Below are 57,671 nucleotides of genomic sequence, written 5' to 3'. Positions count from 1 at the left end.
TTCTACTGTATTTCGGTATACTGATCTCTATCTCTTATTTCACATCACGCAAAACAGGTGATGAAACCTTTTTTACGGGTGATCGCAAATCCGCTTGGTTTTTAGTGGCTTTCGGAATGGTAGGTAGTGCTTTATCGGGAGTTACCTTTGTATCATTGCCTGGATCTGTGGCTAATAATCATCTGTATTTTTCTCAATTTGTGATGGGAAACGTAGTAGGATATATGTTCATCGCATTTGTACTAACTCCCTTGTACTACCGCTTGCAATTGGTGTCTATTTACGGTTATTTGAAAGAACGTTTTGGTAAAGTATCTTACAAATCGGGGTCGCTTATTTTCTTGGTTTCACAATCGTTTGGTGCTGCATTACGATTGATGTTGGCTACTAAAATACTCCAATTAGCATTTTTTGACAGAATTGGTATTCCTTTTTACTTAACAGTAATTATCATCATTGTTTTTGTTTGGCTTTATACCTTTAAATCGGGGATAAAAACTATCGTTTGGACAGACACATTACAAACTTTTTTCCTGATTATAAGTATTGTAGCCATTGGAATAGGAATCTCGGATACGCTAGATATGTCTTTTTCTGAAACTGCACAGCAGATTTACAACCATAAATATTTTGACTTTTTCAATTGGGACACTAAATCTGGGAATAATTTTTTCAAACAGTTTATTGCAGGTTTTTTTGTATCGGTGGCTATGATTGGATTAGATCAAAATATGATGCAAAAAACACTAACTTGCAGAAATATTTGGGATGCTCAGAAAAATATGCTCACTTATAGTCTTGTGTTGGCAGGTACACAAATTTTGTTTTTATGCTTAGGAGTTTTATTGTATATCTATGCTGAAAACATGGGAATTATATTGGAAATTGACCCTAAGGGTTTGGTATTAAATACCGATAATTTGTTCCCTAATCTGGCTTTAAATTATTTGGGTATTGTCGCAGGAATGTGTTTTTTATTGGGCATCATTGCAGCATCTTTCTCAAGTATTGATTCAGCATTAACGGCATTGACGACATCCTTTACGTATGATTTTTTGGATATGTCGAAAAAAACATCTCAACAGAAAAAACGTTACAAAAATTTAGCTTTGTTCGGTTTTTCGATTGTTATTTTTTGTATCATAATGATATTTTCTCAAAGTAAGGGAGACGTTATCTCTCTGATTTTCAACATTGCTGGATACACCTATGGACCTTTATTAGGCTTGTTTATCTTCGGAATGTTTACAAAAATGAAAATCCATGACAAATGGGTATGGCTGGTATGTATAGCCTCTCCCCTACTTACTTATGCTTTAAGTATTTACTTAAAAAATCATTTCAAGTTTGATTTCGGTTTTGTAAGCATTGCTGTTAATGGAATTTTAACTTTTTTCGGACTGTTGTTATTACACAAAAGGAATTAATTTAATTGCTAAATAACACAATCAAAGAAGATTATCCGAAACCTTAGTAGATTTGAAATACTTCTTTTAGAAAATTAAAAATATCTTTATTTATTTTAATTCTTAATAAACTTTTATATCTTTGCCGAGAATTAATCTAAACATAAATAAAATGAAAAAAGTAAACATTTTAATTTTAACACTCGGTCTATTTATCAATGGATATGCACAAAACAAAAAAGACATTGCTGCCATAAAAAACATGTGTGGTTGCTATGAGGTAACTTTTCGATATGCTGAAACTTTTCGATATGGAGCTGATTCCACCTATGTTCCATCAAAGCCCAGCCGTTCAAAAGCATTGGAATGGGTAGAAGCTGTTGAAGACAAAAAGGATAAAATTGTATTACAGCATTTATTAATTGTTGGAAAGAAAGGTAACGAACGTATCATCAAACATTGGAGACAAGATTGGGAATATCAAAACAGAAATTTTTACACCTATGAACTTGGGGATCAGTGGCTTTTCTCACAAAAACCGAAAAGTGACGTAAAAGGTCAATGGACACAAAAAGTGTTCCAAGTAGACGATAGTCCTCGTTACGAACAAACAGCTACATGGGTACACGTTGACGGAAAAAGTTTTTGGGAAAGTGAGGTTGTTTCTCCTCTACCTCGTCGCGAAGAAGAAGTGAGAAGCGATTACAATGTGATGTTCAGAAGAAATCGACATGAAATCACCAATTATGGTTGGTTACATGAACAAGACAATGATAAAATTCTCCGACGTGATGGAAAAGATGATTTAGTAATTGCCCAAGAGAAAGGATATAATACCTACAAGAAAGTAGATGATGAAAAATGTAAAGCTGCTAAAGATTTTTGGCAAAAACACCACGAAAAATGGGGATTAGTTCGAGCAAAATGGAATGAAATATATGCTAAAAACGCAACACTACGTTTTGAAACAAAAGTAGACGGAAAAACCCTTTTTGAGTATCTTTTCGACGAAGAAAATTACAAAACCAAAGAAAAAATAGACGAAATCATTCAAAAATTTGTCCTCTAAGAAATAATTTTTAAGAAAAACACACAAAACGAATTCACTCACTTTAAATGCATCTTTATCCGACTTTTTTAACAGAGAGAGACTATGTGAGGAATTCTGTTTTGTGTGTTTAATTTTTGCTTTAAAATCAAACAATTAACCTCTATCCAAGTTATCATTCCAATTTATCGAAAAAGGCGACTATCTATGATGATAAGGTTCATTCTTGAGAATAGTAAATGCTCGATAAACTTGCTCAACAAAAAATAATCGAATCATCTGATGCGAAAACGTCAATTTCGACAAAGAAAGCATTCCATTGGCTCGTGCATACACCTCTTGAGAAAATCCATAAGGTCCTCCAATCACAAACGTAAGCTGTTTGATGCCTGTATTCAATTTTTTTTGAATGTATTCTGAAAAACCAACAGAAGTATATTCTTTTCCTCTTTCATCTAAAAGGATTAGTTCGTGCGAAAGCTCTAATTGCTTCAAAATCAACTCTCCTTCTTTCGTTTTTTGCTGTTCTTCACTCAACGATTTACTATTCTTAAGGTCGGGAATGGTTACCAATTCAAAATTTATGTAGTGCAACAATCGTTTTTCATAATCTGAAATAAGTTGTTGCAAATTTGAATTATCGGTTTTCCCTATTGTAATTAGTTTGATATTCATTTCTTACTTTTTAGAATATATATATTAAAGAAAAGCAACGGTTCCCCTAATTTTTATTTTTCACCGACTACAATAGGCTTCAATAAAAAATTCTGAGTTCCAGGTTGGAGTACAATTTGAAAATAAATGAGACTATCCAAGAAAATTGTTTTATGGGACACCGATAAAAACTTCAATCCCTTTGGATAGTCTCATAAAAAAGATTATTCTTTTTAGAAGAAAAGTCGTTCTCTTTCTCCTTTTTCATTGATTAACTCCAATGAATTTCGGTTTCTTGATGAAAGACTTGCTACGATATTTTTCAATTCATCAATGTCTTTAATAGGTTTTGAATTTACTGCAACTAACACCTTTCCTACCACCGAAACATTGTTGTATTCATAAAATTGGGAAGCTCCCGTAACTTTAACTCCTGTTTTGGTTTTAAATTTCTTTTGGTCAACTTCGGAAAGGTTTTTAACCTCCAAGCCCAAAGTGTTAACCACATAAGTAGTATTTTTCTTTAAGTTAACTGTCGTATTACGTTCTTTTCCTTCTCGGTCGTATATAACTTTAAGCTGATCACCTGGACGCTTAGAAGCAATATAACCACTCAAGTCGGAGTACTTGTGAATACGAACATTATCAATTTGCTTGATTATATCTCCTTTTTTAATACCTGCAGCCCCTGCTCCTGATTCCTCATCTACTGAATCCACATAGAAACCTTCGGTTTGTTTTATGCCTAATCTTTCTGCATTAATAGAGTTTAATTCGGTTCCTCGAACCCCCAATACACCGCGTTGTACGTTGCCGTATTCAATCAAATCTTCAATCACCTTTTTGGCTATATTACTCGGAACAGCAAACGAATATCCCATATAAGTACCTGTTGTTGAAGTAATAGCTGTATTTATACCTATTAAATCACCTTTTAGATTTACCAAAGCACCTCCGCTGTTACCTCGATTCACAACAGCATCAGTTTGAATAAACGATTCTACTTTATCATTACTGCGTTCACTAATATTACGTGCTTTAGCACTGATAATCCCTGCTGTTACGGTTGAGTTCAAATTAAAAGGATTCCCTACAGCTAACACCCACTCCCCTATTTGAGTGTTATCAGAATCAGCAAAGGTTAAAAAAGGCAGTTGTTCTTCGGCTTCAATTTTAAGCAATGCTATATCTGATGAAACATCAGTGCCTATCAACTTAGCCGTGTAAGTTTTGTTGTTGTTGAGGGTAACTTCCAAAGTAGTAGCATCAGCTATGACATGGTTGTTGGTCACGATATACCCATCGGGAGTAATAATTACTCCTGAGCCTGTTCCAACTTGAGTTTGGCTTCCTCCACCATAAAATAAATCAAAAACGGAATTTCCTCCACCTTGTTTAGTAGCTACATTTTTGATGTGTACCACACTATTGACAGTTTTATTTGCTGCCTCAACAAAACTGTTTTCATTCAATTCAAAACGAGTTCCGCCAACATGGTTATTGGTTTGTACAAAATTTGGTTTTTCAGTTATCACGGGTTGTGCAACGGAATCTGTTTTGTCAAGAAACAATTTATACCCCCCTAACGATAGTATACCGCCTAAAAAAGCAGCCGATACAATACTTGCATAATTCTTCATACGGTTTAAATTTTAATCAATTATTTTAATATTATATTTTTAACAAAGTCATTTCGTATTGTGCAATAATTATGCCAAAAAGCACGGATAGACTAAGGTCATTTTAAGAAAATCAATGCGAATTTTCTAATGAATAAATAATTGCTTTTTTCATTTGTGTATGAATATAATCCTTTACTTCAGCGTAGGAAATATCATATTTCCGGTCGATATTTGTAAATTTTTCGGGAAAATCAGCTAAAATTTTATCATAATAGGCATCTAAACGCTCTCTTGACGGCATTTCATAATCTAATTTCAATTGAAAACGCCGTAGAAGAGCAAAATCAATAAAATCAATATGGTTAGTAGCACAAATTAACACACCTTCTTTTGGAAAATAATCAAATAATTGGATAATCGTATTCACTAAACGACGCATTTCACCCACATCTCGTTCGTCGTCAGTACGAGTTTTACCGATTTGGTCAAATTCATCTAAAAATAAAACAGCCTTTTCGCGCTGAGCTTTATCAAAAACTGCTTTTAAATTTTTTGAAGTTTCTCCAATACGAGAATTTACTAAATTACTCAAATTCAATATGAAAATAGATTTTCCCAACCGATTAGCGATTGATTTTGCGGTGGTTGTTTTTCCACAACCAGAAGCTCCATAAAATAAAATTTTGTTATCAGCTTGTAGGCCATATTTCATTAATTCGGCAATATGTTCGTGTTCTTTGATAAGTTGTTGCAATGCCGTTTTATTTTCATCGGACAGAAAAATATCCTCGAAGGGAATTGATTCCCTATCATGGATTATAAAATCGCTTGTTACCATTTCTTTTAAATTACAATCGCTGACAAATTTACATCTATTTTTCTAAAGTTCATAGCAAACAAAAAAATGTCTGTCGTAATTTTGCACATAAAACGACTTCACTCGTTTTTTTTCGTATTTAGATTAAATGTTGCAAAGAAAATTAATATTTAAGAGAAAAAAAACTTGAAGAACATAAAAAAAGTGTAAACCAAGTAGTTACTCGATTTACACTTCTTACTGCGGAGAGAGAGGGATTCGAACCCCCGGAGGTGTTACCCTCAACGGTTTTCAAGACCGCCGCATTCGACCGCTCTGCCATCTCTCCAATTGCACTTGTTATCTCACTTATGCGGTTGCAAAAGTACGACTTTTTTTTATTCCTGCAAATTTTATAGCTTATTTTTTTATTTTTTTTGAAAATATTTTATATCCTATTCATTTTAAGTTACTTATAAACTTTTTTTTTGAAGCAAAACATTTTACTATTTTTGATTTTATAAAACTACAGAAGTAAAAAAAACATTAATATATTTATTTTCAATAAAATAAATCTGAGAACATTTATCTAACTCGCCGATATAAAAATTATTTTATGGTAAAAATTATATTTTTTTGAATATTTTTTTATTTTGTGCAATTATCTATCTATATTTGTTTCCTAAAAAGGAATAGTTACAAAAAATGAAAAAACAATTATTAATTGGAGCATTCACAATACTTTTTACTTGTCCAATTGTTAATGCACAGGAAGGAACGCGTATCCAAAACACAAAAAATCAGAAAAAAGAGAATACGCTTAACAGCCAATTTGAAAATCTAATTTCTCAGTCTAATTCGTGGCAAAATTATAAAGTTATCGACAAAGGTAGCCTAACCGTTTATCAACGCAACGTGATGGATAGTTTGGAAAGCGTAAAATCAAAAATTAAAGCTCAACAGCAGGTTGTCGATGCCCACGAAAATGAAATAAAGAAATTGAATAACAATATTCTTTCATTGGAAAATACACTTGAAGAGACACGTAATGAAAAAGATAGTGTTAGTCTTCTGGGTATTTTACTACCAAAATCTACATATTCACTGATTATGTGGAGCATCGTTTTATTGTTGATAGCTATGCTTGTTTTTTATATCTACCGCTACTCCAATAGCAATGTCATAGCCAAAAAATCAATGCAAGATTTAAACGATTTACAAGAGGAATACGAAAATTACAGAAAATCGGCAATCGAAAGAGAGCAAAAAGTACGTCGTCAGTTACAGGACGAAATTAACAAACACAGATAAAATGCGTATTGATATTATTTCAGTTATTCCTGAATTGATAGAAAGTCCATTTAATGCTTCGATCATGCAACGTGCTGCAAAAAAAGGACTTGTTGAGGTCTATTTCCATAATTTAAGAGATTATAGCACAGGGAGTTATAAACAAGTAGATGACTACCAATTTGGTGGCGGAGCTGGAATGGTACTTATGATTGAGCCTATCGACAAATGCATATCGGCCTTGAAAGCTGAACGTTCGTACGATGAGATCATTTATATGACTCCTGATGGTGAAACACTAAATCAAAAGATAGCAAATCGGTTATCACTTTATGAAAATATCATTATTCTTTGTGGACACTATAAGGGAGTTGATCAACGTGTTAGAGATCAATTTATTACGAAAGAAATTTCTATCGGAGATTATGTACTTTCGGGAGGAGAATTGGGTGCTGCCGTTCTGTGTGACGCTATCATCCGCCTGATTCCGGGTGTTCTGAACGATGAAACTTCTGCTTTAACAGATTCTTTCCAAGATAATTTACTTGCACCACCTGTTTATACGCGTCCCGCTTCTTACAAAGGTTGGGATGTCCCAGAGGTGTTGATGAGTGGAAATTTCCCTGAAATTGAACAGTGGCGGGAAAAAAAAGCCTATGAACACACCAAAAATAGACGTCCTGATTTGTTAAATAAAGAGTATTAAAAAGGAGGACTCTTTTCTAAAAAATATCGAGAATATTAATTTACTTCATAAAGTTAAAAACGCCATTACCGTTTTGGTAATGGCGTTTTTGTGTATTGCTAAAATTGTTTCTTATTTTTCACATCCTGATTGGTAATTGCTATTTTAATAACTTCTTCCATTTCAGTTACATAATGAAAAGTGAGTCCTTTCAGATAATCCTCACGAATTTCCAATACATCTTTTTCATTTTCTTTGCAGAGTATGATTTCTTTGATACCTGCTCTCTTTCCTGCCAAAATCTTTTCTTTGATTCCTCCTACTGGAAGCACCTTACCTCGTAGGGTAATTTCTCCCGTCATCGCCAGATGTTTTTTTACTCGTTTCTGAGTGAAAAGCGACATCAACGAGGTCAGCATGGTGATTCCTGCACTGGGACCATCTTTCGGAGTTGCTCCTTCAGGAACGTGAATATGGATATTGTTCTCAGAAAATAATGTAGGTTCAATACCAAATCGTTCAGCATTAGCTTTGATATATTCCAATGCAATGGTTGCCGATTCCTTCATGACTGTACCTAAGTTCCCCGTGATATTGAGTGTTCCTTTCCCTTTGGACAATGCCGATTCAATGAACAAAATGTCACCTCCAACGCTTGTCCATGCTAACCCCGTAACAACCCCTGCTATATCATTATCCTCATAACGGTCACGTTCCATTCTAGCAGGACCTAAGATTTTGGTTATTTCCTCCAATGATAATTTTGACTCATATGGCTCTTCCATGGCAACCGACTTGGCACAAAAACGCACCAACTTAGCTATTTGTTTTTCCAAACCACGTACTCCGGATTCGCGTGTATATCCTTCAACAACACGTTCAATTTCCTTTTTACCCAAAGAAAGGTCACGACTTTTAAGTCCATGTTCTTCCAGTTGCTTGGGTAATAAATATTTCTTAGCAATTTCAACCTTTTCTTCAATGGTATATCCCGTTACATTAATGATTTCCATACGGTCACGAAGTGCTGGTTGGATGGTTGAAAGTTCATTAGCTGTAGCTATGAACATGACCTTGGACAGATCATATCCTACTTCTAAAAAATTGTCATAAAATTCACTATTTTGCTCAGGATCAAGAACTTCCAACATAGCAGAAGAAGGATCTCCATTGTGGGAATGACTCAACTTGTCGATTTCGTCCAATACAAATACAGGGTTAGAGGTTTTAGCTTTTTTCAATAACTGGAGAATTCTCCCAGGCATTGCACCAATGTACGTTTTGCGATGTCCACGAATTTCAGCTTCGTCACGTAACCCTCCTAACGACATACGGACATATTCACGATTCAACGCTTTAGCTATTGATTTCCCTAAAGAGGTTTTCCCTACGCCAGGAGGCCCATAAAAACACAAAATAGGTGATTTCATATCGTTACGAAGTTTCAATACTGCTAAATGCTCAATAATGCGTCGCTTAACTTCTTCTAAACCGTAATGGTCTTGGTCAAGTACTTTTTGAGCCCGTTTCAAATCAAAATTATCCTTTGAGAACTCATTCCAAGGCAGTTCCAATAACGTATCCAAATAGTTTCGTTGTACTGAATACTCGGCTACTTGAGGGTTCATCCGTTGTAGTTTTCCCAATTCTTTCTCAAAATGTTCCTTGATTTTATCATCCCATTTTTTAGTTTTGGCTACTTTTTTCATCTCCTCAATTTCCTCCTCATAGGAAACGCCTCCCAACTCCTCTTGGATAGTTTTTATTTGCTGATGTAGGAAATATTCACGTTGTTGCTTGTCAATATCAAAACGTACTCTGGACTGAATATCATTACGAAGTGTAAGTTTTTGCAGTTCCAAATCTAAGTATTTTAACGCACACAACGCACGATCTTTCAAATCGTTTGTCTCTAATATTTCTTGTTTCTCTTTTACGAGAGCGTTCATGTTAGATGACACGAAATTCACTAAAAATGCCCCACTCTCTATGTTTTTTATGGCAAACGTAGCTTCGGAAGGTAAATTTGGATTTTCACGTATGATTCGCGTAGCCAAATCCTTAATAGACTCGATAACTACGCCAAATTCCTTATCATTTTTTGGAGGACGTGTTTCCTCTACCTCTTTGATAGTGGCTGTGATATATGGTTTTTCCTCCAAAATAGTATCAATTTCAAAGCGTTTCTTTCCTTGGATGATAATGGTAATATTCCCATCGGGCATTTTGAGTACTTTCAGAATACGTGCTACAGTTCCCAAATGATAAATATCTTTTCCCGTAGGTATTTCGACATTTTCATCAATTTGAGCCACAACTCCAATAGTTTTTGACCCTTCGTTAGCATCGTTTATCAATCGCACCGAAGCATCACGCCCTGCTGTGATGGGAATCACTACCCCGGGAAACAGCACCATATTTCGCAACGGAAGAATCGGTAAAACGGTAGGTAAGGATTCCTTTTGTATTTCTTCTTCATCTTCAGCTGTTAATAGAGGAATAAACTCTGCATCTGTATCGATGGTTTCAGATGAAAAACTGTCAAAATTGCTTAATTTCATTTTCATAAATGGTATATAATATGTCATTTTGTCGTGAATTTATATTCTTCCGACAAAAAAATATGATTCAAAAATAATATATAATACTATAAATAAAATAGTTACACCTTAGTCAAAGGAACAACTGATGGTAGTACAACAATTGTTGTGCCACAAAATGTAGCAAAGACATGTAAACACATTAAAGACTCCCTAAAAAATTGAATCATACTACAAAGAGGAAGTAGACAATGGTAGGTAAAACTATGTTTTGTATTTTGGTGCGAAATAGAAACAAAAAACACCGATAAACCATTCTGATTCATACGGTGTTTCTTTTTTTCTGCAAAAATGCTCGGTGACCTCGTCAGGATTCAAACCTGAAACCTCTTGAGCCGTAATCAAGTGCTCTATTCAGTTGAGCTACGAGGCCGCAGTTGTTATTAATTCGGGTGCAAAATTACGTGTTTTTTTTAAACTTCCAAATTTTTTATCTTTTTTTTTTCAAAATATTTTTAGTAGATAACTCAAACAACTGTTTATGAGAACTTTATTAAAAAAGTTTTAAGCTCAGTACTTAATTGCGTATATTTTCAATGATTCAACACTGATTTTTCAGCATTTTGACCGCTTTTTATTGACATTGGAGATTTGGCATTAAGAAAATCAGTGAATAAAGCGTGAAAATTTTCCACTGTTCGAATCGACCGCGGGAAGCAAGTTTGGAAAATTTGTCGGAAGCCGATTGATTATTTTTTAATGCCCGTGTGGCTCGCACTTTTGGTTATTTTTCATTTAAGGAAAAGAACAATGAATGAAATAATGAACTCAAAAAATGAATTATCTTCTATTTATAAACAATCTCATTGAGTGAACAAGTGAATTATAGAGATTATAGGGGCTTTCCTGAATACAAGTTGTGTTGTTGTTTATAAAAATTCTCTAAAGTAAATGCAAAAAATATTTTGATTTTTAAGGAATATACTAAATAATTTATTACCTTTGCTTGACTTAAATATCTAAAAAAAAATCACATTTTAAAAAATATTTACATTTTATGTTAGAAAAAAGTATTGAAACAGCAAAAACTTGGCTTTCAGATGCTTTCGATGCAGAAACGCGTAAAAAAGTACAAGAACTCTTAGACGGAAATTTAGATGAATTGAAGGAATCGTTCTATAAAAATTTAGAATTTGGAACGGGAGGAATGCGTGGTATTATGGGTATCGGAACGAACCGAATTAATAAATATACCCTTGGGAAAAACACACAAGGACTTAGTAACTACCTTAAAAAATCATTCCCTAACGGTGAAATCAAAGTGGCCATAGCTCATGATTGTCGTAATAATTCAAAAAACTTAGCGAAGGTGGTAGCTGACGTGTTTACGGCTAATGGAATTAAAGTGTTTTTATTTTCGGACTTACGCCCAACTCCTGAACTTTCATTTGCCGTACGTCATCTGGGGTGTCAATGCGGTATCGTTTTGACGGCTTCGCACAACCCTCCTGAATACAACGGTTACAAGGTTTATTGGCAAGATGGTGGGCAGTTGGTTCCTCCGCAAGATGGTGAAATTATGAAATCTATCGATACCATTGATTTTAAAGATATTAATTTCAATGCTAATGAAAATTTATTACAATGGATTGATTCTGAATTAGATAACGCTTTTGCCGAAGCTTCTATCAAAAATGGAAGTTTTAATGCTCCGCAGAAAGAAAATCTTAAAGTGGTGTTCACTTCCTTGCATGGAACTTCGATTACTATGGTTCCTGAAGTATTGAAAAGAGCCGGATACACCAATGTGCATATTGTTGAGGAACAAGCTACTCCTGACGGGAATTTCCCTACCGTAAAATCACCCAATCCTGAAGAGCCAGAAGCTTTGACAATGGCTTTGAAAAAGGCTGAAGAATTAGGTGCCGATATCGTTATAGGAACTGATCCTGACTGTGACCGTGTAGGAGTTGCCGTACGTGATTTGGACGGAAAAATGACTCTACTCAACGGAAATCAAACAATGGTTATGATGACTTTGTTCCTACTTCAAAAACATAAAGAAAAAGGATTTAAAGGTAATGAGTTTATAGGCTCAACTATTGTTTCTACACCAATGATGAATGATATTGCTACTGCATTTGGGGTTGAATGCAAAGTTGGTTTGACAGGTTTCAAATGGATTGCTAAGATGATAAAAGACTTTCCAGAACAAACCTTCGTTGGTGGTGGTGAGGAAAGTTTTGGATATATGGTTGGTGATTTTGTACGTGATAAAGATGCAGTAACAGCCACATTATTAGCGTGTGAAATCGCGGCAACAGCCAAAGCCTCAGGAAGTTCATTCTATAAAGAATTGGTACGAGCCTATGTGGATTATGGTTTCTACAAAGAGTATTTAATTTCTTTAGTGAAAAAAGGCATTTCAGGTTCCGAAGAAATTAGCCAGATGATGAAAGATCTGCGTCAAAATCCATTGAAAGAAATTTATAATGAAAAGGTAACAATGGTAGAAGACTATCAGACCTCCAAAGCACATAATCTTTTAACGGGTGAGGTGGAAGATATTGATATTCCAAAATCGAATGTGTTAATATACTACACAGAAAAAGGAACGAAAATAGCTGCACGTCCGAGTGGAACAGAGCCTAAAATTAAGTTCTATTTTAGCGTAAATACACCTTTAGACAGTATTGAAAACTTCAAAAAGGTTGAAAAAACCTTGGATGAGCGAATTAAAAATATCGTAAAAGACATGAAATTAGAAGGATAAACCTTTAATTTTGGTAGAGACGCATCCTATAGCGTCTCTACTTTTTTTAATCATTACTTCTCTCCTTCTCTAATTATTTTTGATGGTAAATTCTAATACTAATAGGATTAATACCTAAAATTTTTTTTCTTTCCATATACTTCTGATAATAGAACTTTTATCGAAAATAGAATTAGCATAAGGCTGTATTCTCAAACATTGTTTAAAGTTAAAATGTTCATTTTAAGATATGTACATTTCTTATAAAGACAAAAAATTCTTTTTAACATAAAATTAGTTTACTAAGGATAATATATTCATTTTTTTATTGTATATTTGCTCTACACTGTCTTTTGTTTTTAACACAAAAGACAATTCAAAAACAATTTCAACGAAATGAAACATATTACGTGTATAATTTGTATTATATTTTATTTTCTATGCTTCTCAATAAAGGCACAAAGTATAAAGACGGAATTTAAAATCCGTTATGAGGCTTTTGTTAAAGGAGATATTAAAATCATAGGGAACAACATCGTCAATCGAGAAGATCGTCGTAACAATTCTAATATTCCTTTTGATGATCGCAGTCGTGGAGCAAAACTCAATGATGAGTTGAATATGCAATACATTGATGTGGATGATGATCCGACAACATTTTCTTCCAGTAGTGCCAGTTTTTCGTTTGAAGGAAAACAAAAAGCCAAAGTGATTTACGCAGGACTTTATTGGACAGCTACCTATCCTTACACATCAGGAACTCTCAAAGGCACCAACTACGGGATTAAGGATGGTACTCGCGAAAATTCTCAAAGTGTGATGATAAAAACGCCTTCTCGCAAAGATTATGTACATTTGCAAGGAGAGTTGATTTACGACGGTTCTAAAGAACACTCTTTAAAAGGAATTTCCCCTTATGTTTATTATGTGAATATCAGTTATTTATTAACAAATACTGCATCTGAAGGAGAATATACGGTTGCTAATATACGTGCAGCAACTGGGCATATTGCAGGAGGCTCTGCTGCAGGTTGGGCATTGGTTTTAGTCTATGAAAATGAGGATAGCAACATAAAAAAAATAATCACTTATGATGGATTTGAAAGTATCAGTAACGAGCCTAAAACATTTTCTTTCAGTGGATTCACTACTCCATCAAAAGATGCATTTCAAACTCGTATCATGGGAATTACCCTCGAAGGTGACTTCAGTATGGGAGGTGATCAGGTGACAATCTCAGTCCCTGCAAGTGGAAAATCATTGACTTTAGAAAGTAAAATTCGCCCACAACGGAATTTCTTCAACAGTGCTATTACATGGAATGACGAGTTTGTAAGGGAAAGAAATCCTGCAAGCCAAAACACCTTAGGTTTTGACATTTTCAAAATGGACATTCCTAATGTGAATCAAGAATTGATTCCAAATGATGCCTCTTCACTGGATTTGACTTATTCCAAAAGTTTGGACAGGTATTATTTGTTCTTTACTGCCTTGGAAATCGAAAATAATCCAGATGCTATAACGCGTTTACATAGTAGCACACGTGTGACCAAAATCAGTGCTGAAGATGTTAATAAAGGATACTATATTGTGGTAGGAGTATTTTTAAATCAAAAGAACGTGAAAAAACGTATTCAAGAAATGCAAAGTCATGGATACAAAGCCGATACGTTCCACTACAAAGAACAAGTTTTGAACTACGTTTATTTAGAAAAATACGATTCCTATGAACAAGCACTCAAGCGAGTAGAAGAAATTAAGAATGAAGGGAAAATCCCCGATCCTTGGATTTTAGACGTAGAAAATTATTTGTAAAATGAACCTAAGATAATTTCTTTTTCAATTATATTCGTATTTTTGCACCCCAATAATCAGAAGAATGTTAGATAAAGAAACGCAAAAAGCGGTTGATAAAGGAGAAATGCTTCCTCTAATGGAAGCATTTTACACAATTCAAGGAGAAGGATTCTACAAAGGAACGGCGGCTTATTTCATTCGCGTGGGAGGCTGTGACGTAGGGTGTCATTGGTGTGATGTAAAAGAAAGTTGGGATGCAGAAAAACATCCACCAACACACATAGAAGATATCGTAAATCAATCACTTAAGTATTCGAAAACTATTGTAGTTACAGGGGGAGAGCCATTGATGTGGAATATGTTTCCTCTGACCCAAAAGTTAAAAGAAAAAGGAATGAAAACCCATATCGAAACTTCTGGTTCCCACTCATTAACAGGTATTTGGGATTGGATATGCTTATCTCCTAAGAAGTTACGTTTGCCAACTTCTGAAATTTATCAGAAAGCAAATGAACTAAAGATTATTATCTACAATAGTCATGATTTTATTTTCGCTGAAGAAATGGCAAGTAAAGTATCGGATGATTGTATTTTATATCTCCAACCCGAATGGAGTCGTCGCGATAAGGTAATTCCTGAGATTGTTGATTTTGTGATGAAAAATCCAAAATGGAAAGTATCTTTACAAACGCATAAATATTTGAATATCCCATAATTATTAAATTATAGAATAAAATGAGAAAATACGTATACTTGTTTGGAATTGTTTCTTCCTTAATTTTTGCTTGTAACGATGGAGATTTGGAAGTAGAAACTATTTCCTTCGAAAACAATGAAGTGCTATCCTGTACTGCTGACACTACGGCTACGTTTTTGTTTAAGTACAACGGCAAACAAGCTATGATTTTAGAATTACCTCAAGGGGTACTAAAAAACAGTGAGAATAACACTAAAGGGAAAGTAGCGAGTAACTATAAGTTATACTATCGAAGTTTTTCTGAAAACGTTTCAACAAATTATTTCTGTGCCAATTATCCTCCCGCAAACCCTTTGGTTCAGTCTCAGTTTGAAGCGACAGGTGGCTCCATTACCATAGATACGAAGCCTATAGTGAATACAATGACAAATCAAGTAGAACGCTATGATCATCAAATCACGATTAGCGATTTGGTAATTCTCAACGCAGAAGGCAACAAAGTAGTAGATTCTGAATTTATTTTTGGTGTATATCAAACACGAAAGTAGCTATTTTTATGAAAAAAAGACAAATAGGCTTGTTTTTTGGTTCATTCAATCCCATACACATTGGTCATATCATTATTGCTAATCATTTAGTTGAGCATAGTGATTTGAGCGAGGTTTGGTTTGTGGTTACACCTCAAAATCCGTTTAAGCAAAAACGGACATTATTGAATAATTATGACCGACTCGAAATGGTACATCGGGCTGTGGAAAGTTACGAAAAGCTACAACCCTCTGACATTGAATTTCATTTGCCTGTACCAAATTATACTACACACACTCTCAGTTACTTAGAAGAAAAATACCCTACCGTAAATTTCGCTTTGATTATGGGAGAAGACAATCTGAAAAGTTTCCATAAATGGAAAAACTATGAACACATTTTAGCGAATTATCCCATATATGTTTATCCACGTATTTCAGAAGGTGAAGTGCCAAAAGAGATTGAAAATCAAGGTAATATTATTCATGTAGATGCACCCATTATAGAACTATCTGCAACTTTCATTCGTGAGGAAATTAAAGCTCAACGCAATGTACGCCCCCTGTTGGATGCTAAAGTATGGAAATATATTGACGAAATGGGATTTTATAGGTAGCATTTGTATGGAACTACGGAGTTATAATTATTGATGTAAAGAGTTATAAATAAATGAAATACACTCGATTAACTAAAGAACAATTAGAAGCGTTGCACCACGATTTCGCTGTGTTTTTGGCTACTCAACAAATTACGGCTGACGAGTGGGAGCAACTTAAAAAAGAGAAAAAACATATTGCTGAAGAAGAAATAGATATTTTTAGTGATTTGGTGTGGGAAAAAAGCTTACAAAAAGTATCTTTTTTAGAACGAATAGATAAAAAATCAATCCATTGTTTTCATTTTCAGGATACTAATGCTAAAATGATTTCAGTTCAAGTGTCGGATGGCAATATTGATTTGACAGAACCTGAAGGTTTCCTATGGTTGAAAAAAAATATGTTATCAGATGATGTTCAACTCTTTACAGGAGAAAAGACATACACCACCGAACGGAACATGGAAATTTTTAACCTTATTCAACAAGGAATGCAAATTTCTGATGGACAGTTATTTATCTCACTTAACGAGATGTTGAATTGAAAAAATATGCTTTTTGAAGTTGATTGTTAACTGATTACTCCTATTCCTGTAAACAATATCATTTGAAAAGTATCGTACTTGGAGCATTATGTCCGAAACTTGGCAGTCTAAAATCATCGTTTCTTGAATTGGTGATTTCGTAGATGTTATTTCCCACTCCGGGTATCTCAGGGAAGTAACAGAAGGAAAATTGGAAGTTATGAAAAAGAAGATAATCATTGGAAATGTAAAAACCTATAGCAAATTTTGGGTACATCCCTACGTTGAAAAAAGACGTATGCTCACGACCGATAATCCCTAATTCTACATTTAAAAAAGGACTAATTCGGAAACCATACCAATGGAAAGGGCTGTACAATTGGGTTTGAGAGACTAACAATAGCTTACGTGTGCCATCATAGATATTACTATCGAAATCCTTCATTCCTTCTTTTTCGTTAATCGTTATCTTATCATTAATATGGGTAGCACGATTGAATCCCATCACAAATTGGGCTTTGGCAAATTCTCGAAAATACCAATTCCCTAAAGTGAACAAATTTGAAAAAAAGCTTAATTCCCCTTTGATTGCCACCCGATGAGCTCTACCATTGGACAGAAATCCACCTGCTTCGGTATCTATAGAGAAATATCCTTTATCCGTATAATTTGCCCACGAAGCTCCTATTCCTAAATACGGATAATAATTGAGATTCTTTTTCGATACCCCCGAAGTACCAAAAAACGAATGACCAATGCTAACATCCTCAATATCACCATGCCTAAAAATGTATCTGTCTTGTACAAAACGGGTGCTATTTAAACTTAACTTACTTAAAAATAACTCTTCGTCAGAATAGAAATTTCCTACATTGAGTGAGTCTACTGGAGTTTCAAGAAATTTAGTTTGCTTGTAACGTGCCGAAATAATAGCTCTATGGATACTTTTATCATCACTGTTTTTCAATGGAATAGCGTAGCCTCCATAAGCATCATATATTCGATACTTTATATAAGGATATAACAAAGAATCATTGACAAACATACGTTCTGCTTGTCGATTTTCGTAAAAAGCTATTCTACCTGTCCACCGAGCGTAAGGCGAAAATAAGGGACGATCTAGTACCAAACGCCCCGAATACTCTTCCAAATCTTGGTAATAGGAAGCGATACCGTCAATGTGTGTGTTTTCGATATTTCGAGCTCGGTAGTAAATACCTTTTCCATTTTCACTAAATTTCTTGAAGTACTGACGATAGGTCAACGATAGTTGGTGTCCTATCCCAAAAAGATTGTATTCACTGACGCGTATCCATCCTCGTTTGTCTGTCCAGTCTGAATCGAAAAACATAGTCCAACTATCTAAAGCAACTACCTGAATATCAATAGAATCTGACACAGGTGTTATTGGTATTGGACGAATCACCACTCTACGAATATAGTTCTGATCTCGTAAAATACGTTCCGACTCCTGTACCAGTAGTGAATCCAATCGATCATTTTTTGAAAACAACAATTGCTTTTTTACTGTTCCTCGCTTAGTTTTATTATGCAAGGAATTACCATAAATTTCTAATTTTTTTCCTGGTTTTTTGGATAAATCTTTTTCGCTATATCCAAAAGGGTCTAAGGTAATGATTTCTATATTTCGAATAATTTTTCCTTGATGCGGTTTGAAATTTATTTCATCAGTTACTTTACCCGTTTGTGGAGTAGTTACCTTGGGCTTTGTGAATAAAAAATCGTAAATTTTCTGTGTAAGTTTTCTTTTTTTGAGATATTCTCCAGCATCTTTGTAGAATTTATCATCTCTTTGTGTTTTTAATGAATCTATTTGTACCATATCCAAAGAGTCAATCACTTGAGAGGTCACATTTTGTAATCCTACAAGCAAAAGAGATAGATATAGACATAATTTTTTCATTTATTATCTTCTTTTTTCAAAAAAATCTACTAATAGTTTTGATGACTCATCGGCTAATACTCCACTAATAATTTGTGTTTTTGGATGTAATTTCACTCCGGTTGTTTGAAAGCCTCGTTTAGGATCGGATGCACCGAAAACAACTTTTGAAATTTGGCTCCAATATAAGGCTCCTGCACACATGGTACATGGTTCTAAGGTCACATAAAGTGTACAATCTTTCAAGTATTTACCTCCTAAGTAATTGGAAGCCATCGTAATAGCTTGCATTTCGGCATGTGCCGTTACGTCTGTGAGTAATTCAGTCAAATTGTGAGCCTGGGCTATAATTTGTCCTTGAATAGTTATGATTGCTCCTACAGGAATTTCATTCTTATCGAAAGCTTTCTCTGCCTGTTCTAAGGCTCTTCGCATAAAATAAAAATCATCCATAATTTAATGTATTGATTCTTAGTAATATTAAATAAATGTATAATTTTTAGGATTGTCCCAAGGACTAAAATAGTTTGATTTTGTTTTCTATTAAGACAAAATCAAACTACTTTTTTATTATTCTAATTTGTTGGATTTTCTTATTTTCCTCCAAAAAATCCACCTAAAACATCGCCTAAGCCTCCGTTTTTTGATGAAGTGCTGGAATTTCCTAACTTTCCTATAACATCATCTAAAATATTTCCATCTCCGTTAGCGTCTAACAATGAGGTTAATAGATTTCCACCACTACTATTTCCTGTTAATGTTGAAAGTAAACCTCCCAATCCACTTGCCGATGAAACGTTGTTTTCTGACATTTTCTTAGCAATAAAACTCATCAGCACAGGAGCTAAAATTTTTAAAATTTGTAATACATTCGATGAGGAAACTCCTGTCTTTGAGCTAATTGCATCGGATAAAGTAGATTCTTTACCACCTAAAAGATGTCCTAAAATACCTGATCCTTCATTGGTTAAGGGACTATCTCCTTTGTTTTCAAACAAACTTCCTAAGTTATTCAATAAATTTCCGTTATGTTTGTCACTGGTTAAAGCACTGAGCAAACCTGTTGCCGCCTGTTCATTATCACTTTTGTTTTGCATTGCTCCCAATAGCAAAGGAGTTGCCATTTCAATCACAGACGAAGCTTTTGAAGGAGAAACACCCGTTTCTTTGCTTACGCCATTTACAATTTGTTGAAAATTATTTTCGCCTAGAAAGTCTAAAATTCCTGCCATATTTAATTTATTTATCATTTATTTTTTTTATCACCACTTTGTCCGAACAATTTTCCAGAGTTACTTCTATTTCCTTCTCAGCAATTACTCCTTCAATTACGTATATCTTACAGGGTGTCGCTTTGGTGTCGCTTTTAGAAAACAGCACATCTCCATGGGTAAATAATTCTATAAAATCATCCTTTGTTAGAGAAGTTTGGATATCTACTTCTATTATTTTTGAACGTATGTCTTTCAATACTCTACAATTGGGAAAATAGCAAAAAGGTTCTGTATCTTTTTTCTTGAAGAAGAAAGCTACGAAAACGATACCAATTCCAAGTCCAATAGAATAATATCCGAAGCGTTTTAAAATTGACATATTTTATATGAATAAAAGATTTATGGGTTTATAAGGGATACCAAACCACTGTGAAATCGTGTTATCTGTTAATACTCCATGGTAGAAATAGAGCCCATTTCTCAATCCCTTATCGATATGTAACACGTTTTCAATGCCTCCCTCCTCACCTATTTTCAACAGATAAGGAGTTAAAATATTACTCAACGAAAAGGATGCTGTTCGAGCATATCGTGAAGCGATATTCGGAACACAATAATGTATCACATTATGTTCCATGAATGTAGGTTCTGCAAATGTCGTAATTCGACTGGTTTCTACACATCCTCCGGTGTCGATACTCACATCTACGATTACCGCCCCTCTTTTCATAGTTTTTACCATATCTTCATTCACTACCACAGGAGAGCGATTCTCCCCACGCATCGCACCGATAACCACGTTACATCTCATCAATGCTTTTTTCAACACCTTAGGCTGCAAGGTTGAGGTAAAAACATTTTCATTCACGGCCTGTTTCAGTTTTCGCAAATTAGCCAAAGAATTATCAAAAACTTTCACTTTGGCTCCTAATCCAATGGCAGACTTCACTGCAGCTTGAGTAACTTCATTAGCTCCAAGGAAAACGACTTCAATGGGGGGAACTCCAGTAATATTTCCAAAAAGAATACCTCCTCCTCCATAAGATGTATTTCCGATAAGTTCAGATGCTACTAATACGGATGCCACTCCTATAATTTCACTAATCGACTGAACTACAGGGTGATTATATTCATCATCTTGAATGTATTCAAATGCCAACGCAGTTATTTGTTTCTTAGCTAAAGATGTGAAATAGTCTTTGTCTTGGGTTTTTATCTGTAAGGCAGAAAGAAGTACAGATTTGGGTTTCAAATGCTCAATTTCAGCTTTTGTAGGAGGTTCAACCTTTAAAACAATCGGACATGACAACACCTGTTCAGAGTCATAAACAATCTGAGCTCCTGCTTCGCTATAATCGCGGTCAGAAAAATTTGCCTCCTCCCCTGCTCCTGTTTCTATTAGGATTTGATGACCATTTGCTACCAAAACGGCAACATCGTCAGGAGCCAAACAAATACGTCGCTCTTGAAAGGTATGCTCCTTAGGTAAACCTATTTTTAGCGACACTTGTTGATTTGACACAGCTAAACACTCCTCTTGAGGTAAAAACTTTGAAAATGTGGATATTGAAGACATAATCTTTACTCTTTCGAGGGTACAAATATAAATAGAAAACCATTAATAACAAAAACTATTTTTTGAATAGATATGAATTTTGATTTTCATATTTTTATGTATATTTGCAAAAGTCGAAAAATTCACGTCTAAATACGTCATTGGGATGCTTCGTAGAGGGTACTAATTCAAAGGATTTTACCGTTAACGAATGGAAAATATGACAAAAAAAGAGATGTAAATTATTTTTAGATTACCAAAAGAATAACTAAAAAATATTATTTATTTAAAAATTAACAATGAATCAGACTATAACAGCTAATTTTGAAAAAGTGAAACCCTATTTCTTAATTTTTCCATTATTAGTGATGGTGAGTGTTTTCTGCTTTTTGTTTGTAAACAACGCTTTAGAACCTGAAAAATACGTTTTTATTCAACAAGAATGTTTTTTTTATTTGAATGAAAAATTATCGCAATTTCCTTATTTACAATATAATTTAACCCAATTTGGAGATGCTTTCATCGTGTTGTGTATGCTTTCGGTTTTCTTTTTTTATACTCCGAAGATATGGGAAAATCTGCTATCTGCTTCGTTGCTATCGCTCTTTTTTTCAAGGGGTTTAAAGGAATTTTTTGATGTTCCTCGTCCTGCTACCATACATCCTATAGATTCCTTTACGATTGTTGGAGAAAAAGCAGTCGGATTTTCAAGTTTTCCGTCAGGTCATTCGATAACCGTTTTTACAACGTTATGTGTACTGTTGATTGCTTTTTTACCTAAATCATTGATTAAAAAGGTTTTATATATTGTTATACTTGTTTTTTTGGGACTCATTTTAGCTTTCACTCGTGTAGGCGTGGGGGCTCATCATCCGCTGGATGTGATTTCAGGATGTGCAATAGGTTCTATATCAGCTTTTTTGGGAATTCTTATTAACCAAAAATATAACGCATGGACATGGATTTCCAATAAAAAATACTTACCTATTTTTATGGTGCTATTCTTAGGTTCCGTTATATTTTTGATTTACAGAATTTTAGAAGAAAATATTTTTGTATATTACCTTTCTTTATCTAGTTTAATTGTTTCACTATACACTATCATAAAAGCATATGTTAAAAAAATTAATAAATAATATTACTTTATATCGTTTTGTGCTAATTATCAGTATTTTAAACTTTATTTTCTTCCATTACGGATTCTTCAGTTTTGTTTTTCAAAATATTGATTACCATAGTTTTAATGGAATTTTACTTGTTATTAGTTTGTTTATACTGATGGTAGTAGCTAATTTCTTTGCTTTTTACCTGATTTTGTTTTTACTTCGAGCTATAGGTAAGTTTTTGTTAGCTATCACCTTCATTCTAAGTGCAATAGCTGTGTATTTTATCAATACATATAGTATTATTGTTGATGAAAGTATGATTGGTAATCTATTAAATACCAATTACGAAGAATCAAGTAGCTTTTTTTCTGTGAAGTTAATTTTGTATCTACTCGTTTTGGGGATTATTCCAAGTATTTATATTTTAAAAGTAAGAGTTACATATCCTTCTGTAAAAAAATTCTTTAAAAATTTAGGAGCTATTTTATTGGTTATTTTAATTTTAGTAGTCATAAATGCAAAAAATATTCTTTGGATTGACAAAAATTCAAAATATTTGGGAGGATTGGCTATGCCATGGTCATATTCAGTGAATACGATTCTTTACTACGTTCACAAAGCACAAGAAAATAGGCAAGAGATTTTGCTACCCGATGCTACGATAAAAAATAAGGAAAAATCGGTGATGGTGTTGGTCATTGGGGAGTCGGCTCGTAGTGAAAATTTTTCGCTTTATGGTTACAAAAAAAACACGAATCCGTTGCTTTCAAAAACAGAAAATGTTTTCCATTTTAGCGCTAATTCGTGTGCAACTTATACCACTGCCGCTGTAAAATGCATTTTAGAGCATCAGGATATAGGAGATTTGTATGAAATTTTGCCAAACTACCTAAATCGTAGTGGTGTTGAGGTGGTTTGGAGAACGACCAATTCTGGTGAGCCTCCTGTTCATATTGATAAGTACTTCACAGGAAGTGCATTACGTCAAAATTGTGAAGAGAAAAATTGTGATTATGACGAGGTGCTTTTATCAGGGTTAAAAGAACAGATTTCGAAAAGTGATAAGGATAAAATATTAATTATTTTACATACTTCTACCAGTCATGGACCTACATATAATAAAAAATATCCTACTGAATTTGAGGTATTTAAACCCGTATGTAATAGCGTGGAGTTAGGGAATTGCTCTCATGAGGAACTCATAAACGCTTATGACAATACGATTGTTTACACGGATTACATGTTGCACAAAATAATCGGAGATTTGAAAGAATTGGAGGATTACAAAACTGCCTTGCTCTACGTTTCAGATCATGGCGAATCCTTAGGAGAAAAAAATCTGTATATGCATGGGTTACCGATGAGTATTGCTCCAAAAGAACAATATGAAATCCCTTTTATTGTCTGGAAATCAGCAGATTCTAAGTCTATAAAATCCCTTAAAGACGTTACACAACACCATGTGTTCCACAGCGTTTTGAAATTTTTGGACGTAGAGAGTCCTATCTATAACGAAGAATTGAGCATTTTTGGCGATTAGCAATAAACTAAAAGATAAAAAAGTTGTATATTTGCTCTAAATAATTACAAATAAATTTAAAACACAGAAAAATGAGTAACTTTCCCAAATTTTTATTAGGTGACAATAGTGATTTTCCAGATGCTATTTTCGTCATCCATACCGAATACCCTCGCTTTGTACTTAATTTAGAAACCGATGAGGTTGAGTGGTTGGAAGATTTCGATGAAGAAGACACTAAGGAACTTGAAATAGAGGCTGAAAACCTTATTCAGCAGTCATATGAATTTTACGAGCGTGAAATTGACCGATACGAGGGGTAATTCTGCTTTAAATTTTATTAACTAGAAATCCTTAATTATGAAAAATGTACTAAATATCAATCAATTAGATGTAGAAAATGGTGTTTACACTTATGCTGACTACCTTCTTTGGAAATTTGAAGAGCGTGTGGAGCTTCTCAAAGGAAAGATTTTCAAGATGTCACCTGCACCAAGTTTGAAACATCAGAAAATTTCTATGAATTTGAGTGGATTACTATGGCAATTTCTCAGAGGAAAGAAATGTCAATTGTTTTCAGCTCCGTTTGATGTACGTTTGCCTAAAAAGGAAGAAAAAGGTGATAATATTCACACGGTAGTTCAACCTGATTTATGTATAATTTGTGATGAAAGCAAATTTGATGAGCGTGGCTGTATTGGAGCTCCTGACCTTATTATCGAAATTCTTTCGCCGGGAAATTCGAAAAAAGAAATGAAAAACAAATTTGAACTTTACCAAGAATCGGGTGTGGAAGAATATTGGATTGTAAACCCAACGGACGAAAATATTTTAGTGAATGTTTTGGAAGATGGAAAGTACAGAATTTTGAAACCCGTTGTAGATGAATATATTACATCGGTTAAATTTCCTGAGTTGAAAATCCACACCTCGGATATTTTTTAACATAAAGAATAATCCTTATGGCTACTATTAATAATATCAATCAGTTAGATTTAGTAAACGGTGTGTATACATACGCAGACTATCTTCTTTGGAGGTTTGAAGAGCGTGTGGAGCTTCTCAAAGGAAAGATTTTCAAGATGTCACCTGCACCCAGTTTGAAACATCAGAAAGTTTCTTCAGCATTACATGGAGAATTTCATATCTATTTTAAAAATAAAAAATGTCAATTGTTTTCAGCTCCGTTTGATGTACGTTTGCCTAAAAAGGACGAAAAAGGTGATAATATTCACACGGTAGTTCAACCTGATTTATGTGTAATTTGTGATGAAAGCAAATTGGATGAACGTGGCTGTATTGGAGCTCCTGACCTTATTATCGAAATTCTTTCGCCCGGAAATTCGAAAAAAGAAATGAAAAACAAGTTTGAGCTTTACCAAGAATCGGGTGTGGAAGAATATTGGATTGTAAACCCAACGGACGAAAATATTTTAGTGAATGTTTTGGAAGATGGAAAGTACAGAATTTTGAAACCCGTTGTAGATGAATATATTACATCGGTTAAATTTCCTGAGTTGAAAATCCACACCTCGGATATTTTTTAATATTTTTTATAGGGAATATATACTAACAGATAAGATCAATATTGAAGCCTAAGATAACAATCCATTATGTTTGAATATATTATAGAAAAAGATAAAGAGTTATTCCTTTACCTTAATGGCTTAGGTTCAGAGCATTGGGATATTTTTTGGCTCTTTATAAGTCATAAATTTTCTGCTTTACCTTTGTATGTTTTGTTGCTTTTTTTCTGTTTCAAGTACTTTAAGTGGAAGAAAACTATCGTAATATTAGTTTGTGTTGCCCTGATGATTGTTGCTACCGACCAATTGGCGAATGTTTTTAAATACGGTTTTGAGCGATTGCGTCCGTGTCATGACCAAAGTCTAATTTCCCAAATGCGTTTGATTATTTGTGGTGGTAAATACGGCTATTTTTCGGCTCATGCAGCTAGTTCAATGGCAGTAGCTGTCTTTTTTAGTAAATTATTCCATAAGAAAATAAAATGGCTATTTCTTGTGTTGCTTTTGTGGTCATTTTTAGTGGGTTACAGCCGAATTTATTTAGGAGTTCACTTTCCTGGTGATGTGCTTACGGGCTTTATCATAGGCGGATTGTTAGGGTTTGTGTTTTATCTAATTATGGCTGATAGGTATAAACATAAAACAATGTAATATCAAGCTTCTAAAAAGGTTATGTACGAAAGGTTTAAAGAAATAATTATGTGATTTTAACTATTTTTTTGATATTTTTTTATAACTTGCATTCGTTATTAACATATAAATATTCATAATATGAAAAATCTAAACAAAAGCCTATTAGTTGTGGGAATTGTAGCTTTGGCAGGCTACGGAGTTAGCAAAAATGTTATTAAGGAAACTACGGAATTGGACCGCTCTAACATTGGCAAACGTGGAAGCATTAGAACAAAATGAATCCGATGGAGTTCAAGCTGTGTGGAATCGAAACACCTTTACTTGTACTATTTATGGTAATGGAAAAATTAAGATTGCAGGAGGTAGTATTGTAGAAGTTAAAGGTTCTCTGACTTTTGATGGTGGACTTTATTGTACAACAGATGGCAATGCTACTTGTTCTCCCGTAGAATGTAATGATTTGTGGCAACAAATTTTCTAAAGTACTAAAAGTGAACTCATTTTGACTTGTATTAAAAAAAAATATATTTTTGTAGATGGTAGCAAAGAAGAATCTAATTAAATAAAGGTCAAAATGAGGTTCATCGTGTTATAAAACAACCTTCTAAATGTAGTTATACTATGAAAATTCATAATTTCAGATTAAATGTATATTATGTTCTTTTTTTATGTTCTATTTTTTGTTACCTATTGAACAGTTGTAAACAAACAAAGACTTTTGAAGGAGAACAGTACGTAATACACTTACTTAGCGACAATGACTTTGTTCAAGTAACAGAATTAATAAATCAAGCAAAAGCAATTCCTTTAGAAACTCCTGATGGTGTATCATTATCAACCATTGTTGAAATACGAGCAAAAGAAAGTTTATTCTACATAAAAGATGATAGAAAAGATAAAGTGTTTGTTTTTGACAAAAATGGAAAATATATCTCAGTACTTTCTAAAAGAGGTCAAGGAGGTGATGAATACTTACAAATTTCTGATTTTGATATTTTTAACAATCATATTTATGTTTTATCACGTCCAAATAAAAAAATATTTGTGTATGATGCTTCGAACAGACTTTCCTCCATAATTCCTTTAACAGATTATTTTGATTTCTTTAGAGTGATTGATGAAAGACATATTTGTCTATATTCTAATTTTTCGAATGAAACGCTTCATAATTTTTTAATTTATGACACTGTAGAAGGAAAGTTTATTAAAAAATTTCTCCCTTTTGAAGTTAATCAAAGTTTTTCAATTCAAAATACACCTTTTAGTCAAAATGCATCCGATGAATTTATATTAACTCTGCCTTATGACTACAATTTGTATCATTTCAAAGATAATGATATTCAAAATTGGAAAAAAATATTTTTTGAGACACCCGATAAGTTACCTATTGACGATTTTAGGAATAATTTTTTTACGCTTCATCGTGAATTTAGCAATAAAAGAGTAGTTAAACAAATTCAAAATGTTGGAATAATGAAAGATATGTTATTTCTAACTTTTTTGTTTAATAATCAGTATCACCTAACACGTATCAATCTTTCTAACCAAGAAATCAAAACAGCAACACTTAAATATAATGATAAATATCCTTTTATCATATCTCCTCCTTTGGGATTTGAAAATCAAAGTCTAATATTTGCGATGAATGCTTCTGATATTGCTATTTTTAAGCAAGATTTTCCTTCCGACAAAAAGAAAGAGGGTAAATTGGACATCTCAGACAATCCTGTGCTTTTTATCTATTCTCTCAGTCTATAAAAAATCATACCGTGTTGTAAATAACATTATGGATTAAATTAATAGTATTCAGTGATTTATAATTAAACACAATAATAGATTTAACCATGAGAAAAATTATATATTTATACTTATGTTTCTTCTCCTTAATTTCTTGTAAAGAGGAAACGCTATCTAATGAATATATGTCATTTGATGAAGTTCAATATGTTGAAAACTTTCCCAAATCACGGTCTCTTATCAAAGAAAAAATGGTTGATTTTGGAGTTTTGGGAGTCAATAGATTTCGTATTGTAGATAGCTTATTGTTTTTATCAACCAATGACAGTGATGCCTTATGGAAATTGGTTTCATTGCCTAAACAAAAAGTTTTGGGAGCATTTTTGAAAAAAGGACAAGGACCTAATGATTTTCCTATGGCTCCTAACCTTTGTACGCAGACTTGGATATCAAATCAAAATAATGAATGGATAGCTCACATTTATGATTTTAATAGAGGAAAGCTCTGTAAGTTAAATATTTCTCAGGTATTGGCAAATAAAACGGAAGAATTGATTATTTCCGAATTGGATTTACCTCAATCGCTGTTCAATGTTCAAATGCTTGATGAAACTCATTTCTTTTGTAAAACACTGAATAACGAAGCTACTTCACAAGAGCGATTTATGTTCCGCCAAAACAACAAAAGAATACCTCCTCCGTTGGCAAAACTCAATGAAGCTCACGTAAGAAGAGGCGAGGATACGAACATATTATCAACGCTTGTTAAATACGATCATGAAAAAGATATTTTAGTAGAAATGCCCTTAGGACTTAACTACATAAATATGTACTCGCTACAAAATGATACTATAGCAAAAACAATATGTTTGGGTAAAGAGATGAATAGCATTACAAGTATTCAAAATACATTCAGATGGAATCGGATGTATACATTTTGTGATGTTCGCTCATTTAAAAATTTTTTTGGAGTTATGTTCATAAACGAAAAGGAGAAAAACTATCAAACGAATCGTGAAAATTTACCAACCATCTTCTTGTTCGATTGGGAAGGAAATCCTTTGATTGAACTGAAATTAGATCATTTAGCTACTTCTTTTGATATTGATTTCACAAACAACAAATTGTACACGCTTGATTCACTTTCCGATGAAATGTTTGTTTATGACATAACTCATATACTATCTGAAATGAAATAAACAAATTATTTTTTCGTAACTTCGCCCTCTAAAAGAACATGTTCACAGGCATAGTGTTATTTCTTTTGGAGGGCAAATTTATTTTATATATAACACAGAAAATTCAAAAAAATGAAGTTTCTTTAATCCATAAAATGCAATGAATCAGAATACACTTTTGACATATTTAGAAAATTTCATTACGGACTCACGCAAAGAACGCTTTACCGAAATTCTATCGCTAAGGACTAATCATTTTACGGTTGCCGTTGAGGATGTTTTTCAAATGCACAATACCAGTGCCGTGATTCGCAGTTGTGAAGTGTTTGGTGTGCAACAAGCTCATTTGATTGAACAGCGTTTTGGGAAGCGATTGGATGCTAAAATTGCTATGGGAGCTCAAAAATGGGTGGACACATTTCGGTATGAATCTACCCAAGAGTGTATGGATACCCTTCGTGCAAAAGGCTACCAAATTGTGGCTACAACTCCCCATCAAGATGCTTATTTGCTAAACGATTTTGACATCACCCGAAAGAGTGCTTTCTTTTTCGGAACGGAGAAAAGTGGTCTTTCAAAAGAAGTTTTGAATCAAGCGGATACTTACCTAAAAATTCCAATGGTAGGTTTTACTGAAAGTTTAAACATTTCGGTTTGTGTAGCCATTATTTTGCAGCAACTGACTGAAAAACTCAGAAAATCAGATGTTTCATGGCAACTTACAGAAGAAGAAAAAACATGCATTCGCATTGATTGGACAAAAAAATCAATTCGCAGTGTAGAAGCTGTACTACAGCGGTTTAATGAAAAATATGCCGAGTAGTTTTTATAATTCAAACGTACGACGAGGATGAAACTTTACCAACATTTCCCTCAGGTGTGAATTCTCAACATGGACGTAAATCTGTGTAGTTGTGATGCTTTCATGTCCCAACATTGTTTGAATAGCACGTAGATTTGCACCATTTTCGAGTAGATGCGTAGCAAAAGAATGTCGAAAAGTATGTGGACTTATCTTTTTTTGTAATCCAATATTTTCCGCTGTTTGCCGAACAATGGTAAAGATCATTGCTCGAGTGAGTTGTTTTCCTCTTCGGTTTAGAAAAACGTAATCTTCATGCCCTTTGGCAATTTTGATTTTTTTTCGCTGATTATGAATATAATTTGATATTTGTTTTTTTGTAAATTCTCCAATGGGAACAAGTCTTTGTTTGCTTCCTTTGCCCATCACTCGAATAAAATCTTCTTCAAAAAATAAATCAGATAATCGTAGAGAAATTAGCTCTGAAACTCGTAATCCACAACCATAAAGTGTTTCGATAATAGCCTTATTTCGATGTCCTTCGTCTATGCGTAAATCGATGGATTCTAATAATTTATCAATTTCTTCCAGAGTAAGGGTATCGGGTAGTTTCAATCCTATTTTAGGGCTTTCAATCAAATCCATAGGATAATCTTCCCGATTTTTTTCAGACATCATAAACTTAAAAAAACTCTTCAAAGCTGAGATGAGCCGAGCTTGTGAGCGTGAATTCAACTCTTTAGAAGTTTCATATACAAATTGTCGTAAGGTATCCACCGAAATGGTGTTGGGAGTTTCTGCAATATGATAGGTTTCGAGATAGGAAATGAGTTTTTCGATATCCAATCCGTAGGAAGTTATTGAATTCTTAGACATTCCCCGTTGCAGTTGTAAATAAAATTGGTATTCTTCCTTAGTTTTGTGCCACATTTCTATCTTACCTTAATACTTTCTTTCATTTTTTCAACCACTTTGAAAGCTATTGGACAAATTTCCGTATTTTTTACTGTCAAATTACCTATTTGATATATTTTCTTCCTATCAGTATGTGGATATTCACGACAAGCCTTGGGTCGAACCTCATAGATTAAGCAATAATTATCGGATGCTAAAAAAGGACAAGGCATTGACTGAAATACATAATCTTTATCTTCATCCACACGTAAATATTTGGTGATAAAATCCGATGGTTTTACGCGTAAATGCTTGGAAATTCGATCAATATCTATGTTTGTTAGCAGTGGTCCTGTTGTTTTACAACAATTAGCACATTGTAGACAGTCAACTTCAGCAGAAACCTCATCATGAATTTCCTGCATCATATAATCTAATTTTTTAGGAGGTTTTTTCTTCAATTGTGCAAAAAACTGTAAACTTTCATCCCGTTTTTGCTTGGCAAGTTTGGGTAGTTCTGACAAATTAATTTCCATTTTCTTCCATTTTCATTGAAAGTTCAAACCAACGTTCTGTTTTTTCTTCTAATTCAGTAATAATTTGCTGTAATTCCATTGATTTTTGTTGAATTTCATCTGAATTGAGTTCTCCTTTAGAAAATAAATCTTCAATGCTTGTTTTTTTATCTTCCAGAATAGAAATTTCTTTTTCTAATCGATTAAATTCTTTTTGTTCGTTAAAAGACAATCCTTTTAAACCATCTTTTCGCCATACATTTTTAGTAGTTTCTTTTTTCTCAGAACTTACCTCAACAGGAGGTGTGCTTTCTTCATATACCCTAAAATCCGTATAGTTACCGGGAAAATCCTCCACTACTCCATCACCTCGGAAAACAAATAAATGGTCTACTATTTTGTCCATAAAATATCGGTCGTGCGATACAACAAGTAAACAACCGGGGTAATCCAACAAAAATTCTTCCAAAACGTTTAAAGTTACGATATCCAAATCATTGGTAGGTTCGTCTAAAATCAAAAAATTTGGATTTTGAATCAAAACCGTACACAAATAGAGCCTTTTTAATTCACCACCACTCAATTTTTCAACAAAATCATATTGTTTTTTACGATCAAATAGAAATCTTTCTAATAATTGAGCTGCGGAAAGCGTTTTTCCTTTGAGTAAAGGGATATATTCACCATATTTCTGAATTACTTCGATAACTTTTTGTCCTTCTTTTACTTCAATTCCTTCTTGAGTGTAATATCCAAATTTAATTGTATCACCAATAACAATTTTTCCGTTGTCAGGTTCTATTTTTTGTGTTAGGAGATTCAAAAAAGTTGATTTTCCTGTGCCGTTTTTCCCGATAATTCCAACCCGTTCGCCACGTAAGAAGTTGTAGTTGAATTTATTGAGAATAATTCTTTCGCCAAATTGTTTGCCAACATTGTGAAATTCAACAATTTTGCTTCCCAAACGTTCCATATTGATTTCAAGTTGCACTACATGATCTTTACGGCGTTTGTGTGCTTGTTCTTTGATGATATAAAAATCATCAATACGTGATTTTGATTTGGTTGTACGAGCTTTTGGTTGACGACGCATCCAGTCTAATTCCTTGACATATAAATTTTTAGCTTTATCGATACTAGCTTGTTCCTGAGCCAGACGTTGCTCTTTTTTTTCAAGAAAATAAGAGTAATTCCCTTTGTAAGTATATAATTCTCCATTATCAAGTTCCACTATTTCATTACAGACACGTTCCAAAAAATAACGGTCGTGTGTAACCAAAAATAGGGTAATATTCTCCTTAGCAAAAAATTGCTCCAACCACTCAATCATCTCTAAATCAAGATGATTAGTAGGTTCGTCAAGTATGAGTAAGTCAGGTTTAGTAATCAGGACGTTTGCTAACGCTAATCGTTTTTTTTGTCCGCCTGAAAGATTTTTAACTTTTAGTTGTAGGTTATCCAATTTAAGCCGTGATAGGATTTGCTTGTACTGAGTTTCAAAGTCCCACGCATTGTGCAGTTCCATCTTTTCAAAGGCTTTTTGGTAATTTTTTTCATCACTTGGATTTTCCAAAGCCTTTTCATAGTCCTGAATGATTCTCAAAATGGGGTTATCCACAGAAAAGATGGTTTCTTCAATAGTAAAATCTTCATTAAATTCTGGATTTTGCGATAAAAAAGCGATGTGAATTCCATTTCTGGACACTACCTGACCACTATCAGGTTGATCTTTTCCTGATAATATGTTTAAAAGTGTCGTTTTTCCAGTTCCATTTTTAGCAACAAAAGCTATTTTTTGGTCTTTATTGATGCCAAAGGAAATGTTTTGAAATAAAACACGTTCACCGAACGATTTGGATATGTTTTCTACGGATAATAAATTCATTTTGCTCAAAAATATATGAGTTAATAGGTTCAAAAACCGCTTCTAAAGTTTAAATCCTAAAAATCTCTATTTCTCAGCAAAGATATATAAAATGCTCCATACCACAAATTATAGTGTTAAAATCGTAGGCTAATAGCGCATTATTTCGTAATTTCGGGGCAAATTTTGAAATACTATGGATTGGCTGATTTTCACGGAATTATTTGTTGTTTTAGTAGCTATTTTTGTAGGAGCTCGTGTGGGAGGGATTGGATTAGGAGTTTTTGGGATGCTCGGACTTGCTGTTCTGGTATTTGGTTTTGGTTTGAAACCAGGAAATGCTCCCATTGATGTGATGCTTATTATCCTTTCGGTTATCACAGCAGCAGCAGCTTTACAAGCAGCTGGAGGATTGGATTACTTGGTAAGGGTAGCTGAACGAATTCTTCGCAAGAATCCTTCAATGATTACGTTTTTAGCTCCAGTGGTATGCTATATTTTTACGTTTCTTTCCGGCACGGGACATATAGCTTATTCGCTTTTGCCTATCATCTCGGAAATTGCTACGGAAAGTAAAGTTCGTCCTGAACGTCCGTTAAGTATTTCAGTAATTGCTTCGCAACAAGCCATTACAGCAAGTCCCATTTCTGCAGCTACGGCAGCTCTTTTAGGAACAACGCTTCTGGGAGGACAAGGCATTGAACTCAGTGATATATTAATGATATGTATCCCTTCTACGCTCATAGGGGTGATTGTTGGTGCTTTTGCCGTACGATTTATCGGGGTAGATTTGGAAAAAGATTCCGAGTATCAACGAAGAGTACGTGACGGAATTTTAAAAAATGAGAAACAAACAACTTATGAAATTTCTGCTGAGGAAAACCAAAAAGCACTTATTTCGGTAATTATTTTTCTAATAGGTGTACTTTTAATTGTTATTTTCGGGTCTATTCCTTCTTTACGACCTTCGTTTGTATTGACCGATGGCACTTCCTACCGACTCGGAATGACTGAAATTATCGAAATTGTGATGATGTCCATTGCAGGATTGATGCTTATTTTCACTAAAACGAATGTAGATAAAGCAGTTAAAGGGAGCGTCTTTATAGCAGGAATGCAGGCCGTAATTGCTATCTTTGGTATCGCATGGATGGGAGATACGTTTTTTAATGGAAATATTGAATTTTTTAAAACACATATTGAACATATAGTCACTGATTATCCATTTTTGTTTGCTATAGCTCTTTTTGTAATGTCCATTTTGCTGTTTAGCCAAGCCGCTACAGTGCGTACACTTTACCCGTTGGGAATTGCTTTGGGCATTCCTCCATTGGCTCTGGTTGCCATGTTTCCTGCCGTAAATGGGTATTTTTTCATTCCAAACTACCCCACTGTAGTAGCAGCTATTAGTTTTGACCGTACAGGAACTACTCGAATTGGAAAATATGTACTTAATCATTCGTTTCAACTGCCTGGCTTTGTTGCTACCATTGTTTCTATCGCTGTTGGATATTTCCTGATTTTGTTTTTATGATTATATAATAAATTGATTTACAATACAATATATTTTATGAACATTCCAAAAAAAATTATCCTTTTATTAGTTATTTTCATACCTATGGCAGTCTTCGGACAAAAGCCTATGATACGCATTATTGCCACTGGTGGAACTATCGCTGGAGTTAGTAAATCAACCACCGACAGTAATTATAAGGCTGGTGAATTAGGAATTTATGAATTACTACAAGCCGTTCCAGAGGTAAAAAATATAGCAGAAGTTAGTGGAGAGCAACTTGTGAAAATAGGTTCACAAGATATGAACGATCAAGTATGGCTGAAACTTTCCAAACGAGTCAATGAACTTCTTACAAAGGAAAATTACGATGGTGTTGTCATCACCCATGGAACGGATACTATGGAAGAAACAGCCTATTTTCTTAATCTTACAGTTCATAGCAATAAACCTGTGGTGATGGTTGGAGCCATGCGTCCAGCTACAGGAATGAGTGCCGATGGGCCTTTGAACTTGTACAATGCGATAGTAGTTGCAGCTTCATCAAAGGCTACTAACAAAGGGGTAATGGTAGTGATGAATGATGTTATACACGATGCTAAAGATGTAATCAAAAGCAATACATTGGCTGTGGAAACATTCCAAAGTGCGAATTTTGGCAAATTAGGATATATCCATAATGGAAAAACTTTTTTCAGTAGAATGCCTCAAAATAAACATACCACACAATCTATTTTTGATGTAGATAATCTAAAATTTTTACCAAAAGTAGGTATCGTTTATGGGTATTCTAATATGTCGGAACTTCCAATGAAAGCTTTTATAGATGCTCAATTCGATGGAATTGTCTATGCAGGTGTAGGAAACGGAAATTTTTATCACACACTATTTGATTTGGCTGTACAAGCTCAGAAAAAAGGTATTCAAATCGTACGTTCATCGCGTGTACCCATGGGTGCGACAACTCTTGATGCCGAAGTAGATGATACTAAATACAATTTCGTAGCCGCTCAAACTCTAAATCCGCAAAAAGCACGTATACTACTGATGCTTGCACTTACAAAAACCAAAGACTGGAAACTAATTCAGCAATATTTTAACGAATATTGAACTTTTACTTGTGATATATTAATTTTTATGGATATAACCCAAGTAAGTTATTAGAACAAACGAAATGAAAGCTGTCCGAAGGTGGACAACTTTCATTTTCTAATGTTATGTTCTTTTAATAATTACATCAATTCATGCATTGTACGGCTCAATACGTCACGCTGTTGTTCAGGTGTCAGACTGATAAGTCTTACTGCATATCCCGATACACGAATTGTAAAATTAGGATACTCCTCAGGAGCTGCGATTACTTTTTCTAACATTTCTTTATTAAACACATTTGTATTCAAGTGGAAACCTCCCTGTAAGAAGTAACCATCCATCATCGAAGTTAGATTTTTTATTTGGTCACCTTTAGTTTTTCCTAATGACGAAGGTGTGAAAGCCGCCGTAAGACTTATTCCATCTCGACTGTATTCATATGGAATTTTAGCTACCGAACTCAAACAAGCCAACGCACCACTTCTGTCTCTTCCATTCATTGGATTTGCTCCTGGTGAGAAAGGTTCTCCTTCACGTCTTCCATCAGGAGTATTTCCTGTTTTTTTACCGTAAACGACATTCGAAGTAATTGTTAGAATGGATGTTGTAGTTTCATCAGCTCTGTACACTTTATGTTTGCGAAGCATTGTCATGAATTTTTTCAATAATTCAACAGCAATAGCATCCGCACGGTCATCATTATTTCCGAATGTAGGGAATTCCCCTTCGATTTTATAGTCTATTGCAAGTCCCGTTTCATCAACAATTGGAGTTACTTTGGCATATTTTATTGCAGACAAACTATCCACGGCAACTGAGAAACCTGCGATACCTGTAGCCATAAACCTACGAACATTAGTATCGTGTAGTGCCATTTCCAAACTTTCATAAGAATATTTATCATGCATATAGTGGATTACGTTCAATGTATTGATATACAATTTGCACAACCATTCCATAAATTGATCGTAACTTTCGATTACCTTATCATAGTTTAATACGCCACGTAAAGGTTCTGTTTTAGGTCCAATTTGTTCGCCTGTCATTTCATCTCGTCCTCCGTTAATAGCGTAAAGTAATGCTTTAGCTAAATTGGCTCTCGCTCCAAAAAATTGCATGTCTTTTCCGGTGGTCATTCCCGATACACAACAAGCTATTGATTTATCACAGGTTTTCAAGAAGTCAGAAAGAAGCTCATCACTCTCATACTGGATTGCTGAATGGTTAATTGAAGATTCAGCACAGAAATCTTTAAATCCTTTTGGAAGTCTTGAAGACCAAAGAACTGTCAAATTAGGTTCAGGAGAGTTCCCCATATTGTCGAGAGTATGAATGAAGCGGAAATCGGTTTTCGTTACCAAAGATCTTTCATTATCAAGCATTTCCCCAACGATAAGTGTTGCCCAAATCGGATCTCCTGAGAACAATTGGTTGTAATCGGGCGTACGAGCAAATTTCACCATTCGAAGTTTCAACACTAAGTTGTCAATGAGTTCTTGAGCTTCCACTTCAGTAAGTGTTCCGTCTTGTAGGTCACGTTCAATGTAAATATCAAGGAAAGTAGCAATATTTCCGATACTCATCGCAGCACCGTTTTGTTGTTTGATAGCTGCCAAATATCCAAAATAAAGCCATTGAACTGCTTCACGAGCATTCGTAGCAGGTTTTGAGATATCGAAACCATACATTTTTCCAAGTTCTTTTAACTCTTTCAAAGCTCGAATTTGTTCAGCTACTTCCTCTCTGTCACGAATAATATGTTCGGTCATCACACCATCGGATCCAATCTCATTGAAATCCTTTACTTTCAATTGGATAAGCTGATCTACTCCGTACAAAGCTACACGACGATAGTCTCCAATAATGCGACCTCTTCCATAAGCATCAGGAAGTCCAGTAATTACCCCCGATTTACGCACAGCACGCATCTCAGGAGTATACACATCAAAAACCCCTTGATTGTGTGTTTTACGGTAGTCTGTAAAAATTTTAACTACTTCATCTTCAACTTTATATCCATAAGCTTCGCAACTATGTATCGCCATATTAATACCTCCAAAAGGCATTAAAGCTCGTTTTAGAGGCTTATCTGTTTGTAATCCAACTACTTTCTCACGTTCTTTGTCTAGATATCCTACAGAGTGAGAAAGTATGGTTGAAGGAATTTTTGTGTCCATGTCAACAACCCCGCCGTTAAGACGCTCTTGCTTCATCAGTTCATCAAATTTCCTTACAAGCTCAGTCGTATCAGCGGTAGGACCTTCTAAAAAAGAGGCATCTCCACGATACTCAGTGTAATTTTTGGTAATAAAATCGACTAAATCAACTTGATTTTCCCATTTTCCTCCAACGAAAGGTTTTTTAAGTTCTGTTGCTACCATGTTGTCTATTTTTTTGTTATCTCACGTTCATTAAAACCGTAACAAAGATATAAAAAAAGCGTTTAAATACCAAAAGATTTTTTAATCTTTTTGTCACAACTATCCGAAACTTTTAAAATAAAAGTTGCCTGAGAATGTTGTATATTTGAAAAATTCCCATTTTTTTTCAATTATGACACTCTTCAGGCGAAGCAAAAATACAAATAAACCCGTAATCAGACAAATTTTAGATCTCATTCCTGCGCATATTTTAAGAGCGGAAATCGCTAAACATCAGTCCGATAAGGGAAAGTCTACCTATAAAACTCGCGACCAATTGGTGGCACTAACTTTCGGACAGCTGAATAAATGCTATACGCTATCCGACATAAGTTGCGGATTATCAGTTAGTAGCACTTTCCTAAGCGATCTCCAACTCAAACAAAGTCCCGCAAAATCAACAATGAGTGATGGAAACAAAGTAAGACATTATGGAGTATTTAAAGATTTGTATTCTAGTCTTTTAAAGTATTACAAACACTCTTTAAAAGCCAAACATCAAAGTCATATCATCGATGAAATCCAAAACCACAAAATAAAAATCATTGACAGTACTACCATTAGCCTGTGTTTAAGCCTTTTCAACTGGGCAAAATATCGGACAGCTAAAGGCGGACTCAAAATTCACACCGTTTGGGACGATCAACTTGGATTGCCTGAAATGGTCAATATCACCGAAGCTAAAACACACGATAGCAAAGGATTACAACAAAATATCTATCCGAAAAACACCATCATTGTTGAGGATAGAGGCTATTTTGATTTTAGTTTGATGCTCGGCAGAATCCATTGCCAAAATACTTTTGTTACGCGAATTAAGTCCAACACGCTCTACCAAAGTCTCGAAGAACGAGACCTGCCTGATGAAAAAGACCACGACATCCTCAAAGATGAAATCATCGTTTTGACCTCAAAAAAGGCGGTAGAAAGTGGTATTGATCAAGAGAAATTACGTTTGGTAACGGTTTATAAGCAAGACGGCAACAAAACCATAGAAATCATCACCAATAATATGGATTGGACGGCGAGAACCATTGCGGATTTGTACAAAAAACGCTGGGATATTGAGTTGTTTTTCAAGGCGATGAAGCAAAATTTACAGATAAAAACTTTTCTTGGAACGAGTGAAAATGCGGTGAAATCACAGATTTATGTATCTTTGATTTGCTATCTTCTGTTGGAGTTGATAAAGCGATTTTATAGCGATAAAAAGACGGCATTTAGTAATTTTTGCGAGAAAATAAGGGTGTGTCTTATGCACTATCTGACGCTGAATTATGTTTGCAACGAACTGAAACCTATCGTAAAAAAAGTGAAAAAACCACCTGAAAACACACTCTTTGACAGAGATAATTCCGCACAACAAACAAGTCTGCCCTTATAAATAAAGGGTTGACAAGGAATTTTATGAGTTTTCAAAAAACTTTCGGACGGCTGTGTCTTTTTGTAGCAAAAACTTATTTTTCTATTCCTGCCAAAAGTTTTTAATTTTATGACATTTTTGTTTTTAACTATTTGATTTAAAATAAACTTAGTTGTAAACCTACTGATTATCTCTATTGAAAAGTATTTACGTAGTTTTTTTATTCTTTCACTTTGATTTTCTTTTCATTGTACACATAATTAAGTTTCAAATGTCGTATCATGGTATTATTTACTCTTAAAATTACTAAATATTGCCTTTATCATAATAAAACCATTTCATCTATTCCGAAAGAAGATAATAATATGGCTGCATAAATCTGAAATTTTACCATTTTTTTCGCTCATAAAAAGAAAGTATTTATTTTACTTCATATCACTGAAAAGCAACACTAGATTCATGTTTTTGCATGAATATAAGCACTGCTTAGTGGAATATTCCAAAACCTAATATAGAGTAGCGTTTAACATTCATTCAATTGTCCGAATAACACTTCCAATTAGTGATATACCTGATAGGATAATTCAACCTATACCGTTCATAATTAAATATTTATATATTTAAAATCTGTAATGAGACGAAAGCTAAAATTTGTCCGATTACTGGTTTATTTTGTATTTAGTTTCGCTTGAAGTGTCTATATTTTGAAAAAATAGAGCTTGATAAACGTACGAAATTCTCAGGTTCTTCTTTTATTCAAAATTTCGGATAGTTTATGCAGATGTTAAAAAAATATTTTTATGTGACAAAATATTATTCTATATTTGCGAGTAGAACTTGGATATTTTAGTGGTTAAAATTTCAAGTGGAATGGTATTAACTAAATGGAATAGAAAATATTACGAAATCAAAGAAACGTTTATGAAAAATATAATCACTGTAATCTGTTGCGTTGCTTTCTTTACTTCAAACGCACAAACTTTTGAGAAGGATTCAATTATGTTGCGTTCAATCCACACCGAAACTTTAACAAAGGGCAAGGCATACGATTGGTTGCACCATATATGCTATCAGATAGGACATCGTCTGTCGGGGTCACATGGTGAGAAAAAAATGATTGAATTTTTGAAAACCGAACTTGAGGAATTGAACACTGATGTTAAGCTACAACCCGTGATGGTTCCTCATTGGGTACGTGGTTTGCCTGAATATGCCTATATCCAAACTGCTAAAAATAAAATTACTCCGGTTCCCATTTTAGCACTGGGAGGCTCGGTTGCAACACCTGCTTCGGGAATCAAGGGACAAGTCGTTGAATTTAAAAGTTTGGAAGACTTAGAAAAAGCAGATATTAACAGTGTTATAGGAAAAATTGTATTCCTAAATGGAGCTTTACCTAATGAATATATTGACGCATTTGATTCGTACAGTGCCTGTGGATCACAGCGTTACTCAGGAGCAAGAATTGCAGTAAACAAAGGAGCCATCGCTGTGATTGTAAGATCATTATCTCATAAAATTGACGACCATCCTCACACAGGAGTAATGTCATATGAAGACTTGCCAAAAAGCAGACACATTCCTGCCGCAGCAATCAGCACCAAAGGAGCCGATTTATTAAGTACACTGCTTATCTTAAATCCAAAATTGGAATTTTATTTCAAACAGAATTGTAAAACATTCGACGATGTACAATCTTACAACGTAATTGGGGAAATCAAAGGAAGCCTCTATCCCGATGAAATTATTACCTTTGGAGCTCACCTTGATTCATGGGATGTTGGACATGGAGCCCATGATGATGGAGCTGGTGTTGCTCAAAGTTTAGAAGTAATTCGTATCTTTAAATCATTGAATTACAAACCAAAACGCACTATTCGCATTGTTCTTTTCGCTAATGAAGAAAATGGTGCGAGAGGTGGTCAAAAATATGCTGAAGAAAGCAAAAAAAATAGAGAAAATCAAATCTTTGCTTTAGAGACAGATGCGGGTGGATTTTCTCCTCGTGGATTTAATTTGCGTGGTGAAGCCCAAAAAATAGAGAAGATAAAGATGTGGGAAAAATTATTTACTCCATATTATATACACTTATTTAGAAAAGGATATCCGGGATTAGACATCAGCCCTTTACAGACTGAAAATAATGTATTAGCGGGATTAGTCCCTGATTCTCAGCGTTATTTTGACCACCATCACTCCGAAACCGACGTTTTTGATGCCGTTAACAAACGAGAATTGTCATTAGGAGCTGCTGCTATTACCAGTTTGATTTATTTGGTAGACATGTACGGACTTTGATATACTTGGAAAAAGAATAAGCATATACTGAAAATGAAAATATATTGTTAAAAATGGGGACATCAGTAAAAAAATAATAATTCTAAATTGTCAATTCTCAATTAATTACTACCTTTGCCCCGTAGAATAAAACATATGAATTCATTTAAACAGTTAGGACTGAACGAGTCCATCCTCAAAGCCATTACTGATATGGGCTTTGAAAAACCTTCCGAAATTCAAGAAAAAGCCATCCCCACCCTGTTGTCCGAAGATGTTGATATGGTTGCGTTGGCTCAAACCGGAACAGGGAAAACAGCGGCTTTTGGTTTTCCTCTTTTACAAAAAATTGACGCTGAAACTAAAGAAACACAAGCTCTTATCCTTTCTCCTACCAGAGAATTGTGTTTACAAATTACTTCTGAATTGAAATTGTATTCCAAGTACATGCCTAATATTCATGTAGTTGCCATTTATGGAGGAGCAAGTATCGAAGAACAAACGAAAAGCATTAGAAAAGGGGCTCAAATTATTGTAGCTACGCCTGGTCGTATGCAGGATATGATTCGAAGAGGTTTTGTAAATATTTCAAATATAGATATTTGCGTTTTAGACGAAGCTGATGAAATGCTTAACATGGGCTTCTATGAGGACATCACCAGTATCCTATCACATACGCCTGACACAAAAAATACGTGGCTTTTTTCAGCAACTATGCCGAACGAAGTAGCTAAAATTGCACGTCAGTTTATGTATAAACCTTTTGAGGTTACCGTAGGTTCTCGGAATCAGGCGTCGAATAATATCCGTCACGAATACTATATGGTCAATGGACGCCATCGCTACCAAGCTTTGAAACGTTTGGCAGATGCAAATCCGGACATATTTTCAGTGGTTTTCTGTCGTACAAAAAAAGATACTCAAGCAGTTGCTGAAAAATTAATCGAAGATGGGTATAATGCAGCTGCATTGCATGGCGATTTAAGTCAAAATCAACGCGATTTGGTTATGAAATCATTCAGAGCCAGACAAATACAAATGTTAGTAGCAACTGACGTTGCTGCTCGAGGGATTGATGTTGATGATATCACACATGTGATTCACTACCAACTTCCTGATGAAACTGAAACCTATACCCACCGAAGTGGACGTACAGGTCGTGCAGGAAAATCGGGAGTTTCTATGGTTATCATCCCTAAAAGTGAGGTGAAAAAGATAAAATCCATAGAGAAAATTATTCAACAACCCTTTGAACAAAAACCACTCCCCAGTGGCATTGAAATTTGTGAAATTCAGCTCTATCATCTGGCAAACAACATCAAAAATAGTACAGTAGAAACTGCCATAGAGGACTACTTACCAGCTATTTACGATGTTTTACAAGGTTTAGATAGAGAAGAAATTATTAAACGAATGGTGGCGGTAGAGTTTAGCCGTTTCTTCAATTACTACAAAAACGCTGAAGATTTGAATGCGTCTAACGGAAAAGAAAAAGGAAATTCCGATAATGGCGAGGTACGTTATTTCATAAACATTGGTGAAAGAGATGGTTACGATTGGAAAACTTTAAAGGACTTCTTAAAAGCAACCTTAAATTTAGACCGTGACGATGTTTTTAAAGTAGACGTAAAGAACAGCTTCTCTTTCTTTAATACGGATGCTGAATTGGTTGATTTAGTGACCAGTACATTTAATGATTTTCAATTAGATGGACGTTTCGTAAACGTTGAAATTTCTAAAAAAGAAGAGCGAGGTAGCGGTAGAAATGGGCGCGATTCAAGAGGTAAAGGAGAATTTAAAGGCAGAAACCGAGGGGACTCAAAACGAAGAGATCGAGATTCTAAATCCGAAGGTCGTTCTTCATCTCGAAGAAAAGACAGAGGCAGAGGACAAAAAGCAGCACAAGCCTTTGATAATGCCTTTAAAAGAAAAAAAAGAAAATAATCGTTTGGTATCATTGAACATACACTGATTGTAACATACTTATTAATAAAAAGTTACAAAAATCTCTGTCAAGTAATTTTGATAGGGATTTTTTGTTTACTACAAATATCTTGTTGCGAATTACAGATATTTCAATTTGATGTAAATAATATTTACAATTAGATTTACTGTTTAAATCTCCTTTAAAAACAACACTTCGAAAGTAAAAAACAATAAAATATTTCGATTTTATTTGTTTAATTACCTTTTTATTTTATAGATTTGCGACAATAAATTCTAAAAAATCAAAATCATGAGAAGAAAAATTTTAATTAGTAGTAGCCTAATTTATGGTGCTTTTTTAATGAGGTTGTCAGCGAGAGGAAATGGAACAAGAACCTTTACAAGAGATTCACAAAAATGAAGTACACTTTCATAGTGAAGACAAGCACGTACACACCTATGACTTGAACAAATTAGCAAAACACAATGGTAGTGTGTTCGAATTTATTAGCAAAAAAGGAAGTAAATCGATATTTTCTAAAGGAAACAACAGCGGTGTTTATTTAGATGAAGAACAGATTATGAAAATCAAAAACGGAAAATACACCAGTTATTCGTTTTTAACACACCGTGAGAATTTACCCAAAAATGTGGTTGAAAATTTGGTTGTAGAGCAAGTAAATGACACGCTTCGAGCCTATTTGATACGCTATCAGTATTCGGATCGGTATATGGACAACCTTACTAAAGGAGTGAAAAACCAACGTTTTGACGGGACTATTATCCGTACAGGTTATCACACTGATTTAGATGCTCTACTAAAAATGGAAGAACCATCTTCCGTACATGAAAATTTAACGCGTATGACATTTAACAGAGTCTGTTATGACATCAATTTGATTATTTCATATTCTTGTAACTCGGGGAAACACTTTGTTGGAGATGACCGATGTGCCTTATCAGGAAGTGCAAGAGCCCATAATGAATATAGAACCGTTACGAAGTGTTATAATGAAATTGATTACGGTTGGACACCTCCAATGGAACAAATAGACCATATTGCTGATGACTATTTGGGAGGAGGTGGCGGAACACCTTCTGCTCCTGCCGTTGTGGTTAACATCAAGCGAGAGAGAGCAGATGGCGGAGCCACTGAGATTGAAGATGATGGTTATATCATTGACGAAATCATAGACCAAATAACCAACGAAAAAATTAAATGCCTACACGACAAACTACGCAATGGCAACAACGACTATGTAAAAGAAATTTTTAGTAAATTTGAAGGAAATGGTACTGAATTTGATATTGTGATTAAATCTGAACCCCGTGTTAGAGACTCAAAAGGTATTGAACGTAGTTCAAAAGGAATAACTTGGCGTGATGGTAAAACAATTAATATTCGTATAAGTGAAACATTCGCAACAGGTGCTCCTGCTTTAGAATTAGCAAAAACAATTTTTCACGAATATATTCACGCAGACATTTTTAGAAAATTAAAAACTAAAGATGATGAAAATTTACCTGAAATAAAAAGCTTTAGAGAAACTTATGATGAATACACCAAGAAATTTTCAAAAGAAAAACAACACGAATATATGGCAAAACACTACGTTAAGGTAATGAGTGATGCTCTTAAGAAATTTCATCAAGATTTTTTTCCTGATGACATTACAAATTACGAAAAACATATGGGTGAAAAAGTATCAGACAAACTCTATGAAGCGTTAGCTTGGATAGGTTTAAAAGAGCACGGAGTAAAAGCCTATGAAGAGTTAAGCGATGACGAAAAAGAGAAAATAAAATTCTACGAGGCTCGTGCAAGTATGCTATCAAAGAATTGTAACTAAAACTACAAAATAATTATGATATGAAAAAGATCTTTTTTTTATTCTTTTGTATGAGTACAATTATGTATTCTCAACAAGAACGGGATACACTTTTCATAGCTTACAACTCAAAATTTATGCAAAAAATAGAATATGAATCTGAAAAAATTTGGTTTACTTTAAAAGATAATAATCAAGGTTCAGAGTGGGTTGCCTTTGAAGAAAAAAGACACATAAAAGGATTAAAACCCAAAAAAATTAAATGTTTTGAAGCTTTATTGAAAGATGCTGAAGCTTTAACATATACAAATGAACAAAAGAGCGAATTCAAAATAGACCATTGGAAATTAGATTTATATCTTGAAAATTATGCTTCTATCTTTTTGATAAAGGAAAATATATTTATACAAGTATCCCCCATTTACGCAATAATAGATTAAAATTCTATCATTCATTTTCTGTGCTTGTGCAAGTTTTGCACAAGCACAGAAAAACTAAAACTACAAATAATGAGAAACAAGTTAATTATAGCACTATTTTTGTTCGCTTTCAAGTCATTTGCCCAAATAGCTACAAACCATCTTTTTATCATCATTGACAATAAAGACGGTGCGCAAAAAACAGAAAGTAGAAAAATCAGATCAAATGATGAAGGCACCAAGTTTCATATTAAGAAAATAACTCATTACAAAGAGCATCAAGAAATAGATTTAATTTATGAGAATGGCGAAGTTAGTAAGATTTACGAATATTTTTACGTAAACGAACCTAAAAATTGGCAAATTTCATTTAGTTTTAATCATTATGCAAACGGAGGCACAATCAATAATTTTATTTTAATGCTTCCAAAGGAACGGTTTGAAGAAATCGCAAGAGAGAGATATTATGCAAACTATTTGGAAACATTATGGTCAAAAATAGACCTTAATACCATCGGACCATTTTACAGAAAATATGAGTATTATGACAAGAGAACTTCGTATGCGAAAGGAGTATATCGAAGCAATGTGTTTATAGTGTTTACCTCCGATTTAGAAAAAGATTACATTCCTTGCTACGAAGTGGATGTTTTAATAAGTACAATTGTAGAATATTGTGATTAAAATGAAACTAATTCTAACACTAATTTTCTGTGCTTGTGTAAGTTTTACACAAGCACAGATTAACTCAAATAGTCTGTTTTTTGTAACTAATTATGAAAACGCAAATTCTTATTTTTTTTAGTCTTATATCTAGCCATATAGTTGTTGCCCAAAAATATATTTCGTTGGAAGAGCTAAACTCAAAATACGATGTTAAAGAGTACAATTTTAGTTTATCTTCTTTTGGAATAGAGAGAACTTTTGAAGTTTACAACATAGAAAGAGGCGAAGATTTATTACTTATTACAATTTTACCCGATTTAAAAGATGGCTATGATTGGATAGAAGTTCAAAAAAGTGAATTGCAGGAAGAAAATTTTGTTTCCTATCGATATTTGATTGATAAATTGGAAGTTAACAATAATTTATCTAATAAATACTTTTTAGTTAAAAAAATTGGCGATCAAATTTTTAGGGCAAGACTCACAAATTTGCAATTGTTTAAAATTGTTAATTTTTCGGACGAAGATATTCACATATCCGGAAAAAATGTTCTTAATTTGGGAGCAAAACCTATTATAAAAGAGCAGCTATATGCTAAATATAAACAGCAATTTCCTGATAAAGTATTTTTATTTGAAAATGGTTTTGGAATTCCGAGTTATTTAGAAAGTGTATATCTATATGATGTTCAACTGATAAATAACGAACAAGTATATTTCTTTTGGATTTTTAATACGTATGGAGGAATTGGCAACTTAGCATATATTAAAGGAAAAGGAATTGTTGCAGGGCGTTATCCCTATTATTTTTCATTAAAAACAGGAGGTAAAATAGCTGTAAGTAACGACCCCTCTTATTTGCTTCGTAAAGTGTGGGACAAAAATGATACAGAAAACAAAATGATGTGGGCAAAAGAACTTTTTCCTGAAAGTCAATAACTTTTAGATTTGTAACAATGAAAACAAAACTTTTAATCACACTATTTTTATGTTCTTTTCTCGGGTTTTCACAATCCGAGAAAAGATTTATACTCTTAAACGATATAATACCCAACAGTGTAAGAAAATATACTCTTGATACTGAAAAAATGTATGGAATTAAAGCTCAAATTGAGCTATATAATCTTGACCATTATCAAGGTCTTTTCCTTTTTAGTGTACTTCCTGATTTAGAAACGGGCGAAAATTGGGAAGAAATTTCATACTTGCTTATAGAAAATGAAATATTACCTGCAAAAAAAATACAAGAAGCTATATTAAACAACAATGAACTTAAAATGTTCAATAAATATAGGTTAGTAAAAAAAATTGGAAATAAATTTTTTGTAGCAAAAAACGTTCTTATAGAAAAATTCAAAGTAATTGACACTGAAACTTCTCTGAAAATTTCTGGAAGTAATATTCTTAACCTTAAAGACAAAATAATGACTTACAGCGATGTTAAGAAAACATATCTTAGCCAAGTAAGTAATAAATTTCCTATGGAAAGTGATACTTACGGGTATTCGTGGATAAAAGAAGAGTTTCGAGCAATATATCTTTCAGAAGTAAAACAAAAAAATAACGAAAAAGTTTATCTCTTTTGGACACTCGACGACTGGAATAAAGATTTTGAAAAACAAAATAAACATCGCAATAATGGAATTACTGATAAGAAAACTATAATTACCATCGAGGTATTGACCGATTTGCATATATTGAAGGCAAAGGAATTGTAGGAGGTTCGTATGATTTTTATTTCGACCGAACAGAAGATGGTTTCAAGCGAGTTGTCAGATACGATATAATGTGGGCAAAAGAACTTTTTCCTGAAAGGCAATAACTCTTAGACATTTCTAACAATGAAAACAAAACTTTTAATCATACTATTTTTATGTTCTTTTCTCGGGTTTTCACAATCCGAGAAAAATTATGTTTTGTTAGATAGCCTTGCTTCAAAATATCAAGTAAATAAATATACACTTAACACAAATAAACTCTACGGAGTCCATACAGAAGTGGAAATGTATAATATTTTACGAGGAGAAATCATTTTATTAATTTCTGTTTTGCCAAATTTATATAATAATCAACCCAAATGGAAAGAAATACAATGGCAAGAAATCAAAAATAATGTTATTTCTCCTGAAAAAATAACCCGAAGAATCATAAACATAATTAGTCCTTATGAGGCGAGTGATTATATGTTAGAATCCAAAGAGTTCAATAAATTTTCATTGGTAAAAAAGGAAAATGAGAAATATTATGTAGCAAAATTTTCATTATTTGAATGGTTTTATGTTGTTGAATTTAAGAGTTATATAAATGTTTCACAAATTAAGAATTACATTCTTAATTTGGGGCAAAACCCTATCAAACGTATTGATTTTATGGAGGGAAAGGACAAAGAAAGTTTTTTTATCCCTCATCATTTGCGAAATATTTATCTTTCTCAAATTGAAAATCACGGAAATGAAAAAATATATCGTTTTTGGACTTTTGATAGGTGGCAAGTCAGTGATTATTACAACGAACATCGTGGTATTGACCGCTTTGCGTATATTGAAGGAAAAGGCATCGTGGGAGGTTCGTATGATTTTTACTTTAAGTTTGTTCCTAAATATACAAGTAAAAATCATATTTATATAAAACTCACTCCTGAACAATGGGAAGAAAATGGCCTACAAGAAAAAATTATGTGGGCAAAAGAACTTTTTCCTGAAAGGCAATAACTCTTAGACATTTCTAACAATGAAAACTTTAATAACTTTAATTTTCTGTGCTTGTGTAAATTTTGCACAAGCACAGATTAACTCAAATAGTCTGTTTTTTGTAATAAATAATGATAATCCAAACTTCTATGAAAAGGTTATTGGGAAAAATATCACACAAAAAACATATGGGATAAACTGTCCCAACTCACCTTTTTGGAGTGTTTCGTTTATGTACTTTTCAAAAGATTTCTTTGACTATCCCGCAAGATTTGTTTTACTTATGCCACAAACTATGTTTAAAGAATTCGAAAAGAAAAATAGCGTAATCTATGTAAAACAAGAGGAAGAAAAATGGATCAAAATGCAATTTGATGAATTTTCAAGTCAAGTGTTAGAACGCTCACCTCATTATGAAGATAGGTTTTACAATTACTATGACAAAGAATATCAAACCGAAAAACGATATAATATTTTTATCATTAAAGAAGAAGATTTAGAGAAGGATTATATTCCTTGTTATGAAGTACAGCTATTTATTAGACCGACAGCTTTGGAATGAAAACAATAATAATATTAATTTTCTGTGCTTATGTAAATTTTATGCAGGCACAAATTAACCCAAGCTCCTTATTTTTGGTAATTGACGATAAAGATGGTATCCAAAAAACAGAAACTCGCAATATCAAGGGAGAAGAAAATTACACATTAAAAACCAGTTATTATAAAGAACATCAGAATGTAGAGCTTCTTTTTGATAACGGGAAAAATGCTAATTATTACATCGCTTATTATATAAACCAAAGTGAAAATTGGCAAGTATCTTTTCGTTTTGATTACTATAAAGGGGAAGAAAATGAAACTTATGGAGGTTACATTTTGCTTCTTTCCAATCCGATGTTTGAAAGTTTTAAAAGAAAGGGAAATGTAGCAATTTTTCAAGATGCGACACTATCCCTCTAAGTGTGTAAGTTAAAAAGTTGGGGTTAAGTTTTTATAGTTTGAGTCTTTGTGCAAATATAAGCATAAATTGGTTTAAGACAATCCCCCAATTTTGGATAGGCATACTCCACTTTTTGGTAGCTTCTCTCAAAGCCAAGAAAACGGACTTTTGCACAGCTTCGTCTGTTGGGAAAGACAGCTTGTTTTTGGTGTATTTCCGAATCTTACCATTCAGATTCTCAATAAGATTGGTTGTGTAAATAATTTTTCTTATCTCTAACGACACTATCCCTCTAAGTGTGTAAGTTAAAAAGTTGGGGTTAAGTTTTTATAGTTTGAGTCTTTGTGCAAATATAAGCATAAATTGGTTTAAGACAATCCCCCAATTTTGGATAGGCATACTCCACTTTTTGGTAGCTTCTCTCAAAGCCAAGAAAACGGACTTTTGCACAGCTTCGTCTGTTGGGAAAGACAGCTTGTTTTTGGTGTATTTCCGAATCTTACCATTCAGATTCTCAATAAGATTGGTTGTGTAAATAATTTTTCTTATCTCTAACGGAAAATCGAAAAATACGGTCAATTCGTCCCAATTGTCATACCAAGATTTGATAGCATAGCCGTATTTTGACTCCCATTTTTGGGCAAAATCTTCCAAAGCAACCTTGGCAGCTTCCTTGTTAGGGGCAGTATAGATGTGTTTCATATCGGCTGTAAATTCTTTTCTATCTTTGTAAACCACATACTTACAAGCATTCCTAATCTGATGAACCACACATATTTGCGTTTGTGATTGGGGAAAAACCGTGCGAATGGTTTGCGTAAATCCGTTTAAATTATCGGTGGCAGTAATGAGAATATCTTCCACTCCACGAGCCTTTAAATCAGTGAGAACGCTCATCCAAAAGGCGGAACTTTCATTCTTTCCGAGCCACATTCCTAAAACTTCCTTTTTTCCCTCTCGATTCAAGCCCACAGCAAGGTAAATGGTTTTGTTGACAACTTTTGAGTTCTCACGAACTTTAAAAACGATGCCGTCCATCCAAACAATCAGATACAGCTCGTCCAACGGGCGGTTCTGCCAAGCGACCATTTCATTGGTAACCGCATTGGTAATCCTTGATATTGTGGAAGTTGATACTTCAAAGCCGTACATTTCTTGGATTTGTTCTTCGATGTCGCTCACGCTCATTCCTTTGGCATAGAACGATACGATGATGTTTTCCAAACCATCGATAACGTTCTTGCGTTTAGGGACTAACATTGGGTTAAAACTACCGTCTCTATCCCTAGGAACTTGGATTTGTTCTTCGCCAAAGGAAGTTTTTATCTTCTTGGAAGTGTGTCCGTTACGATAATTTCCATCTTTAGTTTTGTCGTGTTTTTCGTTGTCCAAGTGAACGTCGAGTTCGGCATTGAGCATATGTTCCACCGCTTTTTTGTGGAGTTCTTTAAAGAAACCTGTCAAGTCCTCAGCAGTCTTAAATGACTTGTAAAATTCTTTGCTGTTGAGCAATTCTTCCTTGTTAATCATATCTGTTTAAATTATGGGTCAAAAATAGTTAAAAAGTTATTTCCGAAATTTTTTTTGAGCTTTTAAGGGCTCAAAAAATTTCAGAATAACTTTTTAACTTACACAGATTATGGGATACTCCCTCTCTAACGGAAAATCGAAAAATACGGTCAATTCGTCCCAATTGTCATACCAAGATTTGATAGCATAGCCGTATTTTGACTCCCATTTTTGGGCAAAATCCTCCAAAGCAACCTTGGCAGCTTCCTTGTTAGGGGCAGTATAAATGTGTTTCATATCGGCTGTAAATTCTTTTCTGTCTTTGTAAACCACATACTTACAAGCATTCCTAATCTGATGTACCACACATATTTGCGTTTGTGATTGGGGAAAAACCGTGCGAATGGTTTGCGTAAATCCGTTTAAATTATCGGTGGCAGTAATGAGAATATCTTCCACTCCACGAGCCTTTAAATCAGTGAGAACGCTCATCCAAAAGGCGGAACTTTCATTCTTTCCGAGCCACATTCCTAAAACTTCCTTTTTTCCCTCTCGATTCAAGCCCACAGCAAGGTAAATGGTTTTGTTGACAACTTTTGAGTTCTCACGAACTTTAAAAACGATGCCGTCCATCCAAACAATCAGATACAGCTCGTCCAACGGGCGGTTCTGCCAAGCGACCATTTCATTGGTAACCGCATTGGTAATCCTTGATATTGTGGAAGTTGATACTTCAAAGCCGTACATTTCTTGGATTTGTTCTTCGATGTCGCTCACGCTCATTCCTTTGGCATAGAACGATACGATGATGTTTTCCAAACCATCGATAACGTTCTTGCGTTTAGGGACTAACATTGGGTTAAAACTACCGTCTCTATCCCTAGGAACTTGGATTTGTTCTTCGCCAAAGGAAGTTTTTATCTTCTTGGAAGTGTGTCCGTTACGATAATTTCCATCTTTAGTTTTGTCGTGTTTTTCGTTGTCCAAGTGAACGTCGAGTTCGGCATTGAGCATATGTTCCACCGCTTTTTTGTGGAGCTCTTTAAAGAAACCTGTCAAGTCCTCAGCAGTCTTAAATGACTTGTAAAATTCTTTGCTGTTGAGCAATTCTTCCTTGTTAATCATATCTGTTTAAATTATGGGTCAAAAATAGTTAAAAAGTTATTTCCGAAATTTTTTTTGAGCTTTTAAGGGCTCAAAAAATTTCAGAATAACTTTTCAACTTACACAGATTATGGGATACTCCTATATTTTTACTGTCTTCTTTTGCATAAAAATATAAAGGAAAAACAAACAAAGGCTGTCTGAAACTTATCGGACAGCCTTTATTTTATATGAATAAAATATTATTTATACATAGCTTCAATCTCACGTTGGTAATTCACATAAATTACTTTGCGTTTGAGTTTCAACGTAGGTGTAATTTCATTTTTTTCAATCGAAAAAGAGTTTGGAAGCAATGTAAACTTCTTTATTTGTTCATAATCAGGTAAATCTTTTTGAAAACGCTGGATTTGTCTATTTATAAAATCAAGTACTTGTACATTTTTAATTAATTCAGAAGTATTTTTATACTTAACATTCAGATCTTCAATCATCTGCGTAAGTATCTCAAAATTAGGTACAATCAATGCAGAAACGAATTTTTTACCGTCTGCAATGATAGCAATTTGGTCAATAAGATTGTACTTACCGATTTTTCCTTCAATATGTTGGGGAGCAATATATTTCCCATTAGAAGTTTTCATCAATTCCTTGATGCGATCAGTGATGAAAACATTATTTTCAGCATCCAAATTTCCTGCATCGCCCGTTTTTAAAAATCCATCTGAGGTAAAGGCTTTTTCAGTTTCTTCTGGATTTTTATAGTAACCACGCATCACCATGCCTCCTTTAACCAAAATTTCGTTGTTTTCTCCGATTTTCACCTCAGTATTTGGCATTAAACTTCCTACCGATTTGAAATTGAAACTGGAGTCATCCCAACACGAAACCGTAGCTAAGGTTTCCGTCATTCCGTAACCCAACTTGACATTAATGCCGATAGAATGGAAAAACCGACCGATGCTAGGTTCTAAGTTTGCTCCACCGCAAGGCATGAAACGGATACGTCCTCCTAAGGATTTTTTAAATTTAGCAAAAACTAACTTTTCTGATAGTTGCACCGATTTTTGTAGAATCCACGAAGGTTTTTGATTGCGTTGTTTGGTTTCGAACATTTTCCGACCACTTTTCACTGCAAAGGCGAAAATTCCACGTTTGATGAACGATGATTTTGCTACCATATCGTGAACTGTGGCAAATATTTTTTCATAAAACCTTGGAACAGCACACATTACAGTAGGTTTAACCTCTATGAGGGCAGTTTTAATGTTATTGGTATTTTCTAAATAATAAACTGTCGCACCTTTATACAAACAATAGTATGTCCACGCTCTTTCAAACACATGAGACAGAGGCAAAAAAGCCAACGATTCATCGTTGTTGGAGAGTTTTAATTTGTTATCATGTCCAATTAATTGATAAGCCAAATTTTCGTAGTCAAGCATTACTCCTTTGGGTTCTCCAGTTGTTCCAGAAGTGTATATAATTGTAAATAAATCACTTAATTTTTTATCATCAATACGTTTTTGAAGCTCTTCCTGATATTTTTTCTCTGCTCCTAAAGCTAAAAAATCTTGCCATGACATTGAAAATTTAGATTCTTTCAACGCAACATTTTCTTTGAAAACTACAATTTTTTGCAATGAAGGACACTTATCGGCAACCTGTAGGACTTTGTCGTATTGTTCCTGATCTCCTACGAAGAGTATCTTTATTTCAGCGTGATTTATAACATAAAGAGCTTGTTCTGAAGTATTTGTAGCATAAATAGGAACGGGGACAGCTCTGATAAACAAAGCTCCAATATCTGTAATTGTCCATTGAGGCATATTTTGTGCAAAAATCCCAATGGTTTCTTGTGGTTTTATTTGGAAAGAAAGCAAAGCATTTGCCACTTTTTCGGTTAATTCTCCAAAATTTTGCCATGAAATGGTTGTCCAATTTTGATCAGGCTTGCTTCCTAAAGCTTTTTTTGAACCGTATTTTTTAACATTCTCTTGAAATACGGAAACATAGTGATACGGTAATAAATTCATTTCCATTTTTGATCTGTGAAAAGCAAATATATGTATTTCATAGCAAATACACAACGGTGAAACACTATGAAAAGTTATTTTTTAATAATTCTGCAAGTATCTTTTTAGCTCTCAGCAAAGTAACTTTTACATTGCTCAATGAAATATTCATTATTTTAGCTATTTCTTTATAAGATTTTTCATTCAAATATCGCAGTTGAATCACTGTTCTATAAGGTTCTTTTAATTGCTTTATGGTTGTTAGTAAATGATTGAGACTTTGTTCTGTGATTAGTTGGTCTTCAATGGTTGGTGATTCGTCTGCGATAGTTTTGGCCTCATTATCCTCCGAGGAAGTCGTATTTCGAGTACTATTTTGGCGACTACGAATCATATCCACATGTATGTTCTTTGAAATAGCAATCAACCAGGTTTTGAATGAAAGGTTTTCATCATAAGTTTCAATGCGATCGAATGCCTTTGAAAATGCTTGTATGGTAATGTCTTCGGCATCGTTTTCATTATCGGTTCGTTTCAACTGAAATGCATAGACCTCAGACCAGAAAACATCCAGTAAGTAACTGAACGCCTTTTGATTACCAGTTTTGGCTTCTTTTATTTTTTGTTCCAATAATGCCATTTCAATTTTTATTTATGATTTTAAAAACATTCAACAGTTATTTGCTTCTTAATAAATCTGTCAATTTGGATTTGCATTCCCCTACCCTAACTGCTCCTGTAAAACCTCCCAATCAAACATCAATTGATCCAAATCGGCTTTTTTTGATTCGTAAAGAGCATAAAATTCTTGACTCTGCAAGGATTCTCCCATTTGATTTGTCATTGCTTTTAGCTCATTTTCAAGTTCAGTAATTGCATTTTCGATTTTGTTGAGTTTATTTTGTAGTGTTTTCTGCTGTTTTTGTTGCTCGAATGATATTTTGACTTGAGCATTCGGTTTTTCAATTGGTGTATTCTCCTTACTTTGTTCAATCTCTCGAAAATTACTAACAGCCCGTTGTTCTAAGTAAAAATCAATATCTCCTAAATATTCTTTTATTTTTTTATTCTTAAATTCATACACTTTGTCGGTCAATCCTTGCAAAAAGTCACGGTCGTGTGAAACTATGATGAGCGTCCCTTCAAAGTTTTGCAGGGCTTGTTTTAGTACATTTTTTGATTTGATATCCAAATGGTTAGTTGGTTCATCCATTACCAGTACATTAAAATCTGAAAGTAACATTTTCGCCAATGCCAATCGGTTGCGTTCACCTCCTGAAAGTACTTTTACTTTTTTTTCTACATCATCACCGCGAAATAAAAATGACCCTAATATATCTCTGATTTTCATCCTATTAGAATCATTAGCTGCATGAAACATTGTATCGAGAATGGTCATCTCACCATCTAAATAAGAAGACTGATTCTGAGCAAAATACCCTAACTGTACATTATGTCCCAATTTGATATTTCCTTCAAAAGGTATTTCGCTGACAATCATCTTTGCTAAGGTTGTTTTTCCTTGCCCATTTTGCCCTACAAATGCAATTTTACTTCCTCTTTCTATCAGTAAATCAATATGTTGTAACACTTGTTTGTCACCATAGCTTTTGGATACATCCTGAACTTCCAGAACTACTTTACCTGGGGTTACGGACATTGGAAACCGAATGTTCATCACGGAATTATCTTCCTGATCAACTTCGATGCGTTCAATTTTGTCTAATTTTTTTATAAGTGACTGAGCCATAGAGGCCTTAGTAGCTTTTGCTCGAAATTTTTCAATCAGTTTTTCAGTCTGTTGTATTTTCTTTTCTTGATTTTTTTGTGATGCAAGTTGCTGTTCTCTGATTTCTTGGCGAAGTTCTAAAAATTGAGAATAAGGCTTCGGATAATCGTAAATCTTTCCAACAGAAATCTCTATGGTTCTGTTCGTTACGTTATCAAGAAACATTTTATCGTGCGAGACAATGACTACTGCTCCTGTGTATGAGGTCAGGAATTGCTCCAACCAAATAATCGATTCTATGTCCAAGTGGTTGGTAGGCTCATCAAGTAGTAAAATATCATTATTTTGAAGTAATAGCTTTGCGAGTTCGATACGCATACGCCATCCTCCTGAAAAAGTGTCTGTTTTCTTCTGAAAATCAGCTCGTTGAAATCCTAATCCAATGAGTACTTTTTCCGTTTCTCCTTGGTAATTATATCCTCCAATGATGTCATAGCGGTGCGTTATTTCGCTGAGCGTATCCACCAAATCGTGGTAACTTTGGCTTTCATAATCTGTCCTGCTTCCCATTTCGCGATGAATTTCATCCATTCGCAGTTCAAGTTCCTTGATTTCATCAAAGGCTTGGTAGGCTTCTTCTAAAATCGTCCTACCTTCTTCAAAATCAATATCTTGTTTTAGAAAACCAATATTAACATCTCTGTCTGTTGCAATAATCCCCGAATCAGGCTTCATCTCTTTGGCTAATAATTTCAATAGAGTAGATTTTCCTGCACCGTTCTTGCCTATAAGCCCTA

General features: G+C 34.0%; 52 protein-coding genes, 2 tRNA genes and 1 pseudogene (2 of these 55 running past the window's edge). 34 read left to right on the top strand and 21 right to left on the bottom strand.

Features of this window, described 5'->3' with window-relative positions; translation table 11 throughout:
• Both CGC52_RS11140 and CGC52_RS11135 read left to right on the top strand, forming a co-directional pair.
• On the top strand, window positions 1-1,427 hold the 3' portion of the coding sequence (locus tag CGC52_RS11140) for a sodium:solute symporter (protein WP_232751819.1). The gene continues 43 nt to the left of window position 1, outside the view; 1,427 of the gene's 1,470 nt are visible here — the last part of the coding sequence; its start codon lies beyond the left edge, outside the window; its stop codon occupies window positions 1,425-1,427.
• A 151-nt stretch (window positions 1,428-1,578) separates the two neighbouring features.
• On the top strand, window positions 1,579-2,475 hold the full coding sequence (locus tag CGC52_RS11135) for a DUF6607 family protein (RefSeq protein ID WP_095894398.1): 897 nt from the start codon (window positions 1,579-1,581) through the stop codon (window positions 2,473-2,475).
• A 180-nt stretch (window positions 2,476-2,655) separates the two neighbouring features.
• Here the strand turns inward: CGC52_RS11135 and rlmH are convergent, their stop codons facing one another.
• The 4 genes from rlmH to CGC52_RS11115 all read right to left on the bottom strand — a co-directional run bounded on the left by rlmH (window position 2,656) and on the right by CGC52_RS11115 (window position 5,875).
• Complete coding sequence (rlmH, locus tag CGC52_RS11130; protein WP_095894397.1) at window positions 2,656-3,129, bottom strand: 23S rRNA (pseudouridine(1915)-N(3))-methyltransferase RlmH; 474 nt, start codon at window positions 3,127-3,129, stop codon at window positions 2,656-2,658.
• Window positions 3,130-3,341: 212 nt separating this feature from the next.
• The gene (locus tag CGC52_RS11125) at window positions 3,342-4,748 is read right to left on the bottom strand and encodes a S1C family serine protease (RefSeq protein ID WP_042344559.1); all 1,407 of its coding nucleotides are present in this window, start codon (window positions 4,746-4,748) and stop codon (window positions 3,342-3,344) included.
• 112 nt (window positions 4,749-4,860) lie between these two features.
• Window positions 4,861-5,568: an AAA family ATPase gene (locus tag CGC52_RS11120; protein WP_095894396.1), complete on the bottom strand. Its 708-nt coding sequence runs from the start codon at window positions 5,566-5,568 to the stop codon at window positions 4,861-4,863.
• Between the two features lie 222 nt (window positions 5,569-5,790).
• A tRNA-Ser gene (locus CGC52_RS11115) sits at window positions 5,791-5,875 on the bottom strand.
• 356 nt (window positions 5,876-6,231) lie between these two features.
• Here CGC52_RS11115 and CGC52_RS11110 point away from each other — a divergent pair.
• Together CGC52_RS11110 and trmD are read left to right on the top strand one after the other, a co-directional pair.
• Window positions 6,232-6,837: a hypothetical protein gene (locus CGC52_RS11110; RefSeq protein WP_042006975.1), complete on the top strand. Its 606-nt coding sequence runs from the start codon at window positions 6,232-6,234 to the stop codon at window positions 6,835-6,837.
• A gap of 1 nt (window position 6,838) precedes the next feature.
• Window positions 6,839-7,522 (top strand): tRNA (guanosine(37)-N1)-methyltransferase TrmD, encoded by a 684-nt coding sequence (trmD, locus tag CGC52_RS11105; protein WP_095894395.1) that lies wholly within the window; start codon window positions 6,839-6,841, stop codon window positions 7,520-7,522.
• Window positions 7,523-7,620: 98 nt separating this feature from the next.
• Here the strand turns inward: trmD and lon are convergent, their stop codons facing one another.
• Window positions 7,621-10,062 carry an endopeptidase La gene (lon, locus tag CGC52_RS11100; RefSeq protein WP_095894530.1) on the bottom strand — a complete coding sequence of 814 codons (2,442 nt, stop codon included), beginning with the start codon at window positions 10,060-10,062 and terminating at the stop codon, window positions 7,621-7,623.
• Between the two features lie 338 nt (window positions 10,063-10,400).
• Window positions 10,401-10,474: transfer RNA gene (locus CGC52_RS11095), tRNA-Arg, on the bottom strand.
• A gap of 624 nt (window positions 10,475-11,098) precedes the next feature.
• Between CGC52_RS11095 and CGC52_RS11090 the strand changes: the two genes are divergently transcribed.
• The 6 genes from CGC52_RS11090 to CGC52_RS11065 all read left to right on the top strand — a co-directional run bounded on the left by CGC52_RS11090 (window position 11,099) and on the right by CGC52_RS11065 (window position 16,955).
• A complete protein-coding gene (locus tag CGC52_RS11090) occupies window positions 11,099-12,814 on the top strand; it encodes a phospho-sugar mutase (protein ID WP_095894394.1) in 1,716 nt (571 codons plus the stop codon).
• Window positions 12,815-13,189: 375 nt separating this feature from the next.
• Entirely contained in the window at window positions 13,190-14,608 is a 1,419-nt protein-coding gene (locus CGC52_RS11085) for an SPOR domain-containing protein (protein ID WP_095894393.1), read from the top strand.
• Between the two features lie 64 nt (window positions 14,609-14,672).
• Window positions 14,673-15,305: a 7-carboxy-7-deazaguanine synthase QueE gene (locus CGC52_RS11080; RefSeq protein ID WP_042006983.1), complete on the top strand. Its 633-nt coding sequence runs from the start codon at window positions 14,673-14,675 to the stop codon at window positions 15,303-15,305.
• A gap of 20 nt (window positions 15,306-15,325) precedes the next feature.
• Window positions 15,326-15,835 (top strand): hypothetical protein, encoded by a 510-nt coding sequence (locus CGC52_RS11075; RefSeq protein ID WP_042006985.1) that lies wholly within the window; start codon window positions 15,326-15,328, stop codon window positions 15,833-15,835.
• An 8-nt stretch (window positions 15,836-15,843) separates the two neighbouring features.
• On the top strand, window positions 15,844-16,431 hold the full coding sequence (gene nadD / locus CGC52_RS11070; protein ID WP_042344556.1) for a nicotinate (nicotinamide) nucleotide adenylyltransferase: 588 nt from the start codon (window positions 15,844-15,846) through the stop codon (window positions 16,429-16,431).
• 53 nt (window positions 16,432-16,484) lie between these two features.
• Window positions 16,485-16,955: a DUF6495 family protein gene (locus tag CGC52_RS11065; RefSeq protein WP_042006989.1), complete on the top strand. Its 471-nt coding sequence runs from the start codon at window positions 16,485-16,487 to the stop codon at window positions 16,953-16,955.
• A gap of 58 nt (window positions 16,956-17,013) precedes the next feature.
• Here CGC52_RS11065 and CGC52_RS11060 read toward each other — a convergent pair whose 3' ends face one another.
• From CGC52_RS11060 to CGC52_RS11040, 5 genes are all read right to left on the bottom strand, one after another.
• On the bottom strand, window positions 17,014-18,858 hold the full coding sequence (locus CGC52_RS11060) for a hypothetical protein (protein WP_232751818.1): 1,845 nt from the start codon (window positions 18,856-18,858) through the stop codon (window positions 17,014-17,016).
• 3 nt (window positions 18,859-18,861) lie between these two features.
• Complete coding sequence (locus CGC52_RS11055; protein ID WP_095894392.1) at window positions 18,862-19,290, bottom strand: nucleoside deaminase; 429 nt, start codon at window positions 19,288-19,290, stop codon at window positions 18,862-18,864.
• A gap of 140 nt (window positions 19,291-19,430) precedes the next feature.
• Complete coding sequence (locus CGC52_RS11050; protein ID WP_232751817.1) at window positions 19,431-20,087, bottom strand: DUF937 domain-containing protein; 657 nt, start codon at window positions 20,085-20,087, stop codon at window positions 19,431-19,433.
• Complete coding sequence (locus tag CGC52_RS11045) at window positions 20,077-20,430, bottom strand: hypothetical protein (protein WP_095894391.1); 354 nt, start codon at window positions 20,428-20,430, stop codon at window positions 20,077-20,079. The genes CGC52_RS11050 and CGC52_RS11045 overlap by 11 nt, the downstream gene beginning before the upstream one ends.
• Window positions 20,431-20,433: 3 nt before the next feature.
• A complete protein-coding gene (locus CGC52_RS11040) occupies window positions 20,434-21,618 on the bottom strand; it encodes an alanine dehydrogenase (protein WP_042007019.1) in 1,185 nt (394 codons plus the stop codon).
• A 287-nt stretch (window positions 21,619-21,905) separates the two neighbouring features.
• On the opposite strand from CGC52_RS11040, the gene CGC52_RS11035 reads away from it, so the two are divergent.
• The 11 genes from CGC52_RS11035 (at window position 21,906) to CGC52_RS10990 (ending at window position 30,128) form a co-directional block, all read left to right on the top strand.
• Window positions 21,906-22,742: a phosphatase PAP2 family protein gene (locus CGC52_RS11035; RefSeq protein ID WP_095894390.1), complete on the top strand. Its 837-nt coding sequence runs from the start codon at window positions 21,906-21,908 to the stop codon at window positions 22,740-22,742.
• On the top strand, window positions 22,720-24,252 hold the full coding sequence (eptA, locus tag CGC52_RS11030; protein WP_095894389.1) for a phosphoethanolamine--lipid A transferase EptA: 1,533 nt from the start codon (window positions 22,720-22,722) through the stop codon (window positions 24,250-24,252). The genes CGC52_RS11035 and eptA overlap by 23 nt, the downstream gene beginning before the upstream one ends.
• Window positions 24,253-24,323: 71 nt before the next feature.
• Window positions 24,324-24,554 carry a hypothetical protein gene (locus CGC52_RS11025; RefSeq protein ID WP_042007003.1) on the top strand — a complete coding sequence of 77 codons (231 nt, stop codon included), beginning with the start codon at window positions 24,324-24,326 and terminating at the stop codon, window positions 24,552-24,554.
• A gap of 37 nt (window positions 24,555-24,591) precedes the next feature.
• Window positions 24,592-25,176: a Uma2 family endonuclease gene (locus tag CGC52_RS11020; protein ID WP_095894388.1), complete on the top strand. Its 585-nt coding sequence runs from the start codon at window positions 24,592-24,594 to the stop codon at window positions 25,174-25,176.
• A 17-nt stretch (window positions 25,177-25,193) separates the two neighbouring features.
• The gene (locus CGC52_RS11015; protein WP_095894387.1) at window positions 25,194-25,778 is read left to right on the top strand and encodes a Uma2 family endonuclease; all 585 of its coding nucleotides are present in this window, start codon (window positions 25,194-25,196) and stop codon (window positions 25,776-25,778) included.
• A 66-nt stretch (window positions 25,779-25,844) separates the two neighbouring features.
• Window positions 25,845-26,408: a phosphatase PAP2 family protein gene (locus CGC52_RS11010; RefSeq protein WP_095894386.1), complete on the top strand. Its 564-nt coding sequence runs from the start codon at window positions 25,845-25,847 to the stop codon at window positions 26,406-26,408.
• 120 nt (window positions 26,409-26,528) lie between these two features.
• The gene (locus tag CGC52_RS11275) at window positions 26,529-26,669 is read left to right on the top strand and encodes a hypothetical protein (protein ID WP_157909144.1); all 141 of its coding nucleotides are present in this window, start codon (window positions 26,529-26,531) and stop codon (window positions 26,667-26,669) included.
• On the top strand, window positions 26,647-26,871 hold the full coding sequence (locus CGC52_RS11005) for a hypothetical protein (RefSeq protein ID WP_157909143.1): 225 nt from the start codon (window positions 26,647-26,649) through the stop codon (window positions 26,869-26,871). Before CGC52_RS11275 ends, CGC52_RS11005 begins: the two co-directional genes overlap by 23 nt.
• Window positions 26,872-27,080: 209 nt before the next feature.
• Window positions 27,081-28,148, top strand: a complete 1,068-nt coding sequence (locus CGC52_RS11000; RefSeq protein ID WP_157909142.1) for a 6-bladed beta-propeller — start codon at window positions 27,081-27,083, stop codon at window positions 28,146-28,148.
• An 86-nt stretch (window positions 28,149-28,234) separates the two neighbouring features.
• Window positions 28,235-29,326 (top strand): BF3164 family lipoprotein, encoded by a 1,092-nt coding sequence (locus tag CGC52_RS10995; RefSeq protein WP_095894383.1) that lies wholly within the window; start codon window positions 28,235-28,237, stop codon window positions 29,324-29,326.
• A 139-nt stretch (window positions 29,327-29,465) separates the two neighbouring features.
• The gene (locus tag CGC52_RS10990) at window positions 29,466-30,128 is read left to right on the top strand and encodes an RNA methyltransferase (protein ID WP_042005355.1); all 663 of its coding nucleotides are present in this window, start codon (window positions 29,466-29,468) and stop codon (window positions 30,126-30,128) included.
• A gap of 3 nt (window positions 30,129-30,131) precedes the next feature.
• Here CGC52_RS10990 and xerD read toward each other — a convergent pair whose 3' ends face one another.
• The 3 genes from xerD to CGC52_RS10975 are packed head-to-tail and all read right to left on the bottom strand — an operon-like array spanning window position 30,132 to window position 33,401.
• Window positions 30,132-31,037, bottom strand: coding sequence for a site-specific tyrosine recombinase XerD (xerD, locus tag CGC52_RS10985; RefSeq protein WP_095894382.1), 906 nt, complete (start codon window positions 31,035-31,037; stop codon window positions 30,132-30,134).
• Between the two features lie 2 nt (window positions 31,038-31,039).
• Complete coding sequence (locus CGC52_RS10980; RefSeq protein ID WP_042005357.1) at window positions 31,040-31,537, bottom strand: YkgJ family cysteine cluster protein; 498 nt, start codon at window positions 31,535-31,537, stop codon at window positions 31,040-31,042.
• On the bottom strand, window positions 31,527-33,401 hold the full coding sequence (locus tag CGC52_RS10975) for an ABC-F family ATP-binding cassette domain-containing protein (protein WP_095894381.1): 1,875 nt from the start codon (window positions 33,399-33,401) through the stop codon (window positions 31,527-31,529). The genes CGC52_RS10980 and CGC52_RS10975 overlap by 11 nt, the downstream gene beginning before the upstream one ends.
• Window positions 33,402-33,585: 184 nt before the next feature.
• Here CGC52_RS10975 and CGC52_RS10970 point away from each other — a divergent pair, with 184 nt between their 5' ends.
• Both CGC52_RS10970 and ansB read left to right on the top strand, forming a co-directional pair.
• Window positions 33,586-34,914 (top strand): anaerobic C4-dicarboxylate transporter family protein, encoded by a 1,329-nt coding sequence (locus CGC52_RS10970; protein WP_095894527.1) that lies wholly within the window; start codon window positions 33,586-33,588, stop codon window positions 34,912-34,914.
• Between the two features lie 36 nt (window positions 34,915-34,950).
• Window positions 34,951-36,003, top strand: a complete 1,053-nt coding sequence (gene ansB, locus CGC52_RS10965) for an L-asparaginase 2 (RefSeq protein WP_095894380.1) — start codon at window positions 34,951-34,953, stop codon at window positions 36,001-36,003.
• 122 nt (window positions 36,004-36,125) lie between these two features.
• On the opposite strand, the gene pflB is transcribed toward ansB, so the two are convergent.
• Window positions 36,126-38,366: a formate C-acetyltransferase gene (pflB, locus tag CGC52_RS10960; RefSeq protein ID WP_095894379.1), complete on the bottom strand. Its 2,241-nt coding sequence runs from the start codon at window positions 38,364-38,366 to the stop codon at window positions 36,126-36,128.
• Window positions 38,367-38,538: 172 nt separating this feature from the next.
• Between pflB and CGC52_RS10955 the strand changes: the two genes are divergently transcribed.
• The 11 genes from CGC52_RS10955 (at window position 38,539) to CGC52_RS10905 (ending at window position 50,537) form a co-directional block, all read left to right on the top strand.
• The gene (locus tag CGC52_RS10955; protein ID WP_095894378.1) at window positions 38,539-39,789 is read left to right on the top strand and encodes an IS4 family transposase; all 1,251 of its coding nucleotides are present in this window, start codon (window positions 38,539-38,541) and stop codon (window positions 39,787-39,789) included.
• Window positions 39,790-40,689: 900 nt separating this feature from the next.
• On the top strand, window positions 40,690-42,066 hold the full coding sequence (locus tag CGC52_RS10950; RefSeq protein ID WP_095894526.1) for a M20/M25/M40 family metallo-hydrolase: 1,377 nt from the start codon (window positions 40,690-40,692) through the stop codon (window positions 42,064-42,066).
• A 135-nt stretch (window positions 42,067-42,201) separates the two neighbouring features.
• Window positions 42,202-43,989, top strand: a complete 1,788-nt coding sequence (locus CGC52_RS10945) for a DEAD/DEAH box helicase (RefSeq protein WP_095894377.1) — start codon at window positions 42,202-42,204, stop codon at window positions 43,987-43,989.
• A gap of 365 nt (window positions 43,990-44,354) precedes the next feature.
• Complete coding sequence (locus CGC52_RS10940; protein WP_095894376.1) at window positions 44,355-45,821, top strand: hypothetical protein; 1,467 nt, start codon at window positions 44,355-44,357, stop codon at window positions 45,819-45,821.
• A 20-nt stretch (window positions 45,822-45,841) separates the two neighbouring features.
• The gene (locus CGC52_RS10935) at window positions 45,842-46,240 is read left to right on the top strand and encodes a hypothetical protein (RefSeq protein WP_156131333.1); all 399 of its coding nucleotides are present in this window, start codon (window positions 45,842-45,844) and stop codon (window positions 46,238-46,240) included.
• Window positions 46,241-46,309: 69 nt separating this feature from the next.
• Window positions 46,310-46,903, top strand: a complete 594-nt coding sequence (locus CGC52_RS10930) for a hypothetical protein (protein ID WP_095894375.1) — start codon at window positions 46,310-46,312, stop codon at window positions 46,901-46,903.
• A gap of 92 nt (window positions 46,904-46,995) precedes the next feature.
• Window positions 46,996-47,823 carry a hypothetical protein gene (locus tag CGC52_RS10925; protein WP_095894374.1) on the top strand — a complete coding sequence of 276 codons (828 nt, stop codon included), beginning with the start codon at window positions 46,996-46,998 and terminating at the stop codon, window positions 47,821-47,823.
• Between the two features lie 149 nt (window positions 47,824-47,972).
• On the top strand, window positions 47,973-48,602 hold the full coding sequence (locus tag CGC52_RS10920) for a hypothetical protein (RefSeq protein WP_157909141.1): 630 nt from the start codon (window positions 47,973-47,975) through the stop codon (window positions 48,600-48,602).
• A 123-nt stretch (window positions 48,603-48,725) separates the two neighbouring features.
• Window positions 48,726-49,595, top strand: a complete 870-nt coding sequence (locus CGC52_RS10915; protein WP_095894372.1) for a hypothetical protein — start codon at window positions 48,726-48,728, stop codon at window positions 49,593-49,595.
• 19 nt (window positions 49,596-49,614) lie between these two features.
• On the top strand, window positions 49,615-50,136 hold the full coding sequence (locus tag CGC52_RS10910) for a hypothetical protein (protein WP_042345184.1): 522 nt from the start codon (window positions 49,615-49,617) through the stop codon (window positions 50,134-50,136).
• A gap of 41 nt (window positions 50,137-50,177) precedes the next feature.
• A complete protein-coding gene (locus CGC52_RS10905; RefSeq protein WP_095894371.1) occupies window positions 50,178-50,537 on the top strand; it encodes a hypothetical protein in 360 nt (119 codons plus the stop codon).
• 31 nt (window positions 50,538-50,568) lie between these two features.
• Here the strand turns inward: CGC52_RS10905 and CGC52_RS10900 are convergent.
• The 6 genes and pseudogenes from CGC52_RS10900 to abc-f all read right to left on the bottom strand — a co-directional run.
• Window positions 50,569-50,796: pseudogene (locus tag CGC52_RS10900) on the bottom strand (transposase); the annotation flags it as partial.
• Between the two features lie 48 nt (window positions 50,797-50,844).
• Entirely contained in the window at window positions 50,845-52,047 is a 1,203-nt protein-coding gene (locus CGC52_RS10895) for an IS256 family transposase (RefSeq protein WP_095893597.1), read from the bottom strand.
• Window positions 52,048-52,140: 93 nt separating this feature from the next.
• Window positions 52,141-53,151 (bottom strand): IS256 family transposase, encoded by a 1,011-nt coding sequence (locus CGC52_RS10890; RefSeq protein ID WP_232751816.1) that lies wholly within the window; start codon window positions 53,149-53,151, stop codon window positions 52,141-52,143.
• A gap of 221 nt (window positions 53,152-53,372) precedes the next feature.
• Window positions 53,373-55,166, bottom strand: coding sequence for a long-chain fatty acid--CoA ligase (locus CGC52_RS10885; protein WP_095894525.1), 1,794 nt, complete (start codon window positions 55,164-55,166; stop codon window positions 53,373-53,375).
• A 64-nt stretch (window positions 55,167-55,230) separates the two neighbouring features.
• Complete coding sequence (locus tag CGC52_RS10880; RefSeq protein ID WP_042345139.1) at window positions 55,231-55,785, bottom strand: RNA polymerase sigma factor; 555 nt, start codon at window positions 55,783-55,785, stop codon at window positions 55,231-55,233.
• Window positions 55,786-55,866: 81 nt separating this feature from the next.
• Window positions 55,867-57,671, bottom strand: the 3' portion of a protein-coding gene (gene abc-f / locus CGC52_RS10875; RefSeq protein ID WP_042345141.1) for a ribosomal protection-like ABC-F family protein. 88 nt of this gene lie beyond the right edge of the window; 1,805 of the gene's 1,893 nt are visible here — the last part of the coding sequence; the start codon falls outside the window, past its right edge — the gene reads right to left on this strand; the stop codon is at window positions 55,867-55,869.

The sequence above is a fragment of the Capnocytophaga sp. H2931 genome (genome assembly GCF_002302535.1).
Classification (GTDB): Bacteria; Bacteroidota; Bacteroidia; order Flavobacteriales; family Flavobacteriaceae; genus Capnocytophaga; species Capnocytophaga canis.
This window is presented reverse-complemented; position numbering and strand designations above follow the sequence as displayed.

Excerpts from the sequence above, each read along its gene's own strand:
- trmD (WP_095894395.1), top strand. The coding sequence starts at position 6,839 with ATGCGTATTGATATTATTTCAGTTATTCCTGAATTGATAGAAAGTCCA.
- CGC52_RS10925 (WP_095894374.1), top strand. The coding sequence starts at position 46,996 with ATGAAAACGCAAATTCTTATTTTTTTTAGTCTTATATCTAGCCATATA.
- CGC52_RS11275 (WP_157909144.1), top strand. The coding sequence starts at position 26,529 with ATGAAAAATCTAAACAAAAGCCTATTAGTTGTGGGAATTGTAGCTTTG.
- CGC52_RS11015 (WP_095894387.1), top strand. The coding sequence starts at position 25,194 with ATGGCTACTATTAATAATATCAATCAGTTAGATTTAGTAAACGGTGTG.
- CGC52_RS10935 (WP_156131333.1), top strand. The coding sequence starts at position 45,842 with ATGAAAAAGATCTTTTTTTTATTCTTTTGTATGAGTACAATTATGTAT.
- CGC52_RS11085 (WP_095894393.1), top strand. The coding sequence starts at position 13,190 with ATGAAACATATTACGTGTATAATTTGTATTATATTTTATTTTCTATGC.
- CGC52_RS11135 (WP_095894398.1), top strand. The coding sequence starts at position 1,579 with ATGAAAAAAGTAAACATTTTAATTTTAACACTCGGTCTATTTATCAAT.
- CGC52_RS11080 (WP_042006983.1), top strand. The coding sequence starts at position 14,673 with ATGTTAGATAAAGAAACGCAAAAAGCGGTTGATAAAGGAGAAATGCTT.
- CGC52_RS10950 (WP_095894526.1), top strand. The coding sequence starts at position 40,690 with ATGAAAAATATAATCACTGTAATCTGTTGCGTTGCTTTCTTTACTTCA.
- ansB (WP_095894380.1), top strand. The coding sequence starts at position 34,951 with ATGAACATTCCAAAAAAAATTATCCTTTTATTAGTTATTTTCATACCT.
- CGC52_RS11125 (WP_042344559.1), bottom strand. The coding sequence starts at position 4,748 with ATGAAGAATTATGCAAGTATTGTATCGGCTGCTTTTTTAGGCGGTATA.
- CGC52_RS11045 (WP_095894391.1), bottom strand. The coding sequence starts at position 20,430 with ATGTCAATTTTAAAACGCTTCGGATATTATTCTATTGGACTTGGAATT.
- CGC52_RS11035 (WP_095894390.1), top strand. The coding sequence starts at position 21,906 with ATGAATCAGACTATAACAGCTAATTTTGAAAAAGTGAAACCCTATTTC.
- CGC52_RS11025 (WP_042007003.1), top strand. The coding sequence starts at position 24,324 with ATGAGTAACTTTCCCAAATTTTTATTAGGTGACAATAGTGATTTTCCA.
- pflB (WP_095894379.1), bottom strand. The coding sequence starts at position 38,366 with ATGGTAGCAACAGAACTTAAAAAACCTTTCGTTGGAGGAAAATGGGAA.
- CGC52_RS10920 (WP_157909141.1), top strand. The coding sequence starts at position 47,973 with ATGTATGGAATTAAAGCTCAAATTGAGCTATATAATCTTGACCATTAT.
- nadD (WP_042344556.1), top strand. The coding sequence starts at position 15,844 with ATGAAAAAAAGACAAATAGGCTTGTTTTTTGGTTCATTCAATCCCATA.
- xerD (WP_095894382.1), bottom strand. The coding sequence starts at position 31,037 with ATGTGGCACAAAACTAAGGAAGAATACCAATTTTATTTACAACTGCAA.
- CGC52_RS10895 (WP_095893597.1), bottom strand. The coding sequence starts at position 52,047 with ATGATTAACAAGGAAGAATTGCTCAACAGCAAAGAATTTTACAAGTCA.
- CGC52_RS11055 (WP_095894392.1), bottom strand. The coding sequence starts at position 19,290 with ATGGATGATTTTTATTTTATGCGAAGAGCCTTAGAACAGGCAGAGAAA.
- CGC52_RS10995 (WP_095894383.1), top strand. The coding sequence starts at position 28,235 with ATGAGAAAAATTATATATTTATACTTATGTTTCTTCTCCTTAATTTCT.
- CGC52_RS10880 (WP_042345139.1), bottom strand. The coding sequence starts at position 55,785 with ATGGCATTATTGGAACAAAAAATAAAAGAAGCCAAAACTGGTAATCAA.
- CGC52_RS11010 (WP_095894386.1), top strand. The coding sequence starts at position 25,845 with ATGTTTGAATATATTATAGAAAAAGATAAAGAGTTATTCCTTTACCTT.
- CGC52_RS11090 (WP_095894394.1), top strand. The coding sequence starts at position 11,099 with ATGTTAGAAAAAAGTATTGAAACAGCAAAAACTTGGCTTTCAGATGCT.
- CGC52_RS11060 (WP_232751818.1), bottom strand. The coding sequence starts at position 18,858 with ATGAAAAAATTATGTCTATATCTATCTCTTTTGCTTGTAGGATTACAA.
- CGC52_RS10930 (WP_095894375.1), top strand. The coding sequence starts at position 46,310 with ATGAGAAACAAGTTAATTATAGCACTATTTTTGTTCGCTTTCAAGTCA.
- rlmH (WP_095894397.1), bottom strand. The coding sequence starts at position 3,129 with ATGAATATCAAACTAATTACAATAGGGAAAACCGATAATTCAAATTTG.
- eptA (WP_095894389.1), top strand. The coding sequence starts at position 22,720 with ATGTTAAAAAAATTAATAAATAATATTACTTTATATCGTTTTGTGCTA.
- CGC52_RS11120 (WP_095894396.1), bottom strand. The coding sequence starts at position 5,568 with ATGGTAACAAGCGATTTTATAATCCATGATAGGGAATCAATTCCCTTC.
- CGC52_RS10915 (WP_095894372.1), top strand. The coding sequence starts at position 48,726 with ATGAAAACAAAACTTTTAATCATACTATTTTTATGTTCTTTTCTCGGG.
- CGC52_RS10990 (WP_042005355.1), top strand. The coding sequence starts at position 29,466 with ATGAATCAGAATACACTTTTGACATATTTAGAAAATTTCATTACGGAC.
- CGC52_RS11110 (WP_042006975.1), top strand. The coding sequence starts at position 6,232 with ATGAAAAAACAATTATTAATTGGAGCATTCACAATACTTTTTACTTGT.
- CGC52_RS10945 (WP_095894377.1), top strand. The coding sequence starts at position 42,202 with ATGAATTCATTTAAACAGTTAGGACTGAACGAGTCCATCCTCAAAGCC.
- CGC52_RS10980 (WP_042005357.1), bottom strand. The coding sequence starts at position 31,537 with ATGGAAATTAATTTGTCAGAACTACCCAAACTTGCCAAGCAAAAACGG.
- CGC52_RS11065 (WP_042006989.1), top strand. The coding sequence starts at position 16,485 with ATGAAATACACTCGATTAACTAAAGAACAATTAGAAGCGTTGCACCAC.
- CGC52_RS11075 (WP_042006985.1), top strand. The coding sequence starts at position 15,326 with ATGAGAAAATACGTATACTTGTTTGGAATTGTTTCTTCCTTAATTTTT.
- CGC52_RS10910 (WP_042345184.1), top strand. The coding sequence starts at position 49,615 with ATGAAAACTTTAATAACTTTAATTTTCTGTGCTTGTGTAAATTTTGCA.
- CGC52_RS10955 (WP_095894378.1), top strand. The coding sequence starts at position 38,539 with ATGACACTCTTCAGGCGAAGCAAAAATACAAATAAACCCGTAATCAGA.
- CGC52_RS11020 (WP_095894388.1), top strand. The coding sequence starts at position 24,592 with ATGAAAAATGTACTAAATATCAATCAATTAGATGTAGAAAATGGTGTT.
- CGC52_RS10940 (WP_095894376.1), top strand. The coding sequence starts at position 44,355 with ATGGAACAAGAACCTTTACAAGAGATTCACAAAAATGAAGTACACTTT.
- CGC52_RS10905 (WP_095894371.1), top strand. The coding sequence starts at position 50,178 with ATGCAGGCACAAATTAACCCAAGCTCCTTATTTTTGGTAATTGACGAT.
- CGC52_RS10890 (WP_232751816.1), bottom strand. The coding sequence starts at position 53,151 with ATGATTAACAAGGAAGAATTGCTCAACAGCAAAGAATTTTACAAGTCA.
- lon (WP_095894530.1), bottom strand. The coding sequence starts at position 10,062 with ATGAAATTAAGCAATTTTGACAGTTTTTCATCTGAAACCATCGATACA.
- CGC52_RS11050 (WP_232751817.1), bottom strand. The coding sequence starts at position 20,087 with ATGATAAATAAATTAAATATGGCAGGAATTTTAGACTTTCTAGGCGAA.
- CGC52_RS10975 (WP_095894381.1), bottom strand. The coding sequence starts at position 33,401 with ATGAATTTATTATCCGTAGAAAACATATCCAAATCGTTCGGTGAACGT.
- CGC52_RS10885 (WP_095894525.1), bottom strand. The coding sequence starts at position 55,166 with ATGAATTTATTACCGTATCACTATGTTTCCGTATTTCAAGAGAATGTT.